General features: G+C 60.4%; 49 protein-coding genes (2 of these 49 only partly in view). 37 read left to right on the top strand and 12 right to left on the bottom strand.

Annotation, left to right across the window (positions count from 1 at the left end):
* The 5 genes from thrC to ung all read left to right on the top strand — a co-directional run.
* Positions 1 to 1,014, top strand: partial view of a threonine synthase gene (gene thrC, locus H3Z84_RS03445; protein ID WP_199456293.1) — the 3' portion only. It extends 387 nt beyond the left edge of the window; the window shows 1,014 of its 1,401 coding nt (coding positions 388-1,401); its start codon lies beyond the left edge, outside the window; it ends in the stop codon at positions 1,012 to 1,014.
* Between the two features lie 6 nt (positions 1,015 to 1,020).
* Positions 1,021 to 2,751 (top strand): single-stranded-DNA-specific exonuclease RecJ, encoded by a 1,731-nt coding sequence (gene recJ, locus H3Z84_RS03450; RefSeq protein ID WP_199456294.1) that lies wholly within the window; start codon positions 1,021 to 1,023, stop codon positions 2,749 to 2,751.
* A gap of 397 nt (positions 2,752 to 3,148) precedes the next feature.
* Positions 3,149 to 4,244, top strand: a protein-coding gene (gene prfB, locus H3Z84_RS03455; RefSeq protein ID WP_199456295.1) for a peptide chain release factor 2 whose coding sequence is annotated in 2 segments (ribosomal slippage) — positions 3,149 to 3,220 and positions 3,222 to 4,244 — 1,095 coding nt in all. Because the reading frame shifts where the segments join, the coding sequence is not laid out codon by codon here.
* Between the two features lie 51 nt (positions 4,245 to 4,295).
* Positions 4,296 to 5,831 (top strand): lysine--tRNA ligase, encoded by a 1,536-nt coding sequence (gene lysS, locus H3Z84_RS03460; protein ID WP_199456296.1) that lies wholly within the window; start codon positions 4,296 to 4,298, stop codon positions 5,829 to 5,831.
* 4 nt (positions 5,832 to 5,835) lie between these two features.
* A complete protein-coding gene (gene ung / locus H3Z84_RS03465) occupies positions 5,836 to 6,570 on the top strand; it encodes a uracil-DNA glycosylase (protein WP_199456297.1) in 735 nt (244 codons plus the stop codon).
* Here ung and H3Z84_RS03470 read toward each other — a convergent pair whose 3' ends face one another.
* From H3Z84_RS03470 to nadB, 4 genes are read right to left on the bottom strand one after another with little or no spacing between them, the layout of a single operon-like run.
* Positions 6,571 to 7,536, bottom strand: coding sequence for a YgfZ/GcvT domain-containing protein (locus tag H3Z84_RS03470; protein ID WP_199456298.1), 966 nt, complete (start codon positions 7,534 to 7,536; stop codon positions 6,571 to 6,573).
* 30 nt (positions 7,537 to 7,566) lie between these two features.
* The gene (locus H3Z84_RS03475; protein ID WP_199456300.1) at positions 7,567 to 8,025 is read right to left on the bottom strand and encodes a hypothetical protein; all 459 of its coding nucleotides are present in this window, start codon (positions 8,023 to 8,025) and stop codon (positions 7,567 to 7,569) included.
* Positions 8,009 to 8,281: a succinate dehydrogenase assembly factor 2 gene (locus tag H3Z84_RS03480; protein ID WP_199456304.1), complete on the bottom strand. Its 273-nt coding sequence runs from the start codon at positions 8,279 to 8,281 to the stop codon at positions 8,009 to 8,011. Before H3Z84_RS03480 ends, H3Z84_RS03475 begins: the two co-directional genes overlap by 17 nt.
* 36 nt (positions 8,282 to 8,317) lie before the next feature.
* A complete protein-coding gene (nadB, locus tag H3Z84_RS03485; RefSeq protein ID WP_199456306.1) occupies positions 8,318 to 9,925 on the bottom strand; it encodes an L-aspartate oxidase in 1,608 nt (535 codons plus the stop codon).
* A gap of 94 nt (positions 9,926 to 10,019) precedes the next feature.
* Here nadB and rpoE point away from each other — a divergent pair, with 94 nt between their 5' ends.
* The 13 genes from rpoE to pdxJ all read left to right on the top strand — a co-directional run bounded on the left by rpoE (position 10,020) and on the right by pdxJ (position 23,387).
* Complete coding sequence (gene rpoE / locus H3Z84_RS03490) at positions 10,020 to 10,709, top strand: RNA polymerase sigma factor RpoE (RefSeq protein ID WP_286816233.1); 690 nt, start codon at positions 10,020 to 10,022, stop codon at positions 10,707 to 10,709.
* A 15-nt stretch (positions 10,710 to 10,724) separates the two neighbouring features.
* Positions 10,725 to 11,282, top strand: coding sequence for a sigma-E factor negative regulatory protein (locus H3Z84_RS03495; RefSeq protein WP_199456307.1), 558 nt, complete (start codon positions 10,725 to 10,727; stop codon positions 11,280 to 11,282).
* 16 nt (positions 11,283 to 11,298) lie between these two features.
* Entirely contained in the window at positions 11,299 to 12,330 is a 1,032-nt protein-coding gene (locus tag H3Z84_RS03500) for a MucB/RseB C-terminal domain-containing protein (protein ID WP_414673941.1), read from the top strand.
* Positions 12,327 to 12,776, top strand: coding sequence for a SoxR reducing system RseC family protein (locus H3Z84_RS03505; RefSeq protein WP_058340294.1), 450 nt, complete (start codon positions 12,327 to 12,329; stop codon positions 12,774 to 12,776). The genes H3Z84_RS03500 and H3Z84_RS03505 overlap by 4 nt, the downstream gene beginning before the upstream one ends.
* A 156-nt stretch (positions 12,777 to 12,932) precedes the next feature.
* Positions 12,933 to 14,336: a DegQ family serine endoprotease gene (locus tag H3Z84_RS03510; protein ID WP_228285695.1), complete on the top strand. Its 1,404-nt coding sequence runs from the start codon at positions 12,933 to 12,935 to the stop codon at positions 14,334 to 14,336.
* 119 nt (positions 14,337 to 14,455) lie between these two features.
* Entirely contained in the window at positions 14,456 to 17,182 is a 2,727-nt protein-coding gene (locus H3Z84_RS03515) for an EAL domain-containing protein (protein ID WP_199456309.1), read from the top strand.
* Positions 17,183 to 17,286: 104 nt separating this feature from the next.
* Positions 17,287 to 19,089 (top strand): translation elongation factor 4, encoded by a 1,803-nt coding sequence (gene lepA, locus H3Z84_RS03520; protein ID WP_036219390.1) that lies wholly within the window; start codon positions 17,287 to 17,289, stop codon positions 19,087 to 19,089.
* 15 nt (positions 19,090 to 19,104) lie between these two features.
* Positions 19,105 to 19,884 (top strand): signal peptidase I, encoded by a 780-nt coding sequence (gene lepB / locus H3Z84_RS03525; RefSeq protein ID WP_199456310.1) that lies wholly within the window; start codon positions 19,105 to 19,107, stop codon positions 19,882 to 19,884.
* A 25-nt stretch (positions 19,885 to 19,909) separates the two neighbouring features.
* Positions 19,910 to 20,296, top strand: coding sequence for a DUF4845 domain-containing protein (locus tag H3Z84_RS03530; RefSeq protein WP_199456311.1), 387 nt, complete (start codon positions 19,910 to 19,912; stop codon positions 20,294 to 20,296).
* Positions 20,293 to 20,982, top strand: a complete 690-nt coding sequence (gene rnc / locus H3Z84_RS03535; protein ID WP_036219388.1) for a ribonuclease III — start codon at positions 20,293 to 20,295, stop codon at positions 20,980 to 20,982. The genes H3Z84_RS03530 and rnc overlap by 4 nt, the downstream gene beginning before the upstream one ends.
* Positions 20,982 to 21,899, top strand: coding sequence for a GTPase Era (era, locus tag H3Z84_RS03540; RefSeq protein ID WP_022988876.1), 918 nt, complete (start codon positions 20,982 to 20,984; stop codon positions 21,897 to 21,899). The genes rnc and era overlap by 1 nt, the downstream gene beginning before the upstream one ends.
* 7 nt (positions 21,900 to 21,906) lie before the next feature.
* Complete coding sequence (recO, locus tag H3Z84_RS03545; RefSeq protein WP_199456312.1) at positions 21,907 to 22,653, top strand: DNA repair protein RecO; 747 nt, start codon at positions 21,907 to 21,909, stop codon at positions 22,651 to 22,653.
* Positions 22,653 to 23,387, top strand: coding sequence for a pyridoxine 5'-phosphate synthase (pdxJ, locus tag H3Z84_RS03550; RefSeq protein WP_199456314.1), 735 nt, complete (start codon positions 22,653 to 22,655; stop codon positions 23,385 to 23,387). The genes recO and pdxJ overlap by 1 nt, the downstream gene beginning before the upstream one ends.
* Here the strand turns inward: pdxJ and H3Z84_RS03555 are convergent.
* Positions 23,384 to 26,260 carry an ATP-binding protein gene (locus H3Z84_RS03555; protein ID WP_199456316.1) on the bottom strand — a complete coding sequence of 959 codons (2,877 nt, stop codon included), beginning with the start codon at positions 26,258 to 26,260 and terminating at the stop codon, positions 23,384 to 23,386. The two genes, pdxJ and H3Z84_RS03555, sit on opposite strands and share 4 nt — an antisense overlap.
* 150 nt (positions 26,261 to 26,410) lie before the next feature.
* Between H3Z84_RS03555 and cysM the strand changes: the two genes are divergently transcribed.
* The 9 genes from cysM to H3Z84_RS03600 all read left to right on the top strand — a co-directional run bounded on the left by cysM (position 26,411) and on the right by H3Z84_RS03600 (position 38,346).
* Positions 26,411 to 27,304, top strand: a complete 894-nt coding sequence (cysM, locus tag H3Z84_RS03560; protein WP_199456318.1) for a cysteine synthase CysM — start codon at positions 26,411 to 26,413, stop codon at positions 27,302 to 27,304.
* Between the two features lie 28 nt (positions 27,305 to 27,332).
* Positions 27,333 to 28,682: a 23S rRNA (uracil(1939)-C(5))-methyltransferase RlmD gene (rlmD, locus tag H3Z84_RS03565; RefSeq protein ID WP_199456324.1), complete on the top strand. Its 1,350-nt coding sequence runs from the start codon at positions 27,333 to 27,335 to the stop codon at positions 28,680 to 28,682.
* A gap of 78 nt (positions 28,683 to 28,760) precedes the next feature.
* Positions 28,761 to 30,998, top strand: a complete 2,238-nt coding sequence (relA, locus tag H3Z84_RS03570; protein WP_199456326.1) for a GTP diphosphokinase — start codon at positions 28,761 to 28,763, stop codon at positions 30,996 to 30,998.
* Positions 30,995 to 31,840 (top strand): nucleoside triphosphate pyrophosphohydrolase, encoded by an 846-nt coding sequence (mazG, locus tag H3Z84_RS03575; RefSeq protein ID WP_199456328.1) that lies wholly within the window; start codon positions 30,995 to 30,997, stop codon positions 31,838 to 31,840. The genes relA and mazG overlap by 4 nt, the downstream gene beginning before the upstream one ends.
* Before the next feature lie 81 nt (positions 31,841 to 31,921).
* Complete coding sequence (gene ppc, locus H3Z84_RS03580; protein ID WP_199456330.1) at positions 31,922 to 34,567, top strand: phosphoenolpyruvate carboxylase; 2,646 nt, start codon at positions 31,922 to 31,924, stop codon at positions 34,565 to 34,567.
* A 13-nt stretch (positions 34,568 to 34,580) separates the two neighbouring features.
* Complete coding sequence (locus H3Z84_RS03585; RefSeq protein WP_228285690.1) at positions 34,581 to 35,963, top strand: HDOD domain-containing protein; 1,383 nt, start codon at positions 34,581 to 34,583, stop codon at positions 35,961 to 35,963.
* Positions 35,964 to 36,155: 192 nt separating this feature from the next.
* Positions 36,156 to 36,809: an adenylate kinase gene (gene adk / locus H3Z84_RS03590; RefSeq protein ID WP_022988866.1), complete on the top strand. Its 654-nt coding sequence runs from the start codon at positions 36,156 to 36,158 to the stop codon at positions 36,807 to 36,809.
* Between the two features lie 36 nt (positions 36,810 to 36,845).
* Positions 36,846 to 37,547 (top strand): tRNA (adenosine(37)-N6)-threonylcarbamoyltransferase complex dimerization subunit type 1 TsaB, encoded by a 702-nt coding sequence (gene tsaB / locus H3Z84_RS03595; protein ID WP_058340280.1) that lies wholly within the window; start codon positions 36,846 to 36,848, stop codon positions 37,545 to 37,547.
* Positions 37,510 to 38,346, top strand: coding sequence for a class I SAM-dependent methyltransferase (locus tag H3Z84_RS03600; protein WP_199456332.1), 837 nt, complete (start codon positions 37,510 to 37,512; stop codon positions 38,344 to 38,346). The genes tsaB and H3Z84_RS03600 overlap by 38 nt, the downstream gene beginning before the upstream one ends.
* Positions 38,347 to 38,371: 25 nt before the next feature.
* Here the strand turns inward: H3Z84_RS03600 and plsB are convergent, their stop codons facing one another.
* Positions 38,372 to 40,843 carry a glycerol-3-phosphate 1-O-acyltransferase PlsB gene (gene plsB, locus H3Z84_RS03605; protein WP_022988863.1) on the bottom strand — a complete coding sequence of 824 codons (2,472 nt, stop codon included), beginning with the start codon at positions 40,841 to 40,843 and terminating at the stop codon, positions 38,372 to 38,374.
* A gap of 142 nt (positions 40,844 to 40,985) precedes the next feature.
* Between plsB and nudC the strand changes: the two genes are divergently transcribed.
* Entirely contained in the window at positions 40,986 to 41,810 is an 825-nt protein-coding gene (gene nudC / locus H3Z84_RS03610) for an NAD(+) diphosphatase (RefSeq protein WP_199456334.1), read from the top strand.
* A 2-nt stretch (positions 41,811 to 41,812) separates the two neighbouring features.
* A complete protein-coding gene (gene murI, locus H3Z84_RS03615) occupies positions 41,813 to 42,658 on the top strand; it encodes a glutamate racemase (RefSeq protein ID WP_199456336.1) in 846 nt (281 codons plus the stop codon).
* Here murI and H3Z84_RS03620 read toward each other — a convergent pair.
* Positions 42,636 to 43,643, bottom strand: coding sequence for a DUF2156 domain-containing protein (locus tag H3Z84_RS03620; protein ID WP_094624692.1), 1,008 nt, complete (start codon positions 43,641 to 43,643; stop codon positions 42,636 to 42,638). The genes murI and H3Z84_RS03620 overlap by 23 nt on opposite strands.
* Before the next feature lie 50 nt (positions 43,644 to 43,693).
* Complete coding sequence (locus H3Z84_RS03625; protein ID WP_058340275.1) at positions 43,694 to 44,347, bottom strand: class I SAM-dependent methyltransferase; 654 nt, start codon at positions 44,345 to 44,347, stop codon at positions 43,694 to 43,696.
* Positions 44,348 to 44,808: 461 nt separating this feature from the next.
* Between H3Z84_RS03625 and H3Z84_RS03630 the strand changes: the two genes are divergently transcribed.
* From H3Z84_RS03630 to H3Z84_RS03640, 3 genes are all read left to right on the top strand, one after another.
* The gene (locus H3Z84_RS03630) at positions 44,809 to 46,347 is read left to right on the top strand and encodes a fatty acyl-CoA reductase (protein WP_199456337.1); all 1,539 of its coding nucleotides are present in this window, start codon (positions 44,809 to 44,811) and stop codon (positions 46,345 to 46,347) included.
* A 207-nt stretch (positions 46,348 to 46,554) separates the two neighbouring features.
* The gene (acs, locus tag H3Z84_RS03635) at positions 46,555 to 48,504 is read left to right on the top strand and encodes an acetate--CoA ligase (protein ID WP_199456338.1); all 1,950 of its coding nucleotides are present in this window, start codon (positions 46,555 to 46,557) and stop codon (positions 48,502 to 48,504) included.
* Between the two features lie 41 nt (positions 48,505 to 48,545).
* Positions 48,546 to 49,211, top strand: a complete 666-nt coding sequence (locus H3Z84_RS03640) for a LuxR C-terminal-related transcriptional regulator (protein ID WP_022988856.1) — start codon at positions 48,546 to 48,548, stop codon at positions 49,209 to 49,211.
* Positions 49,212 to 49,354: 143 nt separating this feature from the next.
* Here the strand turns inward: H3Z84_RS03640 and H3Z84_RS03645 are convergent, their stop codons facing one another.
* Entirely contained in the window at positions 49,355 to 50,332 is a 978-nt protein-coding gene (locus H3Z84_RS03645; RefSeq protein WP_199456339.1) for a D-2-hydroxyacid dehydrogenase, read from the bottom strand.
* Between the two features lie 153 nt (positions 50,333 to 50,485).
* On the opposite strand from H3Z84_RS03645, the gene H3Z84_RS03650 reads away from it, so the two are divergent.
* Positions 50,486 to 51,712, top strand: a complete 1,227-nt coding sequence (locus H3Z84_RS03650; protein WP_022987986.1) for a pyridoxal phosphate-dependent aminotransferase — start codon at positions 50,486 to 50,488, stop codon at positions 51,710 to 51,712.
* A gap of 69 nt (positions 51,713 to 51,781) precedes the next feature.
* A complete protein-coding gene (locus H3Z84_RS03655) occupies positions 51,782 to 52,351 on the top strand; it encodes a DUF1439 domain-containing protein (protein ID WP_228285691.1) in 570 nt (189 codons plus the stop codon).
* An 83-nt stretch (positions 52,352 to 52,434) separates the two neighbouring features.
* Here the strand turns inward: H3Z84_RS03655 and H3Z84_RS03660 are convergent, their stop codons facing one another.
* Positions 52,435 to 53,694 (bottom strand): aspartate aminotransferase family protein, encoded by a 1,260-nt coding sequence (locus H3Z84_RS03660; RefSeq protein ID WP_199456340.1) that lies wholly within the window; start codon positions 53,692 to 53,694, stop codon positions 52,435 to 52,437.
* A 45-nt stretch (positions 53,695 to 53,739) separates the two neighbouring features.
* On the bottom strand, positions 53,740 to 54,894 hold the full coding sequence (locus tag H3Z84_RS03665) for an isocitrate/isopropylmalate dehydrogenase family protein (RefSeq protein ID WP_022988605.1): 1,155 nt from the start codon (positions 54,892 to 54,894) through the stop codon (positions 53,740 to 53,742).
* A 143-nt stretch (positions 54,895 to 55,037) separates the two neighbouring features.
* Here H3Z84_RS03665 and H3Z84_RS03670 point away from each other — a divergent pair, with 143 nt between their 5' ends.
* Positions 55,038 to 55,199, top strand: coding sequence for an EAL domain-containing protein (locus tag H3Z84_RS03670; RefSeq protein WP_227498298.1), 162 nt, complete (start codon positions 55,038 to 55,040; stop codon positions 55,197 to 55,199).
* Between the two features lie 23 nt (positions 55,200 to 55,222).
* The gene (locus tag H3Z84_RS03675; protein WP_199456341.1) at positions 55,223 to 55,579 is read left to right on the top strand and encodes a hypothetical protein; all 357 of its coding nucleotides are present in this window, start codon (positions 55,223 to 55,225) and stop codon (positions 55,577 to 55,579) included.
* Here H3Z84_RS03675 and H3Z84_RS03680 read toward each other — a convergent pair.
* Positions 55,573 to 56,475 (bottom strand): LysR family transcriptional regulator, encoded by a 903-nt coding sequence (locus H3Z84_RS03680; RefSeq protein ID WP_199456342.1) that lies wholly within the window; start codon positions 56,473 to 56,475, stop codon positions 55,573 to 55,575. The genes H3Z84_RS03675 and H3Z84_RS03680 overlap by 7 nt on opposite strands.
* A 146-nt stretch (positions 56,476 to 56,621) precedes the next feature.
* On the opposite strand from H3Z84_RS03680, the gene H3Z84_RS03685 reads away from it, so the two are divergent.
* Positions 56,622 to 57,671, top strand: the 5' portion of a protein-coding gene (locus tag H3Z84_RS03685) for an acyl-CoA dehydrogenase family protein (protein WP_199456344.1). It continues 162 nt past the right edge of the window; 1,050 of the gene's 1,212 nt are visible here — the first part of the coding sequence; the start codon lies at positions 56,622 to 56,624; its stop codon lies off the right edge, out of view.

A 57,671-nucleotide genomic window follows, 5' to 3' on the forward strand; every position in this document is an offset into this window, starting at 1 on the left:
CGTAACCAGCACGTGGTGATCATGGGGGCTACCTCCGGTGATACCGGCTCGGCTGCTATTGAAGGCTGCCGTCGCTGCGAGCACGTGGATATCTTCATCCTGCATCCGCACCAGCGGGTGTCTGAAGTACAGCGCCGCCAGATGACCACGGTGCAGGGTGATAACATCCACAATATCGCAGTCAAAGGCAACTTCGACGACTGCCAGCGCATGGTGAAGGAGAGCTTCGGCAACCAGTCCTTCCTGGGCGGCAAAACCCAGCTGGCGGCGGTGAACTCCATCAACTGGGCGCGGATCATGGCCCAGATCGTATACTACTTCCAGGCATCCCTGGCCCTGGGTGGCCCGGACCGCAGCATGGCGTTCTCGGTGCCCACCGGTAACTTCGGCGATATCTTTGCGGGCTACCTGGCCAAGAAAATGGGCCTGCCCATCAGCCAGCTGGTGATTGCCACCAACCGCAACGACATCCTGCATCGCTTTATGAGCGGCAACAAGTATGAGCAGCACCAGCTGGAGCATACCCTGTCGCCGAGCATGGATATCATGGTGTCCAGCAACTTCGAGCGCCTGTTGTTTGACCTGCACGGTCGTGATGGCGCTGCCGTGAAAGACCTGCTGGAGCGTGCCGCCAAGGGCCCGGTCAGCATCGAAGACTATCGCTGGAAGCACGCCCGCAAGCTGTTCGACAGCGATGCGGTGGACGACAAGACCACCTGCGATACCATCCGGGAAATTTACGAGCAGAACGAATACCTGCTGGACCCGCACACCGCCATTGGCGTGCGTGCCGCCCGCAACTGCCGTCGTGACAGTGCCGTGCCCATGATCACCCTGGGTACCGCCCACCCGGCCAAGTTCCCGGACGCCATCGCCGAATCCGGCCTGAGCGTGAAGCCCGAGCTGCCGGCCCACATGGCCGACCTGTTCGAGCGGGAAGAGCGTTATACCGTTCTGGACAACAGTGTGTCCGAGGTGCAGGGCTTTATTGCCAAGCATTGGAAGAACGCCTGATCCGGCATGACTCCTAAAAAGATCCTGCGTCGCCCCCAGCCGTCCGATGTGGCGGGCTGGGGGCAAAACCTGCCCCCCATCCTTCGCCGTCTGTACGCCGCCCGCGGTGTGCACTCCGACGACCAGCTCCAGTACACCCTGAAACACCTGGCTTCACCGATGCAGCTTCGCGGCATTGATCGCGCGGTTGAACTGCTGGCCGAGGCCATTGTGCAAAAACAGCGGGTGATGGTGCTGGGGGACTTCGATGCCGATGGCGCCACCAGTACCTCTGTGGCCATGCTGGGATTGTCCATGCTGGGCGTGGCAGCCATCGACTTCCGGGTGCCGAGCCGCTTCTCCGATGGTTACGGCCTGACGCCGGGCATCATCCACCGGTTGCAGGAAGAAGGCGATTTGCCCGACTTGCTGGTGACCGTGGATAACGGCATCTCCGCCATCGAGGGTGTGCGTGCCGCCCGGGAGTTGGGTATCAAGGTGGTCATCACCGACCACCACCTGGCCGGTGACGAACTGCCGGATGCCGATGCCATCGTGAACCCCAACCAGCCCGGCTGCCCTTTTCTGAGCAAGAATGCCGCCGGCGTGGGTGTGATGTTCTATGTGCTGACAGCCCTGCGCAAACACCTGCGAGACAACAACCTGCTGCCGGACCCGGAGCCCAACCTGGGCAGCCTGCTGGACCTGGTCGCACTGGGAACCGTGGCCGACGTCGTGCCGCTGGACCACAACAACCGTATCTTCGTGGAGCAGGGCATCCGCCGCATCCGAAAGGGCGAAGCCCGGCCGGGCATCCTGGCCCTGCTGGAAGTCGCGGGCCGCGACTACACCGAGATCAGCGCTACCGACCTCGGCTTTGTGGTTGGCCCGCGCCTGAACGCCGCCGGCCGGCTGGACGATATGAGCATCGGCATCGGCTGCCTGCTCGCCGACAGCCACGACGAAGCCCTGCGCCTGGCCCGGGAACTGGACAACTTCAACCGTGAACGCCGCAGCATCGAAAAAGACATGAAAGCCCAGGCCCAGGACCTGCTGGCCTCCATGTCCCTCGACATCGAAGGCCTGCCCTGGGGCCTGGCCCTGTTCGACCAGGACTGGCACCAGGGTGTGATCGGCATCCTGGCCGCCAGAATCCGCGAACAGACCCATCGCCCCACCATCGCCTTCGCGCCCGATGACGACGGCGAACACCTCAAAGGCTCCGCCCGCTCCATACCGGGCCTGCACATCCGCGATGCCCTGGCGGTGGTAGACGCAAAGAACCCGGGCCTGATGAAAAAATACGGCGGCCACGCCATGGCCGCCGGCATGACCATCGCCCGGGACGACCTGGAACGTTTCAGCAGCGCCTTCGACCAGGCCGTGCGCGATACCCTGAAACCGGAAGACCTGGAAGCGGCCATCACCACCGATGGCCCCCTGGCCCCGGACGAACTGAACCTGGACACCGCCTACCTGCTGAAACGCGCCGGCCCCTGGGGCCAGCATTTTCCGGAGCCGGTATTTGACGGCGAATTCCGCGTGGTAAGCCAGCGCATTGTCGGCGAGAACCATTTGAAGCTGGTGCTGCAGCCGGTTGAAGGCGGGGGCATTATCGATGGCATCGCCTTCAACACCGGGCCGGAAGTGCCGGACTTTACCCGGAGTGGCGCGCGGGTGGTTTATAAGCCGGATGCTAATACGTTTCGGGGGCGGACCAATCTTCAGCTGCTGGTGGATTATCTGGAGCCTTTGTAGTGAATTTTTTGGCCACTAAATCCACGAAAGGGCACGAAAAAATAAGGGATTGAAAGATAAGATTTTTTGCCACGGAAGACACGGAAGGACACGGAAAGATATAAAGGGCAAAGAAGTAGCCGAAGACTCCCCGAACGCAGTCTGGGCGCAGGGTGGGTGGGAACCTTTCCGGGAGTATCGAAAACATGGATGTTTTCGTTAAGCGTACATGGACGTATTCACAGCGTCTCCCGGAAAGGTTCCCGCCCACCCTGTGCCTGCACCAGAGCCGAAGCCTCAGGGTCGGGCTCGGAACTCAGATACTCCGTACTTTCCGCTTGCTGATTTAACCCACAAATTCCGGTAGAATCCGCCCTCTGTTTTTATCGCACCATTTTCCAAAGCGAGACAAGGTTTCATGGAAATTAATCCCATAGTGACGAAGATCAAAGAGCTTCGCGAGCGCACTGAAGCGCTGAGGGGGTATCTTTGACTACGATCAGCGCAGTGAACGCCTGACCGAAGTCGAACGCGAACTCGAACAACCCACCGTCTGGGACGATCCCGAGCGTGCCCAGAACCTGGGTAAAGAGCGCTCTGATCTTGAACTGATCGTCAAAACCATCGACAACCTCACCAACGGCCTGGCGGACGCCGAAAGCCTGCTCGACATGGCGGTGGAAGAGGACGACGAAGGTACCGTCCAGGAAATCGAAGCCGATCTCGAAGGTCTCGATAAAGAACTCGAGAAGCTCGAATTCCGCCGCATGTTCTCCGGCGAAATGGACGCCAACAACGCCTACCTGGACATCCAGGCCGGTTCCGGCGGCACCGAAGCCCAGGACTGGGGCAATATGCTGCTGCGCATGTACCTGCGCTGGGCCGAGCGTCGTGGCTTTAAATCCGAGATCGTTGAACTGCAGGAAGGTGAAGTGGCGGGCATCAAGAGTGCCACCATTCACATCCAGGGCGACTACGCCTACGGTTGGTTGCGCACTGAAACCGGCGTCCACCGCCTGGTGCGTAAATCCCCGTTTGATTCCGGCAACCGTCGCCACACATCATTCTCTTCGGTATTTGTATCGCCGGAAGTGGACGACAGTTTCGAAATCGAGATCAACCCGGCGGATCTGCGAGTCGACGTTTACCGCGCCTCCGGTGCCGGTGGTCAGCACGTCAACCGGACCGAATCCGCGGTGCGACTGACCCACAACCCGACCGGGATTGTGGTGGCCTGCCAGGCCGGCCGAAGCCAGCACCAGAACAAAGACCAGGCCATGAAGCAGCTCAAGGCCAAGCTCTTTGAGCTGGAAATGCAGAAGCGCAACGAAGAGAAACAGAAGGCCGAAGACTCCAAGTCTGACATCGGCTGGGGTAGCCAGATCCGCTCTTACGTGCTGGATGACAGCCGTATCAAGGACCTGCGCACCAAGGTGGAAACCAGCAACACCCAGTCGGTGTTGGATGGTGACATCGACAAGTTTATTGAAGCCAGTCTGAAGATGGCGCTGTAATCAGCGCCATTCACCCACACCCGGACAATCCCGACTTCTTAGTGAGCCAAAATGACTGAACACACCCAGAACGCTGCACAGCCCGAGGACAACAAGCTGATTGCCGAGCGCCGCGCCAAACTGGCAAACATGCGTGAGCAGGGCAATCCGTTCCCGAACGACTTCCGTCGCGATGCCACCGCTGCCGAGCTGCAGGAAAAATACGGTGACAAATCCAAGGAAGAGCTGGAGTCCCTGGGCATCAAGGTGGCCATTGCCGGCCGCATGATGCTCGACCGCAAGGCGTTCAAGGTGGTTCAGGACATGACCGGCCGCATCCAGATCTATGCCTCCAAGGATGTCCAGAAAGACACCAAGCACTGGGATATGGGCGACATCGTGGGCGTGCGCGGTACCCTGTCGAAGTCTGGCAAGGGCGACCTGTACGTCACCATGGAAGACTACGTGCTGCTGACCAAGTCTCTGCGCCCGCTGCCGGAGAAGCACAAGGGCCTGACCGACACCGAAGCCCGCTACCGTCACCGGTATGTGGACCTGATGGTGAACGAAGACAGCCGCCGCGTGTTCCATGCCCGGTCGAAGATCATCAACACCATGCGCCAGTACTTCACCGACCGTGACTTCATGGAGGTGGAAACCCCCATGCTGCAGGTGATCCCCGGTGGTGCTACCGCCCGTCCGTTTGTGACCCATCACAACGCCCTGGGTATCGATATGTACCTGCGGATTGCACCGGAGCTGTTCCTCAAGCGCCTGGTCGTCGGCGGCTTCGAGCGGGTGTTCGAGATCAACCGTAACTTCCGTAACGAGGGGCTGTCGACACGGCACAATCCCGAGTTCACCATGGTCGAGTTCTACCAGGCCTACGCCGATTACAACGACCTGATGGACCTGACCGAAGACATGCTGCGTACCATCGCGCAGAAAGTACTGGGCACCACCACCGTGGTGAACACCCGGGTACTGAAAGATGGCAGCGAAGAAACCATCGAATACGATTTCGGCAAGTCGTTCGAGCGCCTGACCGTGGTAGACGCCATCCTGCGCCACAACCCGGATATCACCCGCGAGCAGCTGGCAGACGACGCCCAGGCCCGCGAAGTGGCGAAGAACCTGGGTATCCACGTGAAAGATATCTGGGGCCTGGGCAAGGTGCAGATCGAAATCTTCGAGGCCACCGCCGAGCATCGCCTGATGCAGCCGACGTTCATCACCGAGTACCCGAAAGAAGTGTCGCCCCTGGCACGTTGCAAGGACAGCGACCCGTTCGTGACCGAGCGTTTCGAGTTCTTCGTGGGCGGCCGCGAGATTGCCAACGGCTTCTCCGAGCTGAACGATGCCGAAGACCAGGCCGAGCGTTTCCAGGCCCAGGTGGCGGAGAAAGACGCCGGCGACGACGAAGCCATGTTCTACGACGACGACTACGTGATGGCGCTGGAATACGGCCTGCCGCCGACCGCCGGTGAAGGCATCGGTATCGACCGCCTGGCCATGCTGCTGACCGATTCGCCGTCCATCCGCGACGTTATCCTGTTCCCGGCCATGCGCCCGGAGCACAAGGCCGAGCAGAAGCCGGAAGGCGAGTAAAGCGATGCACCCTGCCGAGGCGCTGGCTCAGCAACTGAAGCCCGGTCGCGGCTGGGATGAGTGGCTGACGGACGAGTTCCGTCAGCCCTACATGCGGCAACTGGCCGAGTTCCTGGCCGCCGAGGAACAGGCCGGCAAGGTGCTGTTTCCGCCAAGACATCTGTGTTTCAACGCCCTGAACAGCACGCCACTGGATAAGGTGAGTGTGGTGATTCTGGGGCAGGATCCCTACCACGGCCCCGGCCAGGCCCATGGCCTGTGTTTTTCGGTCCGGCCGGATGTGCCTCCGCCCCCGTCCCTGGTGAATATCTTCAAGGAAATTGAAGCGGATCTTGGCCATCCGCGGCCCGATCACGGCTGCCTGCAAACCTGGGCCGGGCAGGGTGTGCTTTTGCTGAATGCGGTACTGACCGTGGAGCAGGGCAATGCCGGCGCCCATCAGGCCAAAGGCTGGGAAACCTTTACCGATAAGGTGATCGAAACCATCAATCGCGAGCGCGACGATGTGGTGTTCCTGCTCTGGGGCAGCTACGCCCGCAAGAAAGGCCGGCATATCGATCGCAACCGTCACCTGGTGCTGGAAGGGCCGCATCCGTCGCCCCTGAGTGCCTACCGGGGCTTCTTCGGCTGCAGTCACTTCTCCCGGGCCAATGACTGGCTGCTCAGCCGGAACCGGCCTGCGATCGACTGGAGCCTGCCACCGAAGGCCGAATTGCTACAGCGTTACGGCAAGCAATAATCAGCTTGCCGGATCAGCTTCCCGCTCCGGTACCGGGTAGGGCAGGTCGAGCACTTCGAATTGGCAGGCGTCGTTACCTTCCAGGCTCAGTGCCGACTTGTCCGCATCATGACGCAGAACGGCCAGCAGCTCGCCCCCGTTGTCTGAGGTCATCACCGCATTGACCACATCCCCGGCCTTTTTGTCGCCTGCCAGCAGGTTGCTGCCAGCTTCAGGCGCCTGGGTGCAGCCGGTAAAGGCTAGCCTGTACAGGCTCTTCTTCAGCTGGCCGAGGAAATGCATGCGGGCGATCACTTCCTGCCCGGTATAGCAGCCTTTCTTGAAATGCACGCCCTGAAGATGCTGCAGGTTCAGCATTTGCGGTACGTAGGCTTCCACGGTGGTTGGTGTCAGCCAGGGCACGCCGGCGGCGATGCTGGCGGCGTTCCAGTCGTTTATGGTCAGCTCGGGAAGCCCTTCTGGTAATTCGGCAGCACCTTCCGGTAGCCACCATTCGTATCGGGGTAAAGCCCCGGCGCTGTCCTCAATGCGGATCAGGTAGCCGTTCTCTGTAGCCACTACATCGCCCGGGCTGCCCAGTGTGGCGGCGTTGTCTCCGGCAACCGTTACGGCGGCCTCCTGGCCCAGCAGGCCGATAATCCGGGCCTGCTCTACGACATCCATGCGGGTACCGCGGAACAGCATCAGGTATTTCTTCAGCTGGCCCAGGGTGGCGTCTGACAGTTCCCGGTCCAGGTCCATCAGCAGGTCCTGCTGGTCCCGCACCAGGCGGGTCAGGCAGTAGGCGCGGCCTTTTGGTGTGCTGGCTGCGGCCCGGCGTGATTGTTGGGGGGTAACGTCGTCCACGTGCTGGGAAAACTGGCCCTGAACAAACTTGTCGGTGCCCGGGCCGCTGATGCGGACCATGACCCTGTGCTCAAGCACCGCGTAGCCATGTTGGTTGGCGGTGGTGGGGCGGTTGTTCATAAAGCTCTCCGCAATGGGATGGAAAATTCGTTAAGCCGTTGTTGGCCGGCCGGCTCTCAGCCACATCCGTAACCGGCGAAAATCGGTCTCCGGGGCGTTGGCGCCAAACAGGGAGCTGGCACCGAGAACCAGTACAAACATAGTTCTGGATGTGGTGTCTGCAGGGCGCAGTTTCAAGGCCAGGAAGGAGGCGCCGAGGCTGCTCGAACCGCAGATTCTTACAGTGCGGGTTTCCCCGTTTGCCAGCTGGCAGGTGAGGGTGTCGGCGTCAGATTGCAGGGCAACAATGGCGTCAGGGCCCTGTAACAGCCCGCAACGCCGGAACTGGCGAACAGCCATGATCCCTGCAGGCGCCAGCAGCAACAGCAGCCAAAGACTGCTGGCCGGGGCTGCGACGAGGCTGAACACCATCAGTACCAGCCAGGGCAGGGCAGCCAGTATGCCGGCCGCCCGTGAAGGGGAAAGTCTCAGTTCAATCCGGCTGGACACGGTTCAGGATGATCTCCACGATCCGCTGCAGATCCGGGTCCTGCGGCTTGCTGCGCTGCATGAACCACTCGAACATGTCGGTGTCTTCGCAGCTCAGCAGCTTGCGATAGCGCTCCTGGTCTTCCGGATCGAGATCCCGGTAGGCTTCTTCCAGAAACGGCAGCAGCAGTACATCCAGCTCGAGCATGCCCCGGCGGCTGTGCCACCACAGGCGGTGAAAGTCGATATGGTCGTTGGATGCGTTGGTGTCAGACATAGTCGATTGCCTTGAAAACAGAATGGAATCTCCCGGTCAGGGAGACAGTGTGCGATAGGTGGTGGGTATCAGGACCGTGTCTTGCGGATCGTTCAGCAGGCCCGGGTAGTCCAGTGTGTAGTGCAAGCCCCGGCTTTCCTTGCGTTGCAGGGCCGAGCAGATGATCAGGTCTGCTACGGTAACCAGGTTACGCAGCTCGATCAGGTCATTGGTTACCCGGTAATTGCTGTAGAACTCGCCGATTTCTCGGGACAGCAGGTCGACCCGGTGCTTGGCCCGCTGTAATCGCTTGGTGGTGCGTACAATGCCCACGTAGTCCCACATGAAGTGGCGAAGTTCGTCCCAGTTGTGGGAGATCACAACGTCTTCATCGGAATCCCGTACCTGGCTTTCATCCCAGTCCGGTGCCGCGGGTGGTGCCGGAATATCCGATTCCCGGCGGGTGATATCGGCAGCGGCGGCGCGGCCGTACACCAGGCACTCCAGCAGGGAGTTGCTGGCCATGCGGTTGGCCCCGTGCAGGCCGGTGAAGGCTGCTTCCCCCACCACATAGAGCTGGTTGATGTCGGTGCGGGCGCGTTCGTCGCTGACAATGCCACCACAGGTGTAGTGGGCCGCAGGCACCACCGGAATAGGCTCCTTGGTGATGTCGATGCCAAAGCCCAGGCACTTCTCGTAAATGGTCGGGAAGTGGTGCTTGATGAAGTCTGCCGGCTTGTGGCTGATGTCCAGGTACAGGTGGTCTGCACCCAGGCGCTTCATTTCATGGTCGATGGCCCGGGCGACGATGTCCCGGGGCGCGAGCTCGGCGCGTTTGTCGAAACGGTCCATAAACCGGCTGCCGTCTGGCAGCTTCAGGACACCACCTTCACCGCGAACGGCTTCGGTAATCAGGAATGACTTGGCGTGCGGGTGGTACAGGCACGTAGGGTGGAACTGGTTGAATTCCATGTTGGCGACCCGGCAGCCGGCCCGCCAGGCCATGGCAATACCATCGCCGGAAGCACCATCCGGGTTGGTGGTGTACCGGTAAGCCTTGGAAGAGCCGCCGGTGGCAATCACGGTAAACCGGGCCCGGAACAGTTCCACGTGGTTGTCTTCCAGGTTCAGGATATAGGCGCCCACGCAGCGGTTGCCCGGCAAGGCCAGTTTACGGTTGGTGATCAGGTCTACCGCCACCCGGCCGGATTTCAGGTCGATATTCGGGCGCGCCGCAGCCTGGCTGGCCAGGGTGGTGGATACCGCATGGCCGGTGGCATCGGCGGCATGGATGATGCGCCGGTGGCTGTGCCCGCCTTCACGGGTCAGGTGGTAGTCGGCGCCATCGTCCTGGCGGGTGAACTCCACACCGGATTCAATCAGCCACTCGATGCTTTCCTTGCTGTGCTCCACGGTAAAGCGCACGGCGTCTTCGTGGCACAGGCCACCGCCGGCGTTAAGGGTGTCCTGTATGTGGTTTTCCACAGAGTCGGTATCGTCGAGCACCGCCGCAATGCCGCCCTGGGCCCAGAGTGTGGCGCCCGAACTGATGTCGGCCTTGCTGACCACGCACACCCTGAGGTGTTCCGGCAGGTTGAGCGCTACGGTCAGGCCGGCAGCGCCGCTGCCGATAATGAGAACGTCGTATTCGTAGGACTGTGGCATTGAGTCGATGTCGCGGGCCATAATGTGGACGTGTATTGAACTAAACTTTGCGCTTGCTGTCTATTTGGCCTGAACGAACGCAGGAACATGCCCAATGACTCAAGCAAATTTTGCCAAGGCCAGAAAGCCAGTGGCCAGCAACAGGGGACACACTGCTGTTTCGTCCATGACACCTGATAAAGACTGGAATCCCGGAGAGCAGTCCGACAGCCAGACGGACCTGCAATTGGTACGCAAGGTCCGTAACGGCGACCGTGCGGCCTTCGACCTGCTGGTGGTGAAATACCAGTCGCGCGTGGCCTCTATTATCAGCCGCTATGTCTACGACAGCCAGGAAGTCATGGATCTGGCCCAGGAAACCTTTGTCAAAGCCTACCGGGCGATTGACCGTTTCCGGGGCGACAGTGCGTTCTATACCTGGTTGTACCGGATCGCTGTTAACACCGCCAAAAACTACCTTGAAGCCCGGGGGCGCAGACCTCAGGGCTCGGCCGATGCTGCCGAAGCCGAAAACTTTGATGATGGCAGTCGCCTGCGCGACGTCGCCTCGCCAGAGCGGCTGCTGCAGCGGGAGCAATTACAGAAAGCCCTGAGCGAAGCCATCGCCGGTTTGCCGGAGGAACTTCGGTCTGCGTTTCTGCTCAGAGAGTATGACGGCCTGAGCTACGAAGACATTGCCCGGATTCTGGAGTGTCCGATAGGAACCGTTCGTTCCCGGATATTCAGGGCGCGGGATGCAGTGGATCGCCAGTTGGCGCCGCTGCTGAATCATTCAGAGATATAAACGAGGTTGCACCTGATGGATGATCGTCTCAGAGAGACCCTGTCAGCGATGATGGACGACGAAGCGGATGAACTGTCGGTTCGGCGCTTGTTGTCCCATGCCAACCAGGGCGAAGTCCGGGATCAATGGCAGCGCTGGCAGCAGGTCCGGGATCTGATGCACGAAAACCACGGCCCGGCGGAAGGCCTGGATATCGCCTCTGCTGTGCGTGAGCAGCTTGATGGCCGGAGCCGCCGCGAGGTAGCGGCCAGTGAGGTTGCCCGGTCGCCGCGCCGGCGCTGGCACATGCCGGTCGCTGCCATGGTAGTGATGGCGCTGGTGGTCGGCTTTGGTGCCGGGGCCGGCTGGGATTCCCGACCGGGTGACGTTCCTGCGGCCATCGCGGGGCAGGGTGCGGTTGCACCGGTTGCCTTACCATCGGCTGTGGAAGAGGTGGCCCTGCAACGCCTGGATGAAGAACAACTGCAGCAGATGCGCCAGTATCTGCTTGAGCATGCGCAGCACAACAGCGTGGGCGCCGGGCGCGGTTCGGTAGGCTATGCCCGCCTGGTCAGTGCCAGCGGCGGTTATTGAGTTTGGAGCAGTTTCAATGATGGTTCCGGTTGGCATGAATGTCAGGTTGGTGGGTACTGCGCTGGTGACAGTTCTGGTATTGCTTTTTGCCATGCAGCCGGTAAAGGCCGACGAGTCACCCGCTGATCCGGACCCGGCCATGGCCTGGCTGGAGCGCATGGGCCCGGCCCTGAATATGACATCTTATCGCGGTGTGTTTGTTTATGCCCGGGGCGACCGGGTTCACTCCATGCGCATCGCCCACCGCTACCGCAACGGTCGGGTGGAAGAGCGCCTGGTGATGCAGGACGGTGGCAGCGGAGAGATTGTCCGCAAAGGCATGAATGTAGTGTGCGTGTTGCCGGATCGTGGCCGGATCAGCCTGGAAGAAGTCATTCCCTCCGGCCCCTTTGCCGAGGCCTTTACCAGCCAGTTGATGCCCTTCGGGCAGTGGTATCAGCCGGAACTTATCGGTGAAGACCGGGTGGCGGGATACGATGTGGTTACCGTGGCCCTGACCGCCCGAGACAGCGATCGTTACAGCCACCGGTTGTGGCTGGAGAAAGAAACGGCTCTGCTGGTGAAAAGCCATGTGCGCAACGCTGACGGTGAGGTGCTGGAGCATTTCCAGTTCACCAACCTGGACATAAACGGCGACATTCCCGATGAAGAGTTTGAAGTGCAGACCCGGGGCCGGGAAATTACCCGCACGCTCGACGACGCCGGCCAACCCCGGCAATCGATGATAGCGCGCATGAACGGCTGGACCCTGAACTGGCGCCCTGAGGGTTTTGAACCCGCAGCAGCGCCTCGTTCCGGCAAGGGCAAAGCGGTTGCTTTCTCTGATGGCCTGGCCGCATTTTCGGTATTTGTTGAACCCATGGGCCGGCTGAAAATGCCCACCGGGGCGTCCAGAATCGGTGCTACCACCGTATATATGCGTGAGGTGGCGGTAAAGGAACGCGCGTTCCTGATCGCGGTGGTGGGAGAGATCCCGCCAGCCACGGCACGAAAGGTGGCCGATGGTGTGAAAATTGACGGTGCCCTTGGCCTGGTGTCTGAACGATGATCACTGAAACCGGCAAAGTGGTTGCCCTCAAGGGCGACCGGGCCTGGGTGCAGACTATCCGCACCAGCGCCTGCCAGAGTTGTTCGGCGCGCTCCGGTTGCGGCCAGCGGGCACTGGCGTCGGTGTCTGGTGGGCGTGCGAACCAGATACTGGTGGCCAACACCGTGGATGCCCGGGTGGGCGATGAAGTGGTGATCGGAGTGGACGAGCAATCAGTGCTGACCGCTTCGCTGGCGGTATACGGGCTGCCCCTTGTGCTGATGGTGCTGGGCAGTATCGGGGCCTATCGGTGGCTGGGGGCGACGGACCTTGTCGCGATTACCGGCGCGCTGGCGGGCCTGGCTGCGGGCTTTGTCGCAGTCAGACACTGGCAGTCCGGCTCCGGTGACCGGTTTGAACCGCGCCTTGTGAGGGTCAACCGTATCGCAACGGTGAACTGTCTCTGAGTCCTACCGTTTTTTAAGTTGAAAATCAGAGGCCTGACCCCAGAATTAACGCTGTATCACAGTCATAACAGGGGGTTGTAGATGTCGAGAACAAACACAAAAGCTGCCCGGTTGTCCCCGGTCCTGAAGCCCTGGCCGGTGCTGGGCGCACTGCTGATGTTGTCAGCACTGGTGTCGGTCTTCTGGAGTCAGGGCCTGGCGGCCCGCGGCTTGCCGGACTTCACCGAGCTGGTGGAGGAAAATTCCAGTGCCGTGGTCAACATAAGCACCACAACGGATCCGCAAAGCAGCGGCTCCCGCTTCCAGGGTATGCCCTTCGACGAGCGCCAGTTCGAGCAGCTGCCCCCGTTCCTGCAGGATTTCTTCCGTGGCCCCCAGTCGCCGTTTGGCGGGTCTCCCTATTCCCAGCAGCCCAGCCGTTCCATGGGCTCCGGCTTCATTGTTTCCAAAGACGGCTACGTGCTGACCAATAACCACGTGGTGGAGGGTGCAGACGAAGTGATCGTGCGCCTGAATGATCGCCGGGAGTTCAAGGCGGTTATCGTAGGCACAGATCCACGCTCTGACATGGCAGTGCTGAAAATCGACAACGGTGATGACCTGCCGGTGGTCAGCATTGGTCGTTCTCAGGATCTCAAGGTCGGTGAGTGGGTGTTTGCCATCGGATCGCCGTTCGGGTTCGACTACACGGTAACTGCGGGCATTGTCAGCGCGCTTGGCCGCTCCCTGCCATCTGAAAACTATGTGCCGTTTATCCAGACCGACGTTGCCATCAACCCCGGCAACTCTGGCGGGCCGCTGTTCAACCTGGATGGTGAGGTTGTCGGCATCAACTCCCAGATTTACACCCGCTCCGGTGGCTTCATGGGGGTATCGTTTGCCATTCCCATTGACGATGCCATGAGCGTATTTCGCCAGATCCGGGACGAAGGCAGTGTTGCCCGGGGCTGGTTGGGTGTGTTGATCCAGGAGGTCAACCGGGACCTGGCCGAGAGTTTTGGTCTGAAGCGCCCCCGTGGTGCCCTGATCGCTGAAGTAATGGAAGGCTCTCCGGCTGAAAGTGGTGGCCTGCAGTCTGGTGATATTGTTCTCGAGTTCAATGGCGAATCTGTCCAGCGTTCCTCAGACCTGCCGCCCATGGTGGGCCGCACTGTGGTGGGTGAGTCGGCCCGGTTGACCGTGTTGCGTGAAGGCCGGGAGATGGACCTGGATGTCGAGATCGGTCGCTTGCCGGAGGACGGTGAAACCGCAGCCAGCCCGGAAGTGGGCAGCAACGAGAACAGCGGCTCCAACCCCCTGGGGCTGGCGGTCGAGTCGCTGAATGATGAAATGGCCCGGGCAGCAGGCGTCGACGGTGGGGTGCTGGTGTCCGGTGTTGGCCAGGGCGCAGCCTACGAGGCCGGAATTCGCCCACGGGATATCATCACCGAAATCAACCGCAAGCAGGTGCGTTCGGTTGACGAGTTCCGCAAGGTGGTGGCGGGCCTGCCGGATAACCGGGCCGTTTCGGTACGCATCGTGCGCCAGGGCCGGGCTATCTACCTGGTGATGAAGCCCTGACCTGAACGCCCGGGTTCAACAGCTCACAAAGCCCCTGACGTGGTTCACGACACGCTCAGGGGCTTTTGCTATACTTTTTCGACCGATAATAACGATGGCTATGGCACGGATCGCCGGAAATGATGACAAAAAAGGAACTCCCCCTCCGTAAGTTGCTGAAATTCAGGAACGCCTGGGTTGCCTGGGGCGTGTTCCTGGTTTCAGTCATTGCCACCATTCTGCTCTGGCAATTGTCCATCCGCCTGGTGGAAGATCGCACCGAGGCCCGCTTCCGTACCCAGTCCCTTCAGCTGAGAACTGCCATTGAAGAGCGTTTGCTCAATTACGAGCAGGTGCTGGCCGGCAGCGCCGGGCTGTTCGCTGTCAATGGCCGCGTTACCCGCGAGCAGTGGAGCGAGTACGTCAATAAGGTGGACATCAACCGCTACTACCCGGGCATTGAAGGTATCGGGTTTGTCGAGCGCATTGGCGTGCGCCAGATGGCGGATCACATCTCTTCGGTGCGGGCCCAGGGGATATACGATTACCTGGTCCGGCCGCTGGGCAAGGGGCCCTACTATTACCCCATGGTGTATATGGAGCCGGGTACCGACAGGAACCGGCGGGCACTGGGGTACGATGCATTCAGCGACCCGGTGCACCGGAGTGCCATGGAGCGGGCTCGGGATGCCGCAGTGCCTATGGTTACCGGCAAGGTGGTGCTGGTGCAGGAATCGGTCGATGAAGACCAGGCCGGCTTTCTCATGTATTACCCGGTTTTTCAGGGCGGTGAGGTGCCGGAAATCCGGGCCGAGCGACGCATGATGCTGGCGGGCTATGTGTTCAGTGCCTTTCGTATGAACAGTCTGTTTGACGGCATTGTCGGGCTGATCTCCCCGTTCCTGGACGTTCGCATCTACGATAACGGCGTAGTGGCCCGCGACACCTTGATGTACGGCTCTAACCTCGGTTCCCTGGAAAACGATTTCAGTTTTGAAATGAGCCAGACCGTGTCGCTCGGTGGCCGGGACTGGCTGCTGCAAACCCGCTCTACCCCGGCCTTTGATTACCTGGCGTCTGACGCGCGCCCGCCGATTGTGCTGGGCTCCGGCCTGGCCATCAGCCTGTTGCTCTGGCTGTTTGCACTCGCCCTGATCCGTTCGCGGATGATTGCCCAGGCCAGCGCCGGCCGTTACCGGGCCATTACCGAGGGGGCCGCCAACGTAACGCTGGTCCTGGATGAAGAGGGCCATGCCTTGTATGCCAGCCCCTCCAGCAAGGATATTCTGGGCTTTGATCCGGACGCCGTTGATCAGCTGGAGTTTGACCAGCTGGTGCATGCTGATGACTGGTCGGCCCTGAAGCGCGGTTTCAAGGATGCCATGGCAGAGCCGGGCAAGCAGATGCCGGTGGTGCGGGCCAGGATACGGGATGCCCAAAGCCGCTGGCGCGATATGGAGGGCACCTACACCGCCATGCTGACGGTTCCCGGGGTGAATGGCGTTGTACTCAGCCTGCGGGACCTTACCCAGCTGAAGGCGGCCCAGTCGGAATTGCATCGCCTGGCCTTCTACGATCCGCTGACCGGGCTGGCAAACCGGCAGCTGTTCCGGGATCGACTGGACCATGTGGTGCGCCGTTGCCGGCGCAGTGGTGAACCGGCCGCCTTGATGTTCCTGGACCTGGACGGGTTCAAGCGAATCAACGACACCCTCGGCCATGACGCCGGTGACGAACTGCTGTGCCAGGTGGCTCAATGGCTGCAGGGCTGTGTCCGGGAAGAAGATTCGGTGGCGCGGCTGGGTGGTGACGAATTTGTGGTGCTGCTTTCGCGCATCAGCGATTCCGACGCTGCAGGCCGCGTCGCCGAGTCGATTCTGCGCCGGCTTTGCCAGCGTATCCGCCTGAACGAGCACGAGGTAGGGGTAACCGTCAGTATCGGGATCACCATGATTCCCGACGACAGCGAAGATGCCGGCACCCTGATGAAATACGCAGACCTCGCCATGTACCGGGCCAAGGAAGTCGGCCGCAACACCTATCAGTTCTTCACTCCTGCGATGAATATCAAGGCGGCCAGGCGCCTGTTGCAGCAGGAAGAGCTGGCAACCGCCCTGGAAGGCGACCGGTTTGTACTGCATTACCAGCCGAAACTGGACCTGGCAAGCCAGCGGGTAATCGGGGTAGAGGCCTTCCTGCGCTGGCATCATCCGGAAAAGGGATTGGTATCGGCGCAGCAGTTTATCAGCCTGGCAGAGGAAACCGGCCTGATCATCCGCCTCGGTGAGCTCGCCCTGCGCCAGGCCTGCATCCAGGTACAGGCGCTGGAGCGGGCGGGCTTTGAATCCCTGAAAATGGCGGTGAACTTCTCGGTACGGCAGCTCACAGATTCCGGTTTCCCGGATCTGATGCGCCGGGTGATTACCGAAACCGGGGTATCACCGGACCGGCTGGAGCTGGAAATGCCCGCCGAGCTGCTCAATGAAGACCCGAGGCTGGTTCGTGAGTTGCTGGTGTCGTTGAGTGATCTTGGTGTGTGCCTGATCCTGGACGATTTCGGTACCGGTTCCTGTTCTCTGGCTGCCCTGCAGCAGTTGCCGCTGAACGTGATCAAGATTGATCACCGGTTTATCCGGGACATTCCCTACAATGTCAGCGCCACCGACGTAGCCTCGGCCGTTATCGCCCTGGCGCACCAGCTGCACCTGACCGTTGTGGCGGAAGGGGTGGAAACCATGCAGCAGCTTAACTTCCTGAAATCCGCCGGTTGTGCCCAGGGGCAGGGTAACCTGTTCAGCTATCCGCTGGACGAAGATGCCCTGATCGGGTTCCTGATTCGCCAGTACGAGAAGCCGCTGATTTCCTGATCATGGCAATGACGGCCGGTAACCGGTAAAATCACGCCGTTCCCGGATCCCGGTAGCGGCCCCTCCGGGCTCAATCCTACGTCTTATATGAGTAATCATTGTCTGTGACTGAACTGAGCCGAATCCGTAACTTTTCCATTATTGCCCACATCGACCACGGTAAATCCACGCTGGCGGACCGCTTTATCCAGATTTGCGGTGGCCTGACGGACCGTGAAATGGCCGAACAGGTCCTGGACTCCATGGACCTCGAACGGGAACGGGGCATCACCATCAAGGCCCAGAGCGTAACGCTCAACTACACCGCCAAAGATGGTGAAACCTACAAGCTGAATTTTATCGATACCCCTGGCCACGTGGATTTTTCCTACGAGGTGTCCCGCTCATTGTATGCGTGCGAAGGCGCGCTGCTGGTGGTGGATGCCGGGCAGGGTGTCGAGGCCCAGTCTGTGGCCAACTGTTACACCGCCATCGAGCAGGGGCTGGAAGTTGTTCCGGTCCTGAACAAGATGGACCTGCCGCAGGCCGAGCCCGATCGGGTAGCTGCAGAAATCGAGGACATTATCGGAATCGACGCCACTGACGCCGTGCGCTGCAGCGCCAAGAGCGGCCTGGGCGTCGAGGATGTGCTGGAAGACCTGATCAAGAAGATTCCGCCCCCCAAAGGGGATCGCAGTGCACCGCTGCAGGCGCTGATCATCGACTCCTGGTTTGATAACTACCTGGGTGTTGTGTCACTGGTGCGGGTTACCGAAGGGGTGCTGCGCAAGGGCGACAAGATTGTCATTAAGTCCACCAAGAAAGCGTGGAACGCGGACAAGGTCGGTATTTTCAACCCGAAGCCTACCGATACCAATGTCCTGGAAGCAGGCGATGTGGGCTTCGTGGTGGCGGGCATCAAGGACATTCACGGGGCACCGGTGGGCGACACCATCGTGCACCAGAAGTTTGCTGAAGAAACCCCGATGCTGCCGGGCTTCCAGAAAGTGAAGCCGCAGGTGTATGCCGGTTTGTTCCCGGTCAGCGCCGATGATTACGACGATTTCCGGGATGCCCTGGAAAAGCTGACCCTGAACGATGCTTCGCTGTTTTTCGAGCCGGAAAACTCCGATGCCCTGGGCTTCGGCTTCCGCTGTGGCTTCCTGGGCATGTTGCACATGGAGATTATCCAGGAGCGACTGGAGCGGGAGTATGACATTGACCTCATTACCACCGCGCCCACGGTTATCTACGAAGTGGTCACCAAGCAGGGTGAGACCCTGTCGGTGGACAACCCTTCCCGGCTGCCGGATATTGGCTCCATCGAGGAAATGCGCGAGCCGATCGTAGAGGCCAATATCCTGGTGCCCCAGGAACACCTGGGTAACGTGATTGCCCTGTGCGAGGAAAAGCGCGGCGTTCAGAAGAACATGCACTTTATGTCCACCCAGGTGCAGGTCAGCTATGAGTTGCCCATGGCGGAAGTGGTGATGGATTTCTTCGATCGCATCAAGTCAGCGAGCCGGGGCTTTGCCTCACTGGATTACCACTTTGTGCGTTTCCAGACGGCCAACCTGGTGCGGCTGGATGTGCTGATCAACGGCGAGCGTGTAGATGCCCTGGCCCTGATCGTTCACAAAGACCTGGCCCACCGCAAGGGCCGGCAGCTTGTCGAAAAGATGAAAGAGCTGATCCCCCGGCAGATGTTCGATATCGCCATCCAGGCTGCGATTGGCACCCAGGTGGTGTCCCGGGTAACCGTTAAGGCCCTGCGCAAGAACGTAACGGCCAAGTGTTACGGTGGTGACGTCAGCCGTAAGAAGAAACTGCTTCAGAAGCAGAAGGAAGGTAAAAAACGTATGAAGCAGCTGGGCAATGTCGAGGTGCCTCAGGAAGCGTTTCTTGCCGTGTTGAAAGTCGATAACTAAAACTAAGGCGCCCGGATGGACATTGATTTTCCACTGGTACTGGTAGTTCTGACATTGGTAACCGGTGTGATCTGGCTTGCCGACAAACTGGTTCTGAAAAAGCGGCGCCTGGCGGCTGCCGGGGCAGAGGATGCCCCCGCCGAGGAAGCACCCGCCGAACCCTGGCTGGTGGACATCAGCCGGTCGTTCTTCCCGGTGCTGGCCGTGGTCCTGGTACTGCGGTCGTTCCTGGTCGAGCCGTTCCAGATTCCCTCGGGTTCCATGTTGCCCACCCTGGAAGTGGGCGACTTCATCCTGGTCAACAAGTATGCCTACGGCCTGCGCCTGCCGGTCGCCGGTACCAAGGTTGTTGACATCGGCGATCCGGAGCGGGGCGATGTGATGGTGTTTCGTTACCCGGAAGACGGTTCCACCAACTACATCAAGCGGGTGATCGGCCTTCCGGGTGACCATATCCGCTACCGTAACAAGCAGCTGTTCATCAACAACGAGCCGGTGGCCCGGGACTTTGTGGCGCGTCTGCCACCGATGGAGCGCTGGCGCGAGCAGCTGGGGCCGGTAGAGCATGATGTGTACCTGACCATGGGCCGTGTGAGCGGTACCGGTGAGGGCGAATGGGTGGTGCCGGAAGGGCATTACTTTGTTATGGGCGACAATCGCGACAACAGTAACGACAGCCGATTCTGGGGTACCGTGCCGGACGACCTGGTGGTGGGCAAGGCCTTTGCAATCTGGATGCACTGGCAATCGCTGACAAGTCTGCCATCTTTTGATCGAGTAGGCTCTATTGAGTAATCCATTGTTCCGGAGACAGAAAAGAATGAATAACAAAACTCCTGCAGGCCTGAAAAAGCAACAAGGTGGCGCACTGGCCATGATGATCATCGCGCTGTTCTTCGGTGCGCTGCTCACCCTGGCGATCAAGATCGGGCCGGCCTACATTGATGACATTACCATCCAGGAAGCACTGGAAAGCCTGGAAGGTACCGAAGGCCTCGGGCAGATGGGGCCGGCACAGGTACGCACACTGATCAACAAACGCTTGAGCGTCAATAACGTCCGGGGCTTCGATGCCAAGAACATCACTGTGGAAAAGAACGGTGAGTTTGTGGTGGTCAAGGTGGACTATGAGGTTCGCAACAATATCATCGGGAATGTGGACAGTATTGTTCATTTCCAGCACGAGTATGAGTTAGAGGGCAAGTGAGTTCACAACCAGATCTTGATCAGTTACAGCGCCGGATCGGCTACCAGTTCAGGGAACCTGAACGGTTGCTGCTGGCGCTGACCCACCGAAGCTACGGCAACCAGAACAATGAGCGGCTGGAGTTTCTGGGCGATTCTATCGTGAATATGGTGATCGCCGAACATCTGTTCCTCCACTTCGAAAAAGCCCGGGAAGGCCAGCTGAGTCGCCTCCGGGCACGCATGGTCAAAGGCGTGACCCTGGCGGAAATCGGCCGGGAGTTCCAGCTCGGCCAGTACCTGCGGCTGGGTTCCGGTGAACTCAAAAGCGGTGGTTATCGCCGGGAATCCATCCTGGCGGATGCCGTGGAATCCATCATCGGGGCCATTTACCTGGACAGTGATTTTCACACCTGCCGTGAGCAGGTGCTGCGCTGGTTCAAGGAGCGGCTGGCGAAACTGGATATCCAGGACACTCAGAAAGATCCGAAAACCCGGTTGCAGGAATACCTGCAGTCCCGGCAATTCCCGTTACCCCGGTATGAAGTGATTTCCGTGGACGGCGAAGCCCACAACCAGACCTTCCATGTGTCCTGCGCCTTGCCATCACTGGATCGGAAAACCTCCGGCACCGGCAGCAGTCGCCGTATTGCTGAACAGCAGGCCGCCCGCAGTGCCCTGAAACAACTGGGCGTGGAGAACGACTGATGAATGATATTACCCGCCCGGAGAATCCGGACAGCCGCTGTGGCTTTGTGGCCATTGTGGGACGCCCGAACGTGGGCAAGTCCACGTTGCTGAACCACATCCTGGGCCAGAAGCTGAGCATTACCTCCCGCAAACCCCAGACCACGCGCCACCAGGTGCTGGGCATCAAGACCGTGGGTCCGGTGCAGGCCATCTATGTAGACACCCCGGGCATGCACGAAGAAGAGCCCCGGGCCCTGAACCGCTACATGAACAAGGCTGCGACATCGGCCCTGATCGATGTAGACGTTGTGGTGTTTGTGGTTGACCAGCTGGCCTGGACCAGCGCCGACGAGATGGTGCTGGAAAAGCTGAAGCGCCTGAAGTGCCCGGTCATCCTTGCGGTTAACAAGGTCGACAAGATCGAGAAGCGGGATTTGCTGCTGCCACATCTGGAAACGCTGTCGAAGAAGCGGGAATTCGCCGAGATTATTCCGCTGTCGGCCCTGAAAGAGACCAACCTGAAACCACTGGAAGAAGCGGTGGGCCGGTATCTGCCGGAGAGTGTGCATTTCTATCCGGATGACCAGATTACGGATCGCAGCGAGCGTTTCATGGCTTCGGAAATGGTGCGTGAGAAAATCACCCGGCAACTGGGTGCGGAATTGCCGTATTCCGTGGCAGTCGAAATTGAAGAGTTCAAGCATCAGGGCAAAACCTTGCATATTTCAGCCCTGATCCTGGTCGAGCGTGAAGGCCAGAGGAAGATCATCATCGGTGATAAGGGCGAGCGCCTGCGCCAGATTGGCCAGGATGCCCGCATGGATATGGAGAAGATGTTCGGCTGCAAGGTGATGTTGCGGCTGTGGGTTAAGGTTAAGCGGGGCTGGGCAGACAGCGACCGTGCCCTGAAAAGTCTGGGCATGAGCGACTTCTGAGGCCGCCATGGTGGCCTCGAAGGGAGCTGTGCAGCAGGAGCCGGCGTATGTGATCCACCGCCGGCCCTGGCGGGAAACCGCCCTGCTGGTAGACCTGTTTACCCTCAACCATGGCCGCATGAGCCTGGTTGCCCGGGGTGCCAACAGTGCAAAAAGCCCCCTCAAGGCCCAGCTGCAGCCGTTTCAGCCCTTGCTGGTCGACTGGACCGGCCGCAGTGACCTGAAAACCCTGGTGCAGCTGGAAGTGCGCTCTGCACCGTTGCTCAGGCAGACCCTGTCGCTCTACAGTGGCCTTTACATCAACGAGTTGCTGCAACGGGTCTTGCCGGTTGCCGATCCTTATCCCACCCTGTTCGCCAGCTATATCGATACTCTGCAAGCCCTGACCGGCCTGGCCGGCCGGGGTGATCTGGAGCCCTTGCTGCGTCGCTTCGAGCGGGAGTTCTGTTCCGCGCTGGGCTATGACTTTGCCTGGGACCAGGCCACCGATACCGGCTTGCCGGTCAGCGCCGGCCAGGTATACGGGTACGACCCGGCCCAGGGCATTGTGTCCGCGGCCAGCCGTGATGCCCGCCTGAACCAGTTGCCCGGGGAGGTGCTGACAGCCCTCGCCGCCGGTGACTACACCAGTGAGGCCAGCCGCAAAACCGCCAAGCGGGTGATGCGTGTACTGGTAGACTACCTTCTGCAGGGTAAGCCCCTGCACAGCCGCAATCTTTTCAGCCAGACGGTTTCGTCTTCAGGGAGAACGTAATGAACCCCAGAGTGTTGCTCGGAGTGAATATCGACCACGTGGCCACCCTTCGCCAGGCCCGGGGTACCCGTTATCCGGACCCGGTGCAGGCCGCACTGGTGGCAGAGGAAGCCGGCGCAGACGGCATCACCATTCACCCCCGGGAAGACCGCCGGCATATCCAGGACCGGGACGTATTGCTGCTCAAAGAAGTGCTGCAGACCAGGATGAACCTGGAAATGGCGGTGACCGATGCCATGCTGGCCTTTGCCGAACAGGTGCGGCCGGAGTGTGTGTGCCTGGTACCGGAAAAGCGGGAAGAGCTGACCACCGAAGGCGGGCTGGATGTGGATGGCCAGGAAGACCGGGTGGCCCGGGCCTGTGAACGGCTGGCGAAAATCGGCGCAGAAGTGTCACTGTTTATTGATCCGGACCCGGTCCAGATTGACGCTGCGGTGCGCTGTGGTGCGCCGGTGGTGGAACTGCACACCGGCGAATATGCCGAGGCAGAAACCCCGGAGCAGGCGGATGCCTCTTTCCGGATTCTGGCGGATGCCGTGGCCTATGCCCGCAAGAAGGGACTGATCGTCAACGCCGGCCATGGCCTGCATTACCATAACACCGAGCGGGTGGCGGCCATTCAGGGCATCAATGAACTGAATATCGGCCACGCCATTATTGCCCGCGCCGTGTTTACCGGCCTGAAAGAGGCCGTGCGTGATATGCGGGCGATTCTGGATAGCGTACGCCGCTAGGCTTGCGGGCTGGTGGCCGGCTGGTGCTGTTCCCGGAACAGTTGCTGCCAGTCGGTCTGCTCGCTCCAGTCCTGCAGCCGGGCCATCGCGGCCAGCAGCTGGTCTTTCTGGATTTCCAGGTCCTGGGCCTGGCACTTCAGGGCGGTTTCAAACCGGTTGGTGGCTGTGCGCAACTCCGGAACGCCACAATAGCGGGTGGCGCCGTGGAGCTTGTGTACACACTCCAGCAGAACATCCAGTTGCTGCTTTTCCCATAGCTCGGGGATGGCCTTGCTGTCGGTATGCAGCTGTTCCAGTAGCATGCTGAACAGCTCCTCCGCCAGGTCAGCCTTGCCGGCGGCCAGCTGAATACTCTCGTCAATACTTACGCAATTCTGGTGCGTCCGGCGGTTAGACGGCCGCAGACCGCGCCGGGTATCCCGCACCTCGGAAATCTTGAACCGGGGCTGGCTGCCGGAGCACTCGTAGCCCGTGAATTCCCTTACCAGTTCAATCAGCTGGGCGCTGCTGATGGGCTTGGGCATGTAGCCGTCAAAGCCCTGCTTGGCCAGTTTTTCCTGTTCGTCGGCCAGGGCATGGGCGGTCAGGGCAATGATCGGCGTTTGATGGGAGCCGGAATCCAGGGCCCGGATACGGGCGGTGGTTTCCACCCCGTCCATGCCTGGCATTTGCAGGTCCATGAACACCAGGTCAAAGGGCTTCTGCCGGGCCTTGGTCAGGGCTTCGAAGCCGCTGGAGGCGCTCTCGGCATCCAGGCGGCAATCTTTCAGCAGGGTCATTACCAGCTTCAGGTTAGCCTCGTTATCATCCACCGCCAGGATGCGCGGCACCCGGCCGGCGCCGGAGGTTCTTGTGCCGGGCACGGGCTGGGGCAGGGTGCCCCTGCCGGTATGGATTCCGTGAATCAGCAGCAGTAATTCGTCATACAGGGGATCACGGCACACCGGCTTGGTCAGGTGACCGCTGGCCAGCCCGGACAGCGGCAGGTCGTGGGTCTCCAGGGTGGGTGTCAGCAGCAGGGTGCGGCAGTCCCGCTCCACCTCCAGGCTGCGGACCAGGCTGCAATACTGGCTGGAGTTCAGCAGGTGCCGGGTAATGCCGAGCAGGACAACGGCATAGCCTTCCTGGCGGCGCTGGGCTTCTTCTACCTGTTCCATCAGGGCGCCGGGCGAGGCCACCCGGTCAACCGCCACGCCCCATTCCCGCAGCAGGTGTTCCACCGCAAGCCCGGTGGTTTTCTGGTGCTCCAGATAGATAATCCGCTCGCCTTTCAGAGCCTCCCTGGAGAAAGAACCTTCGCCGGTGACGGACAGTTCCGGTGTCAGTGTGAACCAGAAAGTCGAGCCCCGGCCCAGTTCGCTCTCCAGGCCGATTTCACCGCCCATTTCTTCGACCAGGCGCTTGGAAATCGCCAGCCCCAGCCCGGTACCGCCATACTGCCGGGCGGTGGAGGCATCAGCCTGGCTGAAGGCGTTGAACAGGGATTGCTGCTGGGCCCGGGACAGCCCCACCCCGGAGTCGGTTACGCTCAGGCGCAGGGTGACCCGGTTGGCTTCCTTGTCTTCGTCTTCAAGGCTGGCGCGCAGCACGACTTCGCCGGTCTGGGTGAACTTGATGGCGTTGTTGACCAGGTTGGTGATCACCTGCTTGACCCGGAGCGGGTCGCCCATGATGTTGTCCGGCACGTCGTTATAGACCAGCGGAACCAGGTCCAGGTTCTTGGCGTGGGCCGCCGGTGCCAGCATGACCATTACTTCTTCCACGATATCCCGCAGCTGGAAGGGCACGCGGTCCAGGATCAGTTTGCCGGCTTCGATTTTCGAGAAGTCCAGGATGTCGTTGATGATGGTCAGCAGGATTTCCGACGACTTGCGGATGGTGTTCAGGTGGTCCCGCTGCTGACGTGGCAGGGGGCTTTTCAGCAGCAATTCGGTGAAGCCGATAATGCCGTTCAGCGGCGTGCGGATTTCGTGGGACATGTTGGCCAGGAATTCCGATTTGATCCGGCTGGCTTCCAGCGCCTCTTTGCGGGCAAAGTCCAGTTCGATGTTCTGGATTTCGATGGTCTCCAGGGTTTCCCGAAGATCCCCGGTGGCCTGGTCGATGTTCTGCTGCATTTCTGCCTGGGCCTGGCTCAGCTCCGACGCCATCTCGTTCAGGCCGGATTCCAGCTGTTCAAACTCCGGCCCGGCCCGGGTGTATACCCGGGTATCCAGCTTGCCTTCCTTGAGCTTGGCCACCGCTTCATTCAGCTGGAACACTGGGTCGGTAAAGGCCCGGCTCAGGCGTAGGGAAACCAGCAGGCTCAGCAGCACGCCGCCAACCACCAGCATCAGGGAGATCAGCAGCGCCTGGTAGGTTTCTTTTTCGGTGCGGATATGGGACATCTCTACGGCCACCCAGCCCAGGGGCTCGGCCAGCCCGGTGGCGGATTCCCGGGCGTCCGGGTCGAGCATGGTTTCGATCATCAGGTCTTGCAGGTACACCGGGGTGACGAAGCGGGTGCTGCTGTCTGAACTCAGTTTGACCGGTCTTTCCGAGCCCAGGGCCGAGGCCGGGATGGTTTCCGTGCTGCCGGGGCCGCTGTGCAGCAGGCGTTGGCCGTCCCGGTCGAAGAAGGTGATGGAGCGGACATCCTGCTCTTCCAGCAGTGCCGTGGACAGGCTGCTCAGAAGGCTGCGGTTGGCGGTAAACAGGCCATACTCGGCACCGGCCGACAGTTGGCGGGACAGGGATTCGCCCCGGTCGTTCAGCAGGTTTTCGATGTTCTTCACCCAGCTGTAGGTAAAGAACAGGCCCAGCAACAGGGTGGTCAGAAGGGTGGGAACGAGGGTCACCACCAGAACTTTTTTTCGAATGCCCCAACGCCGCATACTGTGTTCCCGTCAGTCTTACGAGCCCGGTGCTGTGTTGGCAGCCAATACCGGGTACTTCCCTGTCAGCATAGATGATCCGGATCGGAATGACTGTGGCCGCCATCCCGCGTATGATTCAAAGCCGAAAGTGTATCACAGGGTTTGCGTATGATTTTCCCCACCATTGAAGATTATGTCGGCCACACGCCACTGGTTCGTTTGCAGCGGATACCGGGCAATACCTCCAATGTCATCCTGGCCAAGCTGGAGGGTAATAACCCGGCCGGTTCGGTAAAAGACCGGCCCGCCATCAGCATGATCCAGGAAGCCGAGCGCCGGGGTGAAATCCAGCCGGGTGATACCCTGATTGAAGCCACCTCTGGCAACACCGGTATCGCCCTGGCCATGGCCGCCGCTATCAAGGGCTACCGGATGGTGCTGATCATGCCCGATAACCTGAGCGAAGAGCGCCGGGCCTCCATGCGAGCCTATGGTGCGGAAGTGGTGAATGTTACCCGCGAACAGGGCATGGAAGGCGCCAGGGATCTGGCGATCCGTATGGAAGCCGAAGGCAAGGGCAAGGTGCTGGACCAGTTCAGCAACCCTGATAACCCCCTGGCCCACTATCGCAGCACCGGTCCGGAAATCTGGGAACAGACCCAGGGCAAGGTGACCCACTTTGTCAGCTCCATGGGCACCACCGGCACCATCATGGGCGTGTCCCGTTACCTGAAAGAGCGCAACCCGGATGTCCGTATTATCGGGCTGCAGCCGGAAGACGGCGCCTCCATTCCCGGTATCCGGCGCTGGCCGGAAGCCTATCTGCCAAAAATCTACGATGCCGCCCGGGTAGACCAGGTGCTGGACATCGGCCAGCAGGAAGCAGAAGACACCATGCGGGCCCTGGCCCGTGAAGAAGGTATCTTCTGTGGTGTGTCTTCGGGCGGGGCCATTGCGGCTGCGCTCAAGCTGTCTGGCCAGGTTGAAAACTCGGTGATCGTGGCCATTATCTGTGACCGCGGAGACCGTTACCTGTCTACCGGTGTATTCCCGGGCGCCTGAATCGTTAATCTTCAAGAGACCAGCCAATATGAGTAAGCGCCGCCGCAAGGTTCTGCCGCAAGAACCCGTGCGTTGTGAAATTGAATCCCTCGGCCATGATGGCCGTGGCATCGCCCGAACCGAAGGCAAAGTCCAGTTTGTGGACGGCGCCCTGCCCGGGGAAACGGTGATGGCAAAGATGGTCAGCACCCGCAGCAAGTTCGACGAGCTGCGCACCCTGGAAGTGCTGGAAGCTGCCCCTGACCGCCAGCAGCCCCCGTGCAAATTTGCCGACCTTTGCGGCGGCTGCAGCCTGCAGCATATGAGCGCCGATGCCCAGATCCGGTTCAAGGAAGACACCCTGCGGGAGCACTTTGCCCATTTCGGGGGCATAGAGCCGGAGCAGTGGATCGAGCCCATGCGTTCACCGGATACCCTGGGATACCGCCGCAAGGCCCGGCTCGGGGTACGTTACGTAAAGGCCCGGGAATCGGTGCTGGTGGGATTCCGGGAAAAGCGCAACAGTTTCCTGACTGACATTAGCGAGTGTGTGGTGCTGGACCCGCGTATCGGCAAACGCATCACGCCGCTGCGGGAGCTACTGCACGGCATGGTTGCGTTTGACCGCATCGCCCAGGTGGAAGTGGCCTGTGGTGACGACGTTGCCGCCATGGTGTTCCGTAACATGGACGACCTGGTGCCGGAAGACCGGGAAAAGCTGATTGCCTTTGGCCAGGCCCAGGACTTGCATATCTACCTGCAGCCGAAGGGTCCGGACACCGTGCACCGGATCTGGCCGGAATCGGCGGGCCGGGACGACGAACGCCTGGCCTACCGTATGGATGAATTCGACCTGACCATGCAGTTCCACCCCATGGACTTCACCCAGGTGAATGCCGGTATCAACCGGGACATGGTGCACCGGGCGGTTGAGTGGCTGGATATCCAGCCTGGCGAGCGGGTGCTGGACCTGTTCTGTGGCCTGGGTAATTTTACGCTGCCGCTGGCCCGCAAGGGTGGCGAGGTTGTGGGTGTGGAAGGCGACGATGCCATGGTGGTTCGTGGCCGGGAAAATGCACGGTTGAACGGCCTGGATAATGTGGAGTTTTTCGGGGCTGACCTGCACGGCGACTTCACCGGCCAGGGCTGGGCGAAGGAAGGTTTCGACAAGATCCTGATCGATCCGCCCCGCTCCGGTGCCGAGGGTATCTGCAAGTACCTGACCGCCTTTGGTGCCAACCGGATTGTCTATGTGTCCTGCAACCCGGCCACCCTGGCCCGGGATGCCGGTGTCCTGGTGCGTAACGGCTACCGGCTGGTGCGCGCCGGTGTGATGGATATGTTCCCGCACACCACCCATGTTGAGTCCATCGCCCTGTTCGAGCGCGACCCGCGCTGACCGGTTCGGGGAGCCGGCCTTGCCCCTGCTCCGGACGGGCCCGGGCAACGCCGGAAATTTATCAGGTAAGTTATTGCTATGGTTAAAGTTAGGGAAGAGTACGGGGTAACCGGCGACGGTGAAGTGGATCTTGACCGTTGGGTTCAGCACATTGCCGAGCTGACGCACCTGGATAAGCCGGACCAGCTGCGACTGGCCTGCGAGAAAGCGGCCCTGATTGCACTGCAGGCGTTTCGCGAGGACCGGCTGTGGACGCCCGGCTCCAGCAGCTTCCGAACCGGGCTGGAGATGGCCCAGGTGCTGGCGGAACTGCACCTGGACCAGGCCAGCCTGGTGGCTGCCGTACTCTATCGGGCCGTTCGGGAAGAGCGGGTCGCCCTGGAAGAAATCCGAAAGGAATTCGGTGACGAAGTAGCCGGGCTGATCAACGGCGTGCAGCAGATGGCGGCGATCTCGTCGGTTCACCATCCGCTCAAGGGCAACGTGCTGGGCCAGAGTGAAGGCCAGCTGGACAACGTGCGCAAGATGCTGGTCACCATGATCGACGACGTGCGGGTGGCCCTGATCAAGCTGGCGGAGCGAACCTGCGCCATCCGGGCGGTGAAAGACGCCCCGGAAGAAAAACGTATGCGGGTGGCCCGGGAGGTGTTCGACATCTACGCGCCGCTGGCCCACCGGCTGGGTATCGGCCATATCAAGTGGGAACTGGAAGACCTCTCTTTCCGCTACCTGCATGCTTCCGCCTACAAGAAAATCGCCAAGCTGCTGGATGAAAAACGGCTTGACCGCGAAGGCTATATCCGCCGGGTGATCGATACCCTGCAGACCGAGCTGAAGGCCTCCGGCATCAAGGGCGACCTCAGTGGCCGGGCCAAGCACATCTACAGCATCTGGCGCAAAATGCGCCGTAAGGGCATTGATTTCTCCCAGGTATACGATGTTCGGGCGGTGCGGATTCTGGTGCCGGAAGTGCGGGATTGCTACGCCGCACTGGGTATCGTGCATACCCTGTGGCGGCACATCCCCAACGAGTTTGATGACTACATCGCCAACCCCAAGGAAAACGGTTACCAGTCCCTGCATACGGCGGTGATCGGCCCCGAGGGCAAGGTGATGGAAGTACAGATCCGTACCCATGCCATGCATGAAGATGCCGAACTGGGTGTTTGTGCCCACTGGCTGTACAAGGGTACCGACAAGAACAACAAGTCCTCCGGCTACGATGCCAAGATCAACTGGCTGCGCCAGGTACTCGAGTGGCAGGAAGAGCTGGGTGACTTGTCCGGGCTGGCAGACCACCTGAAATCCGATGTCGCCTCCGACCGGGTGTATGTGTTTACCCCCGAAGGCCATGTGGTGGACCTGCCCCAGGGCGCCACGCCGGTGGACTTCGCCTATCGCGTACATACCGAAATCGGCCATGCCTGCCGGGGCGCCCGGGTGAACAGCCGGATTGTGCCGCTGACCTACCCGCTGAAAACCGGCGACCAGGTGTTTATCCTGACCTCCAACAACCCGGCACCAAGCCGGGACTGGCTGAACCCGAGCCTGGGCTATATCCAGACCTCCCGTGCCCGGGCCAAGGTCACCCACTGGTTCAAACAGCAGGACCGGGACCGCAACATTGCGGATGGCCGGGCAATCCTGGAAGACGAATTCAAACGGCTGTCGATCTATGACGTGGATTTGACGGACCTGGCCAGGAAGGTCAACTACCACTCCACCGAAGACATGTTTGCAGCCGTTGGCGCCGGTGATTTGCGCCCCACCCACGTGGCCAACGTCGCCCAGCAGATGCTGGAGCCGAGAACCGAGCAGCTGGATCTCAAACTCACCGGCAACCGCAAAAAAGCCTACGACACCGAATCGGATATCCAGATTCTGGGTGTGGGCAAGCTGAAAACCCAGGTGGCCAAGTGCTGCAAGCCGCTGCCGGGTGACCCGATTGGTGGCTACATTACGGTGGGCCGGGGCGTTACCGTGCACCGTCAGGACTGCATGACTTTCCTGAACCTGAAGGAATTCGAACCCAACCGGATCATCGAAGTGAACTGGGGTGGCCAGCCGGTAGCGGTGTATCCGGTGGATATCGAGATCGAGGCCTACGACCGGTCAGGATTGCTGCGGGATATCACCCAGGTGCTGTCGGCGTCCAAGAGTGATGTCATGTCGCTGCATACCCAGACCAATAAAGACGAGAACACCGCGACCATGCTGGTGACGGTGGAAATCTCCAGCCTGGAACAGTTGGCGCGGTTGCTGGCGCAGATCCGCAACCTGCCGAACATCATCGACGTAAGGCGAAAGCGCGGATGAGCTATTCCATCGACGACCTGAAAACCCTGATGGCGCGCCTGCGGGAGCCGGACACCGGTTGCCCGTGGGATACGAAGCAGACCTTCGCCAGCATCGTGCCCCATACCATCGAGGAAGCCTACGAGGTGGCCGATGCCATCGAGCAGGGCGATTACCCCCATGTGAAAGACGAGCTGGGGGATCTGCTGTTCCAGGTGATCTTCTACGCCCGGATGGGGCAGGAAGAAGGTCACTTTGATTTCGATGGCATTGTCGACAACCTGGTGCGCAAACTGATCCGCCGGCATCCCCATGTGTTTCCGGAAGGTACCCTGGAAAGCCGGATAGACCCGGACAACCGGCCCACGGAAGCCTGGATCAAGGAAAGCTGGGAGCGCATCAAGGCGGAAGAGCGGGCGCAGAAGCCTGCGCCGGATGCCGATGCGCTGGTCAGCCGCCTTGACGGCATCGCCCGCACGCTTCCGGCCATGGCCCGGGCCGAGAAGTTGCAGCGCCGCGCTGCCCGCCACGGCTTTGACTGGCCGGATATCGGCCCGGTGTTCGACAAGCTGCACGAAGAAATCGATGAGCTGAAGGAAGCCTGGCAGGCCGCCGAAGACGGCACCGGCGAGCGGGATGCGGTGGAAGACGAGCTGGGCGACCTGCTGTTTGTGTGCGTGAACCTGGCCCGGTTCATGAAAGTGAATCCGGAGCAGGCGCTCAAGCGCACCAATCGCAAATTCGAAATGCGCTTCCGGGCCATTGAGGAGATCCTGGCCGCCGAGGGGCGTGACATGGACGAAGAAAGCCTGGAGGCGCTGGATGCCATCTGGCAGCGGGTCAAGGGCGTGGAAAAAGGGTAACCCCAAGGCCTGATAGACTTTCCCGGGTAATCCTTAGTATCGTAACTCTCTCCTGATTACGCCCTACAGAAGGAACCCGCTGTGACAGAACTGCATCCCGATCTGCGAGAGAACGTACGTTTACTGGGTGAATTGCTCGGCCAGAGCATTCTGCAGCATCCGGGGCAGGAGTGCTTCGACCTGATCGAGGAAATCCGGGCGGCGGCGAAAGCCGATCGCCGCCAGGAGAGCGGTTCCGGCCAGCGGCTTGAAACCCTGCTGCGCCAGCTCAGCGATAACGAATTGCTGCCGGTTACCCGGGCTTTCAACCAGTTTCTCAACCTGGCCAACCTGGCCGAACAGTATCACGGTATTCGGCGCAAGCAGGGGCACCCGTCTGACCTGATGGTGGAATCCCTGAGCGAAGTTTTTGACCGGCTGAAATCCGGCGGCGTTGACCCGGAAGAACTGCATCGCCGTGTGGCCGACCTGCGTATTGAATTTGTGCTTACCGCACACCCCACCGAAGTGGCCCGCCGTACCCTGATCCTGAAATACGATGAAATGTCAGACTGCCTGGCCCGGCTGGACCATGACGACCTGATGCCGGCGGAGCGGGGTGAAGTCACCGACCGCCTGTCGCAGCTGATCGCCGAAGCCTGGCATACCGACGAAATCCGCCACGAGCGGCCCACCGCGGTAGACGAGGCCAAGTGGGGGTTTGCGGTGATTGAAAACAGCCTGTGGCAGGCGCTGCCGAAGTTTCTGCGCAGCCTGGATGCTTCCCTGGAGGATGCCACCGGCAAGGGGCTGCCGTTGCAGGCGACACCGGTGCAGATTGCCTCCTGGATGGGCGGCGACCGGGATGGCAACCCCAACGTCACCCACGATGTGACCCGGCAGGTATTTCTGCTTGGCCGCTGGATGGCGGCCGACCTGTACCTGCGTGACATCCAGGCCCTGCGGGCGGAACTTTCGATGTGGCAGGCCAGTGATGAATTGCAGGCAGTCACCGGTGATTCCCGGGAGCCATACCGCCAGGTGCTGGCACAGTTACGGGACCGGCTGATCCGTACCCGGGACTGGGCCGAGGCCAGCGTCAAAGGCGAACCGGCCGACAGAACTGACATCCTGTTCGAAAACGAAGACCTGACCGCACCGCTGGAGCTGTGTTACCGCTCGCTGGTGCAATGCGGCCTTGAACACATCGCCAACGGGCCGCTGCTGGACACCATTCGCAGGGCCCACACCTTCGGGCTGCCGCTGATCCGGCTGGATATCCGCCAGGAAGCCACCCGCCATGCCGAAGCCGTCGCGGAAATGGTAGAGTATCTGGGGCTGGGTGATTACTCGTCCTGGCCGGAGCAGCAGCGCCAGGAGTTCCTGTTGCGTGAACTGCAGGGCCGTCGGCCGCTGGTGCCCAGAAACTGGGAACCCTCCGAGCCCGTCAGGGAAGTGCTTGCAACCTGTGAAGTCGTGGCACAACAAACCCCGGAAGCGCTGGGCTCTTATGTGATTTCCATGGCCAGCACGCCGTCGGATGTGCTGAGTGTGATCCTGCTGCTGCGGGAAGCCGGCATGAAGTTCCCGATGCGGGTCGTGCCGCTGTTCGAAACCCTGAGCGATCTGCAGGGCGCGCCGGACAGCATGGCCGCCCTGTACGAGGTGGACTGGTATCGCGAATACTGTCAGGGCCGTCAGGAAGTGATGATCGGCTACTCGGATTCGTCCAAGGACGCAGGCCAGCTGATGGCCGCCTGGGCCCAGTACCAGGCCCAGGAGAAGCTGACCCGGGTGGCTGGCCAGTATGGCGTGCACCTGACCCTGTTCCATGGCCGCGGCGGTACGGTAGGCCGGGGTGGAGGTCCTGCCAACCGGGCGATCCTGTCCCAGCCCCCGGGGTCAGTAAACGGCAGTTTTCGGATTACCGAGCAGGGCGAGATGATCCGCTTCAAGTTCGGCCTGCCTCGGCTGGCGGTGCAGAGCCTGACCCTGTACACCACGGCGGTTATCGAGGCCACCCTGGCGCCGCCACCGGAGCCGGAAGACAGCTGGCGCGAAACCATGGACTGGCTGACTGAAAGGTCCCTGAAGGCCTATCGGGATGTGGTTCGGGAGAATCCGGATTTTGTGCCTTATTTCCGCCAGGTAACGCCGGAAACCGCCCTGGGCAAACTGGCCCTGGGCAGTCGCCCGGCCCGGCGCAAGCCCACGGGTGGCGTGGAAAGCCTGCGGGCAATTCCATGGATCTTTGCCTGGACCCAGATGCGCCTGATGCTGCCGAGCTGGCTGGGCAGCGATGTGGCCCTTGAAGAGGCAGCACAGGCGGATCGCCTGCCGGAACTTCGGGAAATGATGCGTGGCTGGCCGTTCTTCCGCACCTACGTGGATATGCTCGAGATGGTGCTGGCCAAGGCCGACCTGCGCATTGCCAGCTATTACGAACAGACCCTGGTGGAAGACGACAAGCTCAAGGCATTGGGCGCCAGCCTTCGGGAACGGCTGACCGGATGCATTGCGCGCTTGCTGGAGCTCAAGGAGCAGCAGGATCTGCTGGAAGGCGAGCCGGTGTTTGCCCACTCCATGAAAGTGCGCAACCCCTACACAGATCCACTGCACTACCTGCAGGCGGAACTGCTGCGCCGTGACCGGGAAAGCGAAGACAAAGGCGAGGTGCCGGAGATGGTCGAGCGGGCCCTGAAAGTCACCATGGCCGGTATTGCTGCCGGCATGCGTAACACGGGCTGATGCCGGGGAGACAATGCGTTTGAACGTATCCGAGCGACTGGAACAATACTTCGCCCGCCGTGGGCTGGCCTGGACACCGGTGGATATTGCGCCGGTTACCAACCTGGATGAGGCGATCAAGGCGTCCGGGCAGGCGGCTGACTTTGCCGTGGCCACGGTACTGATCGATGTAAGCGGCCTGTTGATGGTGGTGCACCGGGCCGGAAATCCGCCTTCGCTTGCGCAGCTGCGCAAAGTCACGGGCCGGCCCTTGCAGCAGCTGGAGCCTTTGCAGGCCGCCAGCTTCTTTGACGATTGCCATCCCGGCTTTATTCCGCCGGTGGGCGCGGCCTGGGACCTGGACGTGCTGGTGGATGAAGACATCTACGGTGCCCGGCAAGTGTGTTTTACCTCGGGTAGTGAGCAGGTTCTGATACAGATGGCTGGCGAGGAATTCCAGCGTGCCCTGGGCAACGCCCGGAGAATGGATTTCACCGGTAATGAAGCGGGTAACGGCGGCGATGATGAAGCCGGTGCCACCCCGACCCTGAACAAGGTGGCAGACCGCCTGAAAGGCCTTACCCGGCTGCCGCCCATGCCGGCGCTGGCCGGCCGGATGGCGGAACTGGCACAAGACCCGGAGCAGCACGGCGATGAACTGGCGAACCTGGTCGGTATCGACCCGGGCCTGGCGGCCCAGGTACTGAGGTACGCCCGTTCCGGATTGTTCGGGCAGACCCGCCAGAACGGATCGCTGGCGGAGGCGATAGAATTGCTGGGGGCGGACCGCCTGGCCCATGTGGCCCGCGGTGCAGCCGGTGTGCGTTCGTTCAGGGTTGCCCGGGACGGCGCGCTGGGCATCAACAGCCTGTGGCGCCACTCCCTGTACTGTGCGTTTATGTGCCGTGCACTGGCGGAGCGGCTGGAGCTTGACCAGGATATGGCCTACCTGTGCGGCCTGCTCCACAACTTCGGTTTGCTGCTGATTGCCTGGCTGTATCCGTCCGAATTCCGTGAATTGCAGGCGCTGCGGGAAATCAATCCGGAAAGCGACATGCGTTCGCTGGAGCGTGAAGTGTTTGGCTCCGGCGAGGGCGGCGACACCGTACCCATGGGACATGCGACCCTGGGCGGATTGCTGTACCGCTTATGGCAGTTACCGGAGCCGGTCATCAAGGCCGCAGGCCTGCACCAGAGCCCGGACTATCAGGGCGCTGATGAAGACTACGTGCGGATGGTTTTACTGGCCAACGGCCTGCTGAAAAAGCGCGGGATCGGCGACGAGCTCAGCCCGGATGATATACCGGCACTGACCGATGCCCTTGGCCTGGGGTCGGTGGCACTGGAAGAAGTGCAGCAGGAAATCAGCAGTCTGTCGGCGGATCTGGACGCCCTGATAACCCCCCTCGAACCTTGAGTTCAGTCAGTTACTCATCCAATGATACGGAGGTCGACTTTCTATGCGGGGTCTGACTTCGTATAATGCGGCCTCGATTCTGGGCAGGTGTGCCATTAACCCACTGGAATCCTGTTGAGAGGTTGCCGCAAAGGCAGGGGTCTTTGCCGCAGTTTTTCAAACGATAATATAAGACAACGGGAGCACAACGTTATGCGAATCATTATGTTAGGCGCGCCAGGCGCGGGTAAGGGTACCCAGGCCCAGTTTATTACCGAGCGTTTCGAGATCCCCCAGATCTCCACCGGTGACATGCTGCGGGCCGCGGTCAAAGCCGAGTCCGAGCTGGGCAAGCAGGTAAAGGAAGTCATGGCTTCCGGCGGCCTGGTATCTGACGACATCATCATCGCGCTGATCGAAGAGCGCATCCAGCAGCCGGACTGCAAGAACGGCTTCCTGCTGGACGGTTTCCCGCGCACTATTCCCCAGGCCGAAGCGCTCAAGGAACAGGGCATTGCCATTGATTACGTGGTCGAGATTGCCGTAGCAGACGAAGAAATTGTCAGCCGCCTGTCTGGCCGTCGTGTGCACGAAGGCAGTGGTCGCATCTATCACGTGAAATACGATCCGCCCAAGGTAGAAGGCAAAGACGACGAAACCGGCGAGCCGCTGGTTCAGCGTGAAGACGACAAGGAAGAAACTGTACGCAAGCGCCTGGGTATCTACCACGACCAGACCGCTCCGCTGATCGGTTTCTACCAGGACTGGGCCGGTAAGGCGCCGTCTGAAGCACCCAAGTACGTGCGCGTAGAAGGTGTTGGCAGCCTGGACAGCATTCGCGACCAGATCCTGTCCCAACTCAAGTAATATCAAGGCCGGAGCGGCCCCGGAGGCACTGATTCTGTGAAGTTACTGGCACTGGATACGTCTTCCGAAGGCTGCTCCGCCGCGCTCTGGCTGGATGGCCATATTACCGAGCGCTTTGAAGTGGCCCCCCGGGGCCACACCCGTCTTCTGATGCCCATGGTGCGCGAGTTGCTCGCGGAGCAGGGGCTCACTCCTTCTGGCCTGGATGCCCTGGCGTTTGCCCGGGGGCCGGGCTCTTTCACCGGCTTACGCATTGCCACCGGCGTGGTTCAGGGCCTGGCCTGGGGGCTGGATATCCCTGTGGTGCCGGTATCTTCCCTGGCTGCTGTTGCGCTGCAAGCGATCGACAAGCATCAATTGCCCGAAGGGGCCTGCGTAGCCGTAGCTTTCGACGCCCGCATGGGTGAAGTCTACTGGGGCACTTTCCAGTGCCGTGACGGCCTGCCGGTGTTGCTGGCAGACGAGCGGGTATGCCCGCCATCGGCAGTCAGCCTGCCGGATGTCAGTGCAGATCGCTGGATCGGTGTTGGTTCCGGCTGGGCCTTCGCCGGTGACATGCCTGCGGATGTAGCGGAAACCGTCGCTGTGGTTGATGACACCCTGGTACCCCGGGCCTGTGAAGTTGTCCGGTTGGCGGAACAGGGCTACCGCCAGGGTGAGGCGGTGCCGGCGGAGCAGGCCCAGCCGGTTTATATCCGCGATGAAGTCGCCTGGAAAAAGCTGCCAGGCCGTGACTGAGCCTTCCGTGCCAGGCACCCTTGCGGTGGCCTGCAGCCCGCTGGGTGACCAGCACCAGGCCCGAGCGCTGGCTGAGGAGCTGGCACTGCCCTGGTTGGGCGTCGTCAAGCCGCAACAGGTTCGTGATTACTCCATTCTTCTGTATTCCGACGACCAGGGCCTGGCCCTGCAGATCACCGGTAAAGGTGCGCCTGGCCCGGTACGGGCCGAGTTTGTTACCGGTAAGATGGGTTATCGCCGGGAACACGGTGGCGGTACGGGCCAGCTGGTCGCCAGGGCAGTGGGCTTGCAGAAGACCCGCGCAGGTTTACACGTTCTGGATGCCACGGCCGGGTTGGGGCAGGACGCCTTTGTGCTGGCTGGCCTTGGCTGCCGCGTCACCTTGCTGGAGCGAAACCCGGTGATCCATGCCTTGCTGGCCGATGGGCTGGCCCGGGCTGCGTTGAATCCGGACTGTGCGCCAGTGGTGGCCAGGATGACCCTGGAAGCCGGCAGCTCCATTGACTGGTTGGTGAAGGCTGACCCGGAATCGGTGGATGTGGTGTACCTGGATCCGATGTTCCCGCATCGGGACAAGTCGGCCCTGGTGAAAAAAGAAATGCAGGTGTTCCGGCAGGTGGTGGGCGACGACGATGATTCAGCTCAATTACTGCAAGCGGCACTGAAGGCTGCCCGTTACCGGGTGGTGGTCAAACGCCCCCGCAAGGCACCGGCCGTAGAAGGTCCGGAACCGGCTACCCGCATCGAAGGCAAGAGCAGCCGCTACGATATCTATTCCCTGAAAGCCCTGCCGGCCTGAGGCTGACCCAAACCGGCAACAGGCTTCAGGCATCCAGCATGGTGACCTGCTGGATGGCCTGGCGTTTCTCTACACTCAACACCAGACGAGCATCCTCGGCCACCTCATCTAGGCCTTCGCCATAACACAGCAGGCCGTTGTCGTCGGTGGTCAGAACTCCTTCCTTCTGCATGTTGGCAATGAAGTTCCGGAACAGGGTCTTGTCGAAGAATTCCGGGGCATTCAGCCCGAACAGGATAGACATCCGCTCGGCCAGCAGGGTGCTCTGCTCCTCCAGTTCAGCGGCGGTCAGCTTGCCGGAACCGTATTTGCGCAGAATGCCCAGGGCAATGTGGTAACGCTCCAGGGTCTGGATAATAAACCGGGACAAAATACGCGCCCGCAGCATGGCTTCTGTGCCTTCTTCCGGCCGGCTCAGGCGTTCGTCATCCAGGGTCACCAGCAGGCCTTGGTCAACCAGCACATCAATCCAGTCGTTAATGACGGATTCGATCTCGTCCTGCGAGTATTTCAGGAACAGTTCTGATTGCAGGTAGGGGTAGGCCACGCTGGCCAGGAAGACGATTTTGTCACGGCGCAGGCTGGACTTGTTTTCGAACAGGCTGACAACCAGTGCCGGCAGGGCAAACAGGTGCTGGATGTTATTGCGGTAGTAGGTCATCAGGGTGGCGTTGGAGCCTTCCAGGCCGATGATGTCCCCCAGCTTCTGTGGCTGGCGGGACACCAGCCCCATGCTTTCACAGTAGGCCACCCAGTCCTTGCCGCTGCCCTCGGGCAGGGTCACGGTGCCGGCGTAGGGCCGGGCTTTCAGCAGGCTCGCGTACTGGTCCAGCAGCCGGATCAGCTGGCCTTCGTCCATGGCCAGGCGCTCGGTGCCCAGCAGCACGGTGGCGGTCATGCCAATGGGGTTCACCGCAACCGAGGCGTTGATGTTGCTGGCAACCCGCTGGGCCAGGGCGTCGACGGCATCCGGCAGCCAGGATGGCCTGAACTCCGCATCGTAGGCCTCTTCGCGCCAGCTGTCGTGTACGTTGTCCAGAACCTCGGCTAACGGAATCGGGTCGCCGAAGTTGACCGCTACCCGGCCAAAGGAGTTGGTGAGCTTGCGGGCGGTCTTGGCGAGCCCGAATACGCTTTCCTTCTGCTTTTTCTTGCCCCGTAGTTCGCCCAGGTAAGACCGGCCTTCCATCACTTTCTCGTAACCGATATACACCGGTACAAAGACAATCGGCTTTCGGTGATCCCGCAGGAAGCTGCGCACCGTCATCGACAGCATGCCGGGCCGTGGAGCCAGCATGCGGCCGGTACGGGAGCGGCCGCCCTCCACGAAGTATTCCACTGAGTAACCCCGGGTGAACATCACGTGCATGTATTCGTTGAACACGGTGGCGTACAGGGGGTTGTCACGGAAACTGCGGCGCATGAAGAAGGCACCGCCACGGCGCAGGATCGGCCCGACAACGGGCATGTTCAGGTTGATGCCGGCAGCAATGTGCGGCGGCATCAGGCCGTTCTTGTACAGCACGTAGGACAGCAGCAGGTAGTCGATGTGGGAGCGGTGGCAGGGCACATAGACCACGGCATTGTCCTGTGCCGTTTCCTTGGCCACCTTGATGTTGTTGATGGCAATACCGTTGTAGATCCGGTTCCACAACCAGGCCAGCACCAGTTCCAGGAAGCGTATGGTGACAATGGACATGCTGGCGGCGATTTCGTCGGCGTACTTGTAGGCCTTGGCCCGGACTTTCTCCGGGGGAATATCGTCCTTGGCGGCGGTTTCGCGAATGGCTTCTTTTACCGCCTGGGTGCGTACCAGGCCTTCCACCAATGTGCGGCGGTGGGACAGGTCTGGCCCCAGTACCGCCTGGCGTACCCGACGGAAATGGGTGCGCAGCAGGCGCGCCAGTTTGCGGTTGGCTTTCTGCTCGTTATCCCGGTATTCCTCAACCACCTGGTTGAGTGACAGCGGCTGGTTGAACTGCACGTAGGTGTTGCGCCCGTGCACCAGGATAATCAGGAACTTCTGTAAACGGCCGGCGACAGACCAGGTGTCAGACAGCAGCAACTTCACCAGGGATTTTTCCTTGTCCGGAGAGCGACCCCAGAACAGGGAAACCGGAACAATCTGTACGTCCTGCTCGGGGTGTTCCAGCCCGAATCGGACCAGGTCACCGAATTCCCTGGTGGGAACGGGCTTGTGCCGGCCGCCGCGGAACAGGCCGCCAATCCGCTTGTACAGAAAGAAAAACGAATGGGATGGCCCGTTCTTGACGGGCAGGACCGGCGTGGCACCGGGCAGCCGGGCCTGGATGACTTCCTGCTCCAGCACCAGTCGGCTGGAAAGCGAGCTGTATTGCAGCACATAGCACACCGGCTTCTGCGGATCGAGGCCGAGGGCTTCAAGGGTGTTGCCGCTGACATCCGTCCTGACCCAAAGGAACAGGATCTTGCGGAAAAGAGACAGGATCAGGCTGCGAATACCCTGATAAAGTCGCATAAGGTGCTACTCCGGTGCTGGAAACAGGCGCCAAGTTTAACGGGTTGGAGCGGGGCCGGAAAGCGCTATGCCGATTCTGGCCGGTGAATGTGATGTGGTACATTGCCACGGAACGTAATCGCTGCAGGTACAAGGCAAGGGTATGGTCGATCAAAATATGCAATGGGTACCGGGTTGGTCTGAACAGGGGCCGGAGCCGGGGGACCTGTTACTGGCGTTTGCCGGCAACAGCATTCTCAAACCCGGTGACGGCTGGTTTCTGACCTGGGGCGGCCCGGAAATGGGTGACAGCCGGCCGGAAGCCTTGGCGCTGGGCACCGTCGGCGGCCGCAGGTTATATGTGACGGCATTGCCCGACACCGGCCTGCCCGGGCTGGAAACCCTGAGCCTGCGCGAGGCCATGTTGCATACGCCTGATGCCCCTTCCGAACTGCTCAGTACCGGTTTCCAGGTGTGGCAGTGGTGGCAGGACCATCGCTATTGCGGGCGCTGTGGCGAGCGCACGGGGCCGCATCCCCGGGAGCGCGCCCGTTGGTGTGGCCGGTGTAACATTCCCTGGTACCCCAGGATTGCCCCTTGCATCATTACTGTGATTCGCCGGGATGATCGTTTTCTGCTGGCCCGGTCGGCCCGGGTAACCCGAAATTTCTTCAGCCTGATTGCCGGGTTTGTCGAGCCGGGCGAAAGCCTGGAGCAGGCCGTGGCCCGGGAAGTGATGGAAGAAACCGGCCTGGAAGTGACCAATATCCGCTACCAGGCTTCCCAGCACTGGCCATTTCCTCATCAGCTGATGGTTGGCTTCCTGGCGGACTATAAAAGCGGCGAGCTGAAGCTGCAGGAAGACGAGCTGGCCGAAGCTGGCTGGTTCACGCCGGAGGAGCATCCGCCGATCCCGCCGGAAACAACCATTGCCGGCCGCCTGATCAGTGCCATGAAAAAGGAAATCGCCGGTGGGTCGGGTAACTGACCATGGCTGATGCATGTCCCAGGGTATTGGTGTTCGATTCCGGCGTGGGTGGCCTGAGTGTGGCGTCCTGCATTCACCAGGCCCTGCCGGGGGCCGAGCTTGTTTACCTGGCTGACAACGCCGGCTTCCCTTATGGCGATAAACCGGAGCAGGTGGTGATCGAGCGCAGCTGTGGCCTGATCATGGGGTGCCTGGCCCGGTGGCGCTGCGATGTCATTGTGATTGCCTGTAACACCGCCAGTACCGTGGCCTTGCCCAGCCTGCGGTCCAGAACGGACATTCCGGTGGTGGGAGTGGTGCCGGCGGTGAAGCCCGCCGCCGCCTGCAGTGAGAACCGGCGCATCGGCTTGCTGGCTACCCCGGCCACGGTGCGGCGACCTTACCTGGACGACCTGGTGCGCGAGTTTGCGGTGGATTGCCAGGTGGTTCGGTTGGGGCATCCGGGCCTGGTGCTCTGGGCCGAAGCCCTGGTGTCCGGTGCCGAGCCGCCTCAACAGGATCTGGACCAGGCCATGCAACCGCTGCGGGAAGCGGGGGTTGATACCGTGGTGCTGGGCTGTACCCATTACCCGCTGTTGCTGCCCTGGTTACGCAAAAGCCTGCCGGACGTGCGCTATTGGGTAGAGTCTGGTGAGGCGATTGCCCGAAGGGTGGCCTACTGGCTGGAGGAAGCCGGACGTTTGCCAGAGGCGGAGACACCCAGGGAGGCAGGGCTGCCGGTTGTCCGGGAAGCCTGCTTTACCGGCGAGGTAGCGCCACAGATGGGTCTGTTCCTGGCTGAGATGGGAATTCCGGTGGGGCAGGTGACTGGCCACTGGCCCGGCGTTACAGCAGCCGGGTCAGTTTGAACATGGCCAGGAACTCCAGCGCCGGAATTGCCCGCTTGTGGCAGCAGTAAGTTTTGAAGTCATCACCGCGGAAGCGTGACTTGGTGAACTCCAGCCCCTTGAAGTTATAAAGGAAGTTTCCTTTCTCGTAGACGCCGTGCAGCAGCGATTTCAGCAGCCGGCTTTCCTGGTGCTCGGTGGTTTTATCCAGCGATAGCGGGATCAGGCCCAGATCCAGGTAAGGCACGCCTTCTTCTTTGAACACGTCCATGGCATGTGCCATCAGGGTGTAAAAAATACCCTGGCGGAAATCGGCGTTGGCCCGGGAAATATTGGGCACGTAGCTGATGATTTCGTTGTTGCGATACACCGGGTCAAAGTAGATAAAGCCCACCGCCTTGTCGTCCTGGTAGGCGTAGAAGTGGCGCTCGTTCTCCCGGTACTCCATTTCCATCGGCCGGATCAGGAAACGGATTTCATTACTTTTGCACTTGCGGGTACGAATCCAGGCCTCGGAAATTTCCCGGGTGTGGTCGTCACTGAACCGTTCTTTAACGGTAATGCCGCTCTTTTCAGCCTGGTTGAGGGCAGTACGCAGAATCTGCTTCTTCTTACCGCTCAGGCTCCATTTACGGAGGTCGATCCGGGATTCGCTGCCAAACTGGGTGCCGTAGAGGCCAAAGCGCAGGTGCAGGAAATCCACCACCGGCTTGGATACCTGGATGTAGCAGGCATTTGGGAATTTCTGGTGAAAGCGTTCCAGGATGGCAGGGAAGTGTTCGGGCGCGCTGACCGGGTCAGACAAAACAAAGGTGCCGCCCCATTTGCGCATGTAGGCAATGTAGCCCATGCCGGGCACGTCAAAGTATTGCATGCCCGGTTGCAGGGTAGAGAACGACTGGGTGTGGGCTCCGTACCTTTTCAGGTAGTTAACCCGCTCGGAGAAGGAGAACTGGCCATCGGCCAGGTCCCTGACGCTGTCGAGTGCGAGAATCTGATCGGTCATGGTGAAGCTCCCGTTATCCGGTTGTTATTGTTTTGGTCGGCGGGCAGGGGTCAGGCCTGCTTTTGCCCGAGAATCGACCAGTAACAGTCCATGTTGAGAAGCTTGAACTTTTTCTTTTCCGTTACCTGCAGGCCAAGGCGCTGCATGTGTTCGGGATAGTTGTAGATTTTGTGGAAAGCGTTGTTGGCAAACAGCCAGAAGGTGAACACCGCCATATACCAGTACATTTTCTTGAACAGACGGGACAGCAGGTTTCCGGTGGGGTAGCAGAAGTCACCGACAACCACCTTGGCATCGGCCTTGCCCAGCCGGATCAGGTGTTCCAGTACTTTTACCATCATGTCTTCGTCGAAAACGTTCAGGAAAAAGTTGGCCACCACCATGTCGTATTGCTCGAATTCATCCACCTTCATGATGTCACTGTGGATGCGGCGAATGGTCAGGTTTGGTGCCTCGCTGTGCTGGGCTTCGGCAAACTTGCGCAGCATGGTTTCGGACAGGTCGACCACGGTCACGTCGGCACCCAGCTCGGCGGCGCGAATGGCATCGCGGCCATGGCCAACGCCGGCAAACAGAATGCGGTCGCCGGGTTTCACGGTTTCCACGTCCAGCATGGCGGTTTTGCAGCGGTGGATGTTCTTGCCGCTGTAGAGGTTGCTCAGAAAGTCGTAAACAGGGCCGATGTATTTATATTTGTCGCGCATATCACTGCAGCCTTCGTTCTTGTTCCCTGGGGCCGTCACCGTTTTTATGGTTTTTGATCCGGCGTAAGCCGGTGCGGTGATCGGTTGTGATGGATCGAGCTTAGAGAAGGCTGTGGTCGAAATATGTGCAGTAGGCCGCATTTCCGGATACACAAAGTAACGCTCTGCAACGCTTTGCAAACTGCGTCAATATTTATAATAAGAGTGTCAGACAATCAATAATTGAAGTGTGAATTCTGGAATAGAGCCGTGTGCCGGCAGGGTGCAGCTGCCCTGATAATGTGCAGTCTGGTTCGTCATTTTATTGTCGGTCCGGGTTGTGTAAGTTTGCAGTCTGTCACCACCCTGTCACCTGTGGTGTGCAAGAATTGAGCGATATCGTTTTCGTGGCCCGCATTATGCAGGTACCGGTTTGCTGGCATCGTTGCCGGCTACGTGAAGATCAGAGAAGGAGTTCTACCATGACAAAACGGCAGGTCAGCGGCGGTGAAGCATCGTCAAGGGTGCTGGAGCAGTTACGCGGCAAAAAAGTGCTGATTACCGGAACAACCGGTTTTCTCGGCAAGGTGGTACTGGAAAAGCTGATCCGGGCGGTTCCGGATATCGGTGGTATCTATCTGCTTATCCGCGGCAACAAGCGCCATCCGGATGCCCGCAGCCGCTTTCTGAACGAAATCGCCACATCCTCGGTGTTCGACCGCCTCCGCGAGGCAGATACCGAAGCATTCGATGCCTTCCTCGAAGACCGCATTCACTGTGTAACCGGTGAGGTCACCGAGCCCGGCTTTGGTCTGGGAGAGCCGGCCTGCCGCAAGCTGGCCATGGAGCTGGATGCGGTCATCAACTCCGCAGCCAGTGTGAATTTCCGGGAAGAACTCGACAAGGCGCTGACCATCAACACCCTGTGCCTGGAAAACATCGCACAGCTGGCCCGCATGAATCCTGCCCTGGCGGTGTTGCAGGTATCCACCTGCTATGTGAATGGCATGAACTCCGGGCAGGTGGCCGAGGCGGTGATCAAGCCGGCAGGCGAGGCTATCCCGCAATCGCCCGAAGGTTATTACGAGATTGAAGACCTGGTGCGACTGCTGCACGACAAGATCGAGGATGTCCGCTCCCGTTACACCGGTAAAGCGTTGGAAAAGAAACTGGTGGAGCTGGGCATTCGCGAGGCCAACCGCTATGGCTGGAGCGACACCTATACCTTCACCAAGTGGCTGGGCGAGCAGCTGTTGATGAAAGCACTGCAGGGGCGGAGCCTGACCATCGTGCGGCCTTCGATTATCGAAAGTGCGCTGGAGGAACCGGCGCCCGGCTGGATTGAAGGGGTCAAGGTGGCTGATGCCATCATCCTGGCCTACGCCCGCGAAAAGGTCACCCTGTTCCCCGGCAAGCGCTCCGGCATTATTGATGTTATACCGGTCGACCTGGTGGCCAACGCCATCATTATGGGGCTGGCAGAAGCCCTGGCCGAGCCGGGTGAACAGCACATCTACCAGTGCTGCAGTGGCGGTTCCAACCCGGTTACCCTGGGCCAGTTTATCGATCACCTGATGGAAGAATCGAAAACCAACTATGCCGCCTATGACCACCTGTTCTACCGCCAGCCGAGCAAGCCCTTTGTCGCCGTAAACCGGGGCCTGTTTGACCTGGTGGTGAGCGGCGTTCGCCTGCCTCTGAGCATCACAGACCGGGTGCTGAAACTGCTGGGCAACTCCCGGGACCTGAAATGGCTGCGCAACCTGGATACCACCCAGTCCCTGGCGACCATCTTCGGTTTCTATACCGCCCCGGATTATGTGTTCCGCAACGACCGTCTGCAGGACCTTGCCGAGCGGATGGGGCAGACCGACAAAGCCCTGTTTCCGGTTGATCCCAAGGCGATTGACTGGCAGCACTACCTGCGCAAAATCCACCTTGCCGGCCTGAACCGCTATGCGCTGAAAGAGCGCAAGGTCTACAGCCTGAAATCTTCCCGCCAGCGTAAAAAAGCGGCCTGAGCCGCTACCTCACCGGGCCCGGCCAGGCACCTGTCCTGGCCCGGATTACTGCCTTATGAGAATGCCATTTGGACGTTAGTCTAATTCATTGTGTAGTGGCACACATGTTGAACTACGGGTATCTGTCTTAAGAAGGACTGATAAAGTCCCACCACCCTGAATTTTGAAAACCCATAATGACAACAGACTCTTAATAGGGGGAGCACAATGACTGATAAACAGGTATATCCGGTGAGTCCGGAAGTGGCCGATCGCGCACTGGTTACCCGCGAACAGTACGAAGCCATGTATCGCCAGTCGGTAGAAGACCCGAACACCTTCTGGGGCGAGCACGGCAAGCGCCTGGACTGGATCAAGCCCTACAGCAAGGTCAAGAACAGCACCTACGACTACAACAACCTGTCCATCAAGTGGTTTGAAGACGGCGTGCTGAACGCCTCTGCCAACTGCCTGGACCGTCACCTGAAAGACCGTGCAGACCAGACCGCCATTATTTTCGAAGGCGATGATCCCTCGGTTTCCCGCAACGTCACCTACCGCGAACTGCACGAAGAAACCTGTAAGTTTGCCAACGTACTGAAAGATCAGGGCGTCAAGAAGGGTGATGTCGTCACCATCTACATGCCGATGATTGTTGAAACTGCCGTTGCCATGCTGGCCTGTGCCCGTATCGGTGCCATCCACTCGGTGGTGTTTGGTGGTTTCTCTCCGGAAGCACTGGCAGCCCGCGTTGTTAACGGCAAATCCCGCTTTGTGATCACTGCCGACGAAGGCCTGCGTGGCGGCCGTGCCATACCGCTGAAGAAAAACGTGGATGCCGCCCTCAAGCATGAGGAAGACGCCAAGGTTGAACGCGTGATTGTGGTCACCCGCACCGGCAACGACCAGGTGCCCTGGACCGAAGGCCGCGATGCCCGCTACGAAGACCTGATGAAAAACGCCTCGGCCGAGTGCGAGCCGGAGCCGATGAACGCGGAAGACCCGCTGTTCATGCTGTACACCTCCGGTTCTACCGGCGCCCCGAAAGGCGTTCTGCACACTACCGGTGGTTACATGGTGTATGCCTCCATGACCCACCAGTACGTGTTCGATTATCACGATGGCGACGTGTACTGGTGTACCGCTGACTTCGGTTGGGTAACCGGCCACAGCTACATCCTGTACGGCCCGCTGGCCAATGGCGCCATCACCCTGCTGTTTGAAGGTGTGCCCAACTACCCGGACAGCTCCCGCATGGGGCAGGTGGTGGACAAGCACCAGGTCAACATCCTGTATACCGCACCGACCGCTATCCGTGCCCTGATGGCCGAAGGCGAGTCCTGCATGAGCGGCACCAAGCGTGACAGCCTGAAGCTGCTGGGTTCTGTGGGTGAGCCCATCAACCCGGAAGCCTGGGAGTGGTATCACCGGGTTATCGGTAACAGCAAGTGCCCGATTGTGGACACCTGGTGGCAGACCGAGACCGGCGGCATCCTGATTTCCCCGCTGCCGGGCGCAGTAGACCTGAAGCCGGGCTCCGCTACCCTGCCGTTCTTTGGCGTACAGCCGGCGCTGGTGGATAACGAAGGTAACATCCTGGAAGGCAAGACCGAGGGCAACCTGGTCATCATGGACAGCTGGCCGGGCCAGATGCGCACCATCTACGGTGACCATGAGCGCTTCATCCAGACTTACTTCAGCACCTACAAAGGCATGTACTTCACCGGTGACGGTGCCCGTCGCGACGAAGACGGTTACTACTGGATTACCGGCCGTGTGGACGACGTACTGAACGTATCCGGCCACCGCCTGGGTACTGCCGAAGTTGAAAGCGCGCTGGTTGCCCACGAAAAAGTGGCCGAAGCCGCTGTGGTAGGCTATCCGCACGAGATCAAGGGGCAGGGCATCTACGTTTACGTAACCCTGGTTCAGGGCGAAGAGCCGTCTGACGAACTGAAGAAAGAACTGGTGCAGTGGGTGCGCAAGGAAATCGGCCCGATTGCCTCTCCGGACGTGATCCAGTGGGCGCCTGGACTGCCCAAGACAAGATCGGGCAAGATTATGCGCCGGATTTTGCGTAAGATTGCCGCTAATGAGCACGATCAGTTGGGTGATACTTCTACCCTGGCTGATCCGGGCGTAGTGGATGAGCTGATCGACAGCCGCGAGTTCAAATAACCCGGCCCTCGACAGCCCTTAACCTGAGAGGAATCTGTTGAATGACACAAACAATTATCGTCGCTGATGATCACCCGTTGTTTCGGGCAGCATTGAAACAGGCGGTCAATCAGGCGGTGCCGGATGCCGAGACCGTAGAGGTCGACAGCATCAAGGCCCTGCAGGCGGCGGTAGAGTCGCACCCGGATGCCGATCTGATCCTGCTGGATCTGAATATGCCGGGTGCCCACGGCTTCTCGGGGCTGGTGTTCATGCGTGGCCAGTACCCGGGCTTGCCGGTGGTGGTTGTGTCAGGATCGGAAGACTTGCAGGTTATGCGCCGTTCGGTGGACTACGGTGCCTCCGGGTTCATTCCCAAGAGTGCACCGCTGCCAACCATTACCGAGGCCATTCAGGCAGTTCTGGAAGGTGATGTCTGGCTGCCGGAAGGCGTAGCGGACAAGATCGAACGCATGCAGGCTGAGACCACGGACTTCTCGGAGCGCCTGGCGTCACTGACGCCGCAGCAGTTCCGAGTGCTGGGTATGCTGGCCGAGGGGCTTCTGAACAAACAGATCGCCTATGATCTGGATGTTTCTGAGGCGACCATCAAGGCGCATATTACAGCGGTGTTCCGCAAGCTTGGGGTTCGTAACCGGACCCAGGCGGTAATTGCCATTCAGCAGATGGAGCTGGATCCTTCGGAGCAGTCGCTTTCGGGGGGCTGAGGTTTTAGCTTTTAAGTTTGTTTCAGAACGGGAGCCTTTGGGCTCCCGTTTTGTTTTGGGGCCCTTGAGTTCAGGTGTTGTGCCGCAAGGAGCGGTTTTTGGAAGCCCCTACCCGACCAGCCGCTCCGGTGCCGGAGTCTTAGCTAACCAGCGTACCCAAGCTCCTTATTAACGAGATTGAACAGCTCCCCTCCCTGGTGCCACCGGTCAAAGTTCTCCAGGAACTGATCGGTCAGCGCCCGCTTCCAGCCGATGAAATCGCCCGCCATGTGCGCCGTCATAATCACATTCTCCCGCTCCCACAACGGATGATCAGACGGCAACGGCTCCTCCTCGAACACATCCAGCGCCGCCCCGGCAATCTCGCCTTCATCCAGCGCCTTCACCAGGTCCCCGGTTTTCACAATCGGCCCACGGCCAATGTTGATCAGGCGGGCGGATTTCTTCATCACCGCAAAGGCCTTGGTATCAAACAGCCCCTCGGTCTGGGGCGTCAGCGGTGCCGCAATCACCACAAAATCCGCGTGCCGGAGCTGGTCATAAAGTTCGTCATTGCCGTGCACTGCTTCAAAGTCCGGGTCTGTCTTTCGGGGCGTGCGGGCAATGCCGTGGGGGTGCATGCCGATGGCCTTCACCAGCCGGCCGATCTGCCGGCCGATGGAGCCCGCGCCCACCACCAGCACCTGCTTGCCTTCTGCCCGCTCGGTATCCCGGTGCTGCCACTGGTGCTTGTCTTGAAGGCGGATGGAGCGGGGAAAGTCCTTGGCGAACATCAGAATGCTGCACAACACATATTCGGCAATAGTGCGGTCGAAAATACCCCGGGCGTTGGTGACGATAACATCGCTCTTGATCAACGCCGGAAACATCAGGGCATCTACCCCGGCACTGGTGGCGTGAATCCATTGCAGGCGGTCTGCAGCCGGCCAGGCGGCTTCCAGCGCTTCGGTGCGGAAGTCGGTCACCATCATCACGTCGGTGCCGGGCAGGGTGTCCCGCAGGGTTTGCTCGTCCCAGGCAAAGCGCACTTCGGCCCGTGCTTTGACGGCTTCGATGCCGGCCGGGGCATCTTCGCCCGGGGCGGTCAGAACGGTGATAACCGGTTGGCGGGATTCGGTCATTTCAACTCCGGAGATTGCTGAAGGCGTTTAATGGTCTTTTTATAGTCTGGTAGCGGGGCCGGCCGGGGTCAATGTTGGCGGTTTCCTTGTACCTCTCATTTTTCGTGACTACGCTGCAATCAGGCCTTTATTTCCTGATGCGTGGAGGTGCATATGGCAGACCCGGTAAACAAGGACACAGGTGAGTCCAAGCCGCGGAAAATGAAGTACCGTAAGGCGAAGGCCAGCTGGAACCCGGCCATGCAGGCCATCCCGGTATCCGGCATTCGCCGCCTTGTGAATATGGCAGCCACCATGAAGGATGTAATCCATCTTTCCATTGGCCAGCCGGACCTGCCAACGCCGAAACACATTATCGACGCCTATGTGGATGCCCTGAATGCAGGCCAGACCGGTTACACCATGGACGCCGGCCTGCCGGAGTTGCTGGTAGCGCTGCGGGACTATTATGGCAAACGATATAACCGCAAACTCACCCGCGATAACATCCTGGTGACCAGCGGCGCCACCGAGGCCATGTACCTGGCCATTTCCGCCACTTCGGCCCCTGGGCGGCAGTTCATCGTGACGGACCCGTCTTTCCTGCTATACGCGCCACTGATCCGCATGACCGGGGGCGAGGTGAAGTTCATCCCCACCAGAGCAGAGAACGACCACCAGCTGGACCCGGACGAAGTGATCCGGGCCATGGGCTCGCGCACCTTCGCGCTGATCCTGAACAACCCGAACAACCCCACCGGCGCGGTTTACCCCCGCAGTACCGTGGAGACCATCCTGGAAGAATGTGCCTACCGGGGCATCCAAGTGTACGCCGACGAGGTGTACGACCACATGCTGTTTGATGACGATGACTTTGCCAGTGTGCTCAACTGCTCCATGGACCTGGACAACATCATGTGCATCAGCAGCTTCTCCAAGACCTACAGCATGGCCGGGCTGCGGGTAGGCTGGGTGATTTCCAGCCAGGCCGCTATCAAGTCCCTGCGCCGGTACCACATGTTCACCACGTCGGTGGCCAACACACCCGCCCAGTTTGCCGGGGTGGCCGCACTGAACGGCGACCAGCAATGCGTAAAGGATATGGTGGATATATACCGGGAGCGGCGGGACAAGATTGTGGACCTGATCGACCAGACGCCATACCTCACCGGCTACAAGCCCGGCGGCGCCTTCTATGCCTTCCCGAACCTGCCGCCCCATGTGGACGGCTCTGATGTAGCCTTGCGGATGCTCAAGGAAACCGGCGTTTGTGCCGTGCCCGGGGATGCCTTTGGCGAAAGCTGCACCAACGCCTTGCGCTTCAGCTTCTCCACTCCCTGTGAGCGGCTGGATGAAGCCTTCGACCGGATCATTCCCTGGATGGCCAAGCAACAGTTCTGATACCGGAGTTTAAGTTGTCAGTGCCCCGGAGATGCCGCACTATAGTGGCATTTCCGAGGAGACTGACTTATGACGGACGTAATGAAACCTTTCCTGAGACTGGCTGCGCTGTTTGCCGTGGTGCTGGTCAGCGGCTGTGCCAGCTTTTCCCCGTATTCCATTTCCGAAGGTGAAATCGAAGGCCACCTGAAAAATGCCGTGGCCAAGTACGACCGTGAGCAGCTGAACAGCGGTTCGCCGCTCAGCCTGAGCCTGAGTGATGCCGATATTACCCTCGGGCCGGACGGTCGCGATGTGGCGGTCATCGACCTGAAAGGGCAGGTGGCGCTGAACGCGTTGATGACCAGGCTGCCGGTAGACCTGGCCCTGAAAGTGGAAGGTGCCCCGGTTTACGACAGCCAGGAAAAAGCCGTGTATATCCGCCGGCTGCAGTTGCTGGAAAGCTCTATTGATTCACCCTTCTTCAAGGGCGACCTGGCCCCGGTTACCGATACCGTGATGCGGGTGGTGGCGCAGATGCTGGAAACCATGCCGGTATACCGGCTGGATGAAACCGACACCGCCCAGCGGATGTTCGGCCTGGTGCCCATGGATATCCGGGTCGCCCCGGGCCGGCTGGAGTTTGTAATGGCGGAGTAACCTGCCTCGATCGCTGACCGGCATCCATAAAAAACGCCAGGTGGTTTCCCGCCTGGCGTTTTTCGTTGTTGCCGTTTCAAGGATCAGACGGTGGCTTTAAGGGCTTCCTCAAAGATGCCGCATGCTTCGTCAATCTGCTGTTCGTTGACGATCAGCGGCGGCAGCCAGCGTACGATTTCCTGGTAGGGGCCGCAGCGCAGCATCAGCAGGCCCCGCTTCTCACATTCCTTGAGAATCTTGCCGGCCCGCTCGCCGTCCGGGCATTCGCCCCGGCGCATTTCCACCCCGATCATCAGGCCCTTGCCACGCACATCGGCCATGTCCGGGTAGTCTTTCTTCAGGTTATGCAGGTTGTCCCACAGGCGTTTGCCCATGCGGTCGGCGTTCTGCACCAGGCCTTCTTCCTGGATCACCTCGATGGTTGCGATGGCCGCGGCTGCAGCCACTGCGTTACCGCCGTAGGTGCCGCCCTGGGAGCCGGGCCAGCCCTTGGCCATGGTTTCCTCAGACGCCGCCAGCGCGGAAATCGGGAAGCCGCTGGCCAGCCCCTTGGCAATCATGATGGCATCCGGCGTTACCCCGAAGTGCTCGTGGGCCCAGAACTTGCCGCTGCGGCCGAAGCCGGCCTGAACTTCATCGAATACCAGCATGATGCCGTGCTTGTCGCAGCGTTCCCGCAGCCCCTGCATAAAGCGGGCATTGGCGGGCACGTAGCCACCTTCCCCCTGAACCGGCTCGATCAGCATGGCAGCGGTTTCTTTCGGGGCGGAATAGGTGACAAAGATGCGGTCCAGTTCTTTCAGGCAGAAATCAGTGGCTTCGTCTTCACTCCAGCCGTAGTGGAAGGCGTGGGGGAAGGGGGAAACCACGACACCACCCATCATCGGGCTGACCCCGGCCCGAAGGCCGACGCTGGAGGTGGTCATGGACAGCGAGCCCATGGTGCGGCCATGGAATCCGCCATGGAACACAATGATGTTGGGCCGGCCGGTTACCTGCCGTACCAGCCGGATAGCCCCCTCGGCCACTTCGGTGCCGGCGTTGGAGAAGAAAAAGGCATTGAGCGGGTCTGGCGTGAGCGCGCCGAGTTTTTCCGCCAGCTCCGGCAACCGGGGATTCATCACCGTGGTGGCCTGGGCGTGAATCATGGTGGCCACCTGTTTCTGGGCGGCCTCCACCACTTTCGGGTGGCAATGGCCGGTACTGGTTACCCCGATACCCGAGGTGAAATCCAGGTAGCGACGGCCGTCTGTATCAACAATGTAGGCGCCTTCGCCCTTGGCGGCAGTGATGCCGGTAGCCTGCTTGAGCAGGGGAGAAAGTTTGCCTTTGTGGTCGGTCATGGATACCTCCCGAAGTGAATGGAATAGCTCTCTATTGCAGCCTAGTCACGGGGCCAGCCGTTTACAAATAGCGTCGCCGATTTCACGGGTGGCGCGCCGGTCTCCGCCGTGTTCGGCCAGGTCTGCCGCCACCGCATCGAACAGTTCCTTGCCGGCCTGGGCCAGGGTCGGGTCTTTGCGGCCCAGCCAGTCGAGCATGCGGGCGGTGGTGAACAGCATGGCGGTGGGGTCGGCAATGCCCTGGCCGGCGATATCCGGGGCGCTGCCGTGGGTGGGTTCAAACATCGACGGCATGTCCGGGTCTGTGGGGTTCAGGTTGCAGGAGGGTGCCACCCCCATACCGCCGGAGATCACTGCGGCCAGGTCGGTCAGTATGTCGCCCTGCAGGTTGCTGGCCACCACCACGTCAAAGGCCCAGGGGCTGGATACAAACTTCATGCAAGCGGCATCCACCAGTTCGTGGTGGGTGGCCACATCCGGGTATTCCCGGGCGATGTCCTCGAACACCTCGGTGTACATGTCGCCCCAGTAACGCAGGGCATTGCGCTTGGTTATCAGGCACACCTGGCTTTCACAGGTGGAACCGTCGTACCGGTGGAAGCTGCGGGTGCGGCCGTCCTGAACGCGCTCGGCGGCGCGCTGGCGGGCCTGCTCGAAACCGTAGCGGATAATCCGCTCGGTGGCTCGGCGGGTGAATACTTCCATCTGGGTCGCCACTTCATCCGGCGTGCCCTGGCGCAGGCGGCCACCCTGGCTGACATACTCGCCTTCACTGTTTTCGCGGATCACCAGCATGTCGATGTCTTTGGCTCGGTCATCTTTCAGGTACTGGCGGGCGCCGGGCAGTAACCGGGCCGGGCGTTCGCACACCCACTGGTCAAAGCCTTTGCGCATCTCCAGCAGGGGTGCCAGGGACACGCTGTCTGAAAGCAGGTAACGGTTGGTGTCATCGATTGGCCCGGGGTCTCCCAGCGCGCCCAGCAGAATGGCGTCGTAGGCTTTCAGTTGCTGCAGGGCATCCTTCGGCCAGCTTTCGCCATATTCCTCATGCCAGGCGTGTGAGGGCCAGGGAAACCGTGTCCACTCCAGGGCCAGGTCGTGCTTTGCACGCAGGGTTTCCAGGCAGCGGACGGCTTCTGCCACCACTTCCGGGCCAATGCCGTCACCGGGGGTAACGGCGATGCGAGCGGTCTGGGCCATTCCCGAACCTCCTTCATGCTTTGCTGTAGGGTGTGATGCAACACCGTCAGTGTAGTTCCCGGCAGGTCAGATGCCAGTGGCAAAGCCGTGTTTCCGGATTTGTTGTTTTACCCCTGAAGACATGCTGGCTATAGTGGCAGGTAATTGATTTCTGGAACGGCTTACTCAGCCGGATTGTGGCTGAGGGGGTGGAAGTGCCCGAAGAGTATTACTGGCTGCGATCCCAGGGCATTGCGCTGTACCAGGGCTATCTGTTCGCCCGGCCCGGATTCGAGTGCCTGCCGGAGCCGGTGTTCCCCGATTGATCATGTTTTAACAGGATACCCGCGTGCTGTACCGGATAATGACCCTGATTGGCGGCCTGGTGTTTGTGGCCGCATTGTTTGCCCTGGTGTGGTTCTTCTGCAAGAAGTTCCTGGAGCACCACGATGTAACCGACCAGACCTCTGACCGGGCCATGGTGCTGGCCACCTGGACCTTTGCCGGCATTGCCATTGGGCTGGTGTTTGCCGTGGCAGGTGCCTTTGTACTGGGCCCCTGGGCTTTCTATCGCACCCTGCGGGGCCATGGTGTGAACATTTCCGATGGCGCCGCCATCTGGTGGGGGTTCGGGATTGTGGCGGTGTCTCTGGGCATTACCGCCACCGGCTTCTTCGGTTTTCTGATGCTGGTGGGGGCTTACTGATTCCCCGACAGGCTCTGCAGCAGATCCCGGAACCACACCAGCGCCGGTTCGCCTTCATAGGCCTTGTGCCAGTACAGGTGCACGTCTAACGAAGGCAGCTGTGCCGGCGGGCTCATCACCTGAATATCGGAACGCTCGGCGATAATCCGGGCATAGGTTTCCGGCATGGTTAGCAGCAGGTCCGAGCTTTCCACCACCCGGCAGGCGGCATAGTAATGCTGGCACCGCAGGCGGATATTGCGGCGAACGCCACGGCGTGACAGCTCGAAATCCTCAATGCCCGGCCCCTCGGTTCGGGACGACACCAGCACGTGTTTCGCCGCCAGGTAGGCGTCCATATCCAGCCCCCTTTTCACCACGGGGTGCCCTTCACGGGCCAGCACCACCAGCCTGTCCTGCCTCAGCAGTTCATGGCTGGTGTGATTGCTCACCGGCAGCAGCACATCAATGGCAAAGTCCAGCTTGCCGGCGGCCAGCTGGGTTTCCATATCCCGCCTGGCCACCCGCTGGCTGACGATTTCCATTTCCGGATAAGGCTCCAGCCGGTTCATCAACTGAGGCAGGAAGGTGGACTCCAGCACATCCCGCAAACCGAGCGAGTAGGTTTTACGCTGGGTGGCCGGGTCAAAGGCGTGGAACTGGTTCACCGCACTCTGGACCTGGTTCAGCCCCGGGCGCATAGACTCCAGAAACCTCCGAGCCAGCGGCGTGGGCACCATCTGGTTACCCTGGCGGGTAAACAGCGGATCGTTGAAGTGATCCCGCAACCGGGCCAGGGAATGGCTGATGGCGGGCTGGGTCAGGTGCAGGGCCTTGGCGGCACGGGTCAGGCTGCCTTCCCGGTAGATGGTGTCGAAAACGTGCAGCAGGTTCAGGTCCAGTCGATTCAGGGCCATGTGGGAATCCGTTATCTGAATTAGTGGTGCTAATGATAAATGATAAGAACAATTCAGTCGCGTAATAGCACATGGGCTCCTAGACTGTTCGCCATCTGACTGAAAGTGCGCCCCCAACGGGGCAGGCAAGCGCGAGGAGCTGCACCATGGATTTCAACATTTCCGAGAAAGGCCAGGATTACCTCAACCGCGTGAAAAAATTCATGCGCGACGAGATCTATCCCATCGAAGAGCAGTACCACAAGGAGCTTGCCTCCCAGGATAACCGCTGGGTAGTACTGCCGGTCATCAAGGAACTGAAGGAGAAAGCCAAGGCCCAGGGCCTGTGGAACATGTTCTTCCCGGACGACAAATACGGCTGCGGCCTGCTGAACTCCGACTACGCCCTGATTGCCGAAGAAACCGGCCGCAGCTTCATCGCCCCGGAAATCTTCAACTGCAACGCGCCGGACACCGGCAACATGGAAGTGCTGATCCACTACGGCTCTGAAGAACAGAAAGCCGAGTGGCTGCCGAAACTGCTGAGCGGCGAAATCCGCTCCGCCTTCTGCATGACCGAACCGGCCGTGGCCTCCTCCGACGCCACCAACATGGAAGCCACCGCCACCGTTGAAGGCGACGAAGTCGTGCTCAACGGCCGCAAATGGTGGAGCACCGGCATCGGCCACCCTGACTGCAAAGTTGGCATCTTCATGGGCGTAACCGACCCGGACGCCCAGAAACATCGCCGTCACTCCATGGTGCTGGTGCCGCTCGACACCCCGGGCATCACCGTTGAGCGCATGCTGCCGGTCTTCGGTGCCTACGACGAGCCCTATGGCCACGGCCAGGTACTGTTCGACAACGTACGCCTGCCCAAAAGCGCCATCATCGCCGGCCCCGGCCGCGGCTTCGAAATCGCCCAGGGCCGCCTTGGCCCGGGCCGCGTACACCACTGCATGCGCGCCATCGGCGCTGCTGAACGCACTCTGGAGATCATGATCAAACGCGCCATGACCCGCGAAGCCTTCGGCCGCCCGATCGCCAAACTGGGTGCCAACCCGGACATCATCGCCAATGCCCGAATGAACATCGAACAAGCTCGGCTGCTGACCCTGAAGTGCGCCTGGGCGCTGGACACCAAGGGCATCATGGGCGCCTTGCAGGAAGTCTCCATGATCAAGGCGGTGGTGCCGAAGATGCTGCAGCAGATTGTG

The organism is Marinobacter sp. bablab_jr003 (assembly GCF_016464245.1).
GTDB lineage: Bacteria > Pseudomonadota > Gammaproteobacteria > Pseudomonadales > Oleiphilaceae > Marinobacter > Marinobacter vinifirmus.

Excerpts from the sequence above, each read along its gene's own strand:
- H3Z84_RS03645 (WP_199456339.1), bottom strand. The coding sequence starts at position 50,332 with ATGACCGAATCCCGCCAACCGGTTATCACCGTTCTGACCGCCCCGGGC.
- H3Z84_RS03555 (WP_199456316.1), bottom strand. The coding sequence starts at position 26,260 with ATGCGGCGTTGGGGCATTCGAAAAAAAGTTCTGGTGGTGACCCTCGTT.
- H3Z84_RS03630 (WP_199456337.1), top strand. The coding sequence starts at position 44,809 with ATGACAAAACGGCAGGTCAGCGGCGGTGAAGCATCGTCAAGGGTGCTG.
- rpoE (WP_286816233.1), top strand. The coding sequence starts at position 10,020 with ATGACTCAAGCAAATTTTGCCAAGGCCAGAAAGCCAGTGGCCAGCAAC.
- H3Z84_RS03625 (WP_058340275.1), bottom strand. The coding sequence starts at position 44,347 with ATGCGCGACAAATATAAATACATCGGCCCTGTTTACGACTTTCTGAGC.
- rlmD (WP_199456324.1), top strand. The coding sequence starts at position 27,333 with ATGAGTAAGCGCCGCCGCAAGGTTCTGCCGCAAGAACCCGTGCGTTGT.
- H3Z84_RS03620 (WP_094624692.1), bottom strand. The coding sequence starts at position 43,643 with ATGACCGATCAGATTCTCGCACTCGACAGCGTCAGGGACCTGGCCGAT.
- H3Z84_RS03470 (WP_199456298.1), bottom strand. The coding sequence starts at position 7,536 with ATGAACAACCGCCCCACCACCGCCAACCAACATGGCTACGCGGTGCTT.
- H3Z84_RS03510 (WP_228285695.1), top strand. The coding sequence starts at position 12,933 with ATGTTGTCAGCACTGGTGTCGGTCTTCTGGAGTCAGGGCCTGGCGGCC.
- H3Z84_RS03530 (WP_199456311.1), top strand. The coding sequence starts at position 19,910 with ATGAATAACAAAACTCCTGCAGGCCTGAAAAAGCAACAAGGTGGCGCA.
- adk (WP_022988866.1), top strand. The coding sequence starts at position 36,156 with ATGCGAATCATTATGTTAGGCGCGCCAGGCGCGGGTAAGGGTACCCAG.
- acs (WP_199456338.1), top strand. The coding sequence starts at position 46,555 with ATGACTGATAAACAGGTATATCCGGTGAGTCCGGAAGTGGCCGATCGC.
- plsB (WP_022988863.1), bottom strand. The coding sequence starts at position 40,843 with ATGCGACTTTATCAGGGTATTCGCAGCCTGATCCTGTCTCTTTTCCGC.
- H3Z84_RS03680 (WP_199456342.1), bottom strand. The coding sequence starts at position 56,475 with ATGGCCCTGAATCGACTGGACCTGAACCTGCTGCACGTTTTCGACACC.
- cysM (WP_199456318.1), top strand. The coding sequence starts at position 26,411 with ATGATTTTCCCCACCATTGAAGATTATGTCGGCCACACGCCACTGGTT.
- H3Z84_RS03505 (WP_058340294.1), top strand. The coding sequence starts at position 12,327 with ATGATCACTGAAACCGGCAAAGTGGTTGCCCTCAAGGGCGACCGGGCC.
- H3Z84_RS03495 (WP_199456307.1), top strand. The coding sequence starts at position 10,725 with ATGGATGATCGTCTCAGAGAGACCCTGTCAGCGATGATGGACGACGAA.
- recO (WP_199456312.1), top strand. The coding sequence starts at position 21,907 with ATGGTGGCCTCGAAGGGAGCTGTGCAGCAGGAGCCGGCGTATGTGATC.
- lepB (WP_199456310.1), top strand. The coding sequence starts at position 19,105 with ATGGACATTGATTTTCCACTGGTACTGGTAGTTCTGACATTGGTAACC.
- recJ (WP_199456294.1), top strand. The coding sequence starts at position 1,021 with ATGACTCCTAAAAAGATCCTGCGTCGCCCCCAGCCGTCCGATGTGGCG.
- H3Z84_RS03500 (WP_414673941.1), top strand. The coding sequence starts at position 11,299 with ATGATGGTTCCGGTTGGCATGAATGTCAGGTTGGTGGGTACTGCGCTG.
- nadB (WP_199456306.1), bottom strand. The coding sequence starts at position 9,925 with ATGCCACAGTCCTACGAATACGACGTTCTCATTATCGGCAGCGGCGCT.
- era (WP_022988876.1), top strand. The coding sequence starts at position 20,982 with ATGAATGATATTACCCGCCCGGAGAATCCGGACAGCCGCTGTGGCTTT.
- nudC (WP_199456334.1), top strand. The coding sequence starts at position 40,986 with ATGGTCGATCAAAATATGCAATGGGTACCGGGTTGGTCTGAACAGGGG.
- lysS (WP_199456296.1), top strand. The coding sequence starts at position 4,296 with ATGACTGAACACACCCAGAACGCTGCACAGCCCGAGGACAACAAGCTG.
- H3Z84_RS03660 (WP_199456340.1), bottom strand. The coding sequence starts at position 53,694 with ATGACCGACCACAAAGGCAAACTTTCTCCCCTGCTCAAGCAGGCTACC.
- H3Z84_RS03665 (WP_022988605.1), bottom strand. The coding sequence starts at position 54,894 with ATGGCCCAGACCGCTCGCATCGCCGTTACCCCCGGTGACGGCATTGGC.
- mazG (WP_199456328.1), top strand. The coding sequence starts at position 30,995 with ATGAGCTATTCCATCGACGACCTGAAAACCCTGATGGCGCGCCTGCGG.
- H3Z84_RS03585 (WP_228285690.1), top strand. The coding sequence starts at position 34,581 with ATGCGTTTGAACGTATCCGAGCGACTGGAACAATACTTCGCCCGCCGT.
- H3Z84_RS03515 (WP_199456309.1), top strand. The coding sequence starts at position 14,456 with ATGATGACAAAAAAGGAACTCCCCCTCCGTAAGTTGCTGAAATTCAGG.
- murI (WP_199456336.1), top strand. The coding sequence starts at position 41,813 with ATGGCTGATGCATGTCCCAGGGTATTGGTGTTCGATTCCGGCGTGGGT.
- ung (WP_199456297.1), top strand. The coding sequence starts at position 5,836 with ATGCACCCTGCCGAGGCGCTGGCTCAGCAACTGAAGCCCGGTCGCGGC.
- H3Z84_RS03600 (WP_199456332.1), top strand. The coding sequence starts at position 37,510 with ATGAAGTCGCCTGGAAAAAGCTGCCAGGCCGTGACTGAGCCTTCCGTG.
- H3Z84_RS03480 (WP_199456304.1), bottom strand. The coding sequence starts at position 8,281 with ATGTCTGACACCAACGCATCCAACGACCATATCGACTTTCACCGCCTG.
- H3Z84_RS03655 (WP_228285691.1), top strand. The coding sequence starts at position 51,782 with ATGACGGACGTAATGAAACCTTTCCTGAGACTGGCTGCGCTGTTTGCC.
- H3Z84_RS03640 (WP_022988856.1), top strand. The coding sequence starts at position 48,546 with ATGACACAAACAATTATCGTCGCTGATGATCACCCGTTGTTTCGGGCA.
- relA (WP_199456326.1), top strand. The coding sequence starts at position 28,761 with ATGGTTAAAGTTAGGGAAGAGTACGGGGTAACCGGCGACGGTGAAGTG.
- pdxJ (WP_199456314.1), top strand. The coding sequence starts at position 22,653 with ATGAACCCCAGAGTGTTGCTCGGAGTGAATATCGACCACGTGGCCACC.
- H3Z84_RS03650 (WP_022987986.1), top strand. The coding sequence starts at position 50,486 with ATGGCAGACCCGGTAAACAAGGACACAGGTGAGTCCAAGCCGCGGAAA.